General features: G+C 73.8%; 49 protein-coding genes (1 of these 49 running past the window's edge). 21 read left to right on the top strand and 28 right to left on the bottom strand.

From position 1 onward, the window contains the following. The coding region (locus SCA03_RS25395; protein ID WP_141275681.1) for a BCCT family transporter at positions 1-1662 on the bottom strand (1662 nt) is incomplete at its 3' end. A gap of 181 nt (positions 1663-1843) precedes the next feature. Between SCA03_RS25395 and SCA03_RS25400 the strand changes: the two genes are divergently transcribed. Further along, on the top strand, positions 1844-2977 hold the full coding sequence (locus tag SCA03_RS25400; protein WP_078873961.1) for a glycerate kinase: 1134 nt from the start codon (positions 1844-1846) through the stop codon (positions 2975-2977). A gap of 310 nt (positions 2978-3287) precedes the next feature. Here SCA03_RS25400 and pssA read toward each other — a convergent pair whose 3' ends face one another. The 9 genes from pssA to SCA03_RS25445 form a co-directional block, all read right to left on the bottom strand. Beyond that, on the bottom strand, positions 3288-4205 hold the full coding sequence (gene pssA / locus SCA03_RS25405; RefSeq protein ID WP_030888329.1) for a CDP-diacylglycerol--serine O-phosphatidyltransferase: 918 nt from the start codon (positions 4203-4205) through the stop codon (positions 3288-3290). Continuing rightward, on the bottom strand, positions 4192-4863 hold the full coding sequence (locus SCA03_RS25410; RefSeq protein ID WP_086816249.1) for a phosphatidylserine decarboxylase: 672 nt from the start codon (positions 4861-4863) through the stop codon (positions 4192-4194). The genes pssA and SCA03_RS25410 overlap by 14 nt, the downstream gene beginning before the upstream one ends. A 172-nt stretch (positions 4864-5035) precedes the next feature. Continuing rightward, on the bottom strand, positions 5036-6250 hold the full coding sequence (locus tag SCA03_RS25415; protein WP_030888336.1) for an acyl-CoA dehydrogenase family protein: 1215 nt from the start codon (positions 6248-6250) through the stop codon (positions 5036-5038). Between the two features lies 1 nt (position 6251). Further along, positions 6252-6788, bottom strand: a complete 537-nt coding sequence (locus SCA03_RS25420) for a MaoC family dehydratase (protein ID WP_086816248.1) — start codon at positions 6786-6788, stop codon at positions 6252-6254. Positions 6789-6790: 2 nt separating this feature from the next. Further along, positions 6791-7762: an HpcH/HpaI aldolase/citrate lyase family protein gene (locus SCA03_RS25425; protein ID WP_030889485.1), complete on the bottom strand. Its 972-nt coding sequence runs from the start codon at positions 7760-7762 to the stop codon at positions 6791-6793. Beyond that, a complete protein-coding gene (locus SCA03_RS25430) occupies positions 7759-9864 on the bottom strand; it encodes an ethylmalonyl-CoA mutase (RefSeq protein WP_086816246.1) in 2106 nt (701 codons plus the stop codon). Before SCA03_RS25430 ends, SCA03_RS25425 begins: the two co-directional genes overlap by 4 nt. A gap of 8 nt (positions 9865-9872) precedes the next feature. Beyond that, positions 9873-11210: a crotonyl-CoA carboxylase/reductase gene (ccrA, locus tag SCA03_RS25435; RefSeq protein ID WP_030888342.1), complete on the bottom strand. Its 1338-nt coding sequence runs from the start codon at positions 11208-11210 to the stop codon at positions 9873-9875. Positions 11211-11728: 518 nt separating this feature from the next. Continuing rightward, positions 11729-12505, bottom strand: coding sequence for a TetR family transcriptional regulator (locus tag SCA03_RS25440; protein ID WP_187767641.1), 777 nt, complete (start codon positions 12503-12505; stop codon positions 11729-11731). 98 nt (positions 12506-12603) lie between these two features. Continuing rightward, positions 12604-14388: a 3-hydroxyacyl-CoA dehydrogenase family protein gene (locus SCA03_RS25445; protein WP_086816113.1), complete on the bottom strand. Its 1785-nt coding sequence runs from the start codon at positions 14386-14388 to the stop codon at positions 12604-12606. A gap of 332 nt (positions 14389-14720) precedes the next feature. On the opposite strand from SCA03_RS25445, the gene SCA03_RS25450 reads away from it, so the two are divergent. After that, positions 14721-15305: a HEAT repeat domain-containing protein gene (locus tag SCA03_RS25450; protein ID WP_030888349.1), complete on the top strand. Its 585-nt coding sequence runs from the start codon at positions 14721-14723 to the stop codon at positions 15303-15305. Between the two features lie 10 nt (positions 15306-15315). Here SCA03_RS25450 and SCA03_RS25455 read toward each other — a convergent pair whose 3' ends face one another. Then, on the bottom strand, positions 15316-15855 hold the full coding sequence (locus SCA03_RS25455) for a GNAT family N-acetyltransferase (protein ID WP_030888351.1): 540 nt from the start codon (positions 15853-15855) through the stop codon (positions 15316-15318). Between the two features lie 119 nt (positions 15856-15974). Here SCA03_RS25455 and SCA03_RS25460 point away from each other — a divergent pair, with 119 nt between their 5' ends. Then, entirely contained in the window at positions 15975-16502 is a 528-nt protein-coding gene (locus tag SCA03_RS25460) for a pyridoxamine 5'-phosphate oxidase family protein (RefSeq protein WP_030889473.1), read from the top strand. Positions 16503-16541: 39 nt separating this feature from the next. On the opposite strand, the gene SCA03_RS25465 is transcribed toward SCA03_RS25460, so the two are convergent. Next, complete coding sequence (locus tag SCA03_RS25465) at positions 16542-16973, bottom strand: RidA family protein (protein ID WP_086816109.1); 432 nt, start codon at positions 16971-16973, stop codon at positions 16542-16544. A gap of 86 nt (positions 16974-17059) precedes the next feature. Then, a complete protein-coding gene (locus SCA03_RS25470; protein WP_030889467.1) occupies positions 17060-18145 on the bottom strand; it encodes an Rv2578c family radical SAM protein in 1086 nt (361 codons plus the stop codon). A gap of 199 nt (positions 18146-18344) precedes the next feature. Here SCA03_RS25470 and SCA03_RS25475 point away from each other — a divergent pair, with 199 nt between their 5' ends. From SCA03_RS25475 to SCA03_RS25500, 6 genes are all read left to right on the top strand, one after another. Further along, the gene (locus SCA03_RS25475) at positions 18345-18800 is read left to right on the top strand and encodes an SRPBCC family protein (protein ID WP_030888359.1); all 456 of its coding nucleotides are present in this window, start codon (positions 18345-18347) and stop codon (positions 18798-18800) included. A gap of 918 nt (positions 18801-19718) precedes the next feature. Beyond that, the gene (locus SCA03_RS25480; RefSeq protein WP_371863987.1) at positions 19719-22265 is read left to right on the top strand and encodes an MFS transporter; all 2547 of its coding nucleotides are present in this window, start codon (positions 19719-19721) and stop codon (positions 22263-22265) included. A gap of 183 nt (positions 22266-22448) precedes the next feature. After that, positions 22449-23282: a M55 family metallopeptidase gene (locus SCA03_RS25485; RefSeq protein WP_086816105.1), complete on the top strand. Its 834-nt coding sequence runs from the start codon at positions 22449-22451 to the stop codon at positions 23280-23282. Beyond that, the gene (locus SCA03_RS25490; RefSeq protein ID WP_086816103.1) at positions 23275-24756 is read left to right on the top strand and encodes a M20/M25/M40 family metallo-hydrolase; all 1482 of its coding nucleotides are present in this window, start codon (positions 23275-23277) and stop codon (positions 24754-24756) included. Before SCA03_RS25485 ends, SCA03_RS25490 begins: the two co-directional genes overlap by 8 nt. Beyond that, positions 24753-26777 carry a prolyl oligopeptidase family serine peptidase gene (locus SCA03_RS25495; RefSeq protein WP_086816101.1) on the top strand — a complete coding sequence of 675 codons (2025 nt, stop codon included), beginning with the start codon at positions 24753-24755 and terminating at the stop codon, positions 26775-26777. The genes SCA03_RS25490 and SCA03_RS25495 overlap by 4 nt, the downstream gene beginning before the upstream one ends. A 2-nt stretch (positions 26778-26779) precedes the next feature. Further along, on the top strand, positions 26780-27298 hold the full coding sequence (locus SCA03_RS25500; protein WP_170297909.1) for a DinB family protein: 519 nt from the start codon (positions 26780-26782) through the stop codon (positions 27296-27298). Between the two features lie 22 nt (positions 27299-27320). On the opposite strand, the gene SCA03_RS25505 is transcribed toward SCA03_RS25500, so the two are convergent. Then, positions 27321-27539, bottom strand: coding sequence for a hypothetical protein (locus SCA03_RS25505; RefSeq protein WP_141275682.1), 219 nt, complete (start codon positions 27537-27539; stop codon positions 27321-27323). A 207-nt stretch (positions 27540-27746) separates the two neighbouring features. Then, positions 27747-28811 (bottom strand): aminoglycoside phosphotransferase family protein, encoded by a 1065-nt coding sequence (locus SCA03_RS25510; protein ID WP_141275683.1) that lies wholly within the window; start codon positions 28809-28811, stop codon positions 27747-27749. Between the two features lie 697 nt (positions 28812-29508). Here SCA03_RS25510 and SCA03_RS25515 point away from each other — a divergent pair. From SCA03_RS25515 to SCA03_RS25525, 3 genes are all read left to right on the top strand, one after another. After that, complete coding sequence (locus tag SCA03_RS25515; protein WP_086817939.1) at positions 29509-30303, top strand: 4'-phosphopantetheinyl transferase family protein; 795 nt, start codon at positions 29509-29511, stop codon at positions 30301-30303. Positions 30304-30351: 48 nt separating this feature from the next. Continuing rightward, positions 30352-30597 carry a hypothetical protein gene (locus SCA03_RS25520; RefSeq protein WP_030888392.1) on the top strand — a complete coding sequence of 82 codons (246 nt, stop codon included), beginning with the start codon at positions 30352-30354 and terminating at the stop codon, positions 30595-30597. Between the two features lie 318 nt (positions 30598-30915). Then, positions 30916-32919: a DUF5107 domain-containing protein gene (locus tag SCA03_RS25525; protein WP_086817942.1), complete on the top strand. Its 2004-nt coding sequence runs from the start codon at positions 30916-30918 to the stop codon at positions 32917-32919. A gap of 87 nt (positions 32920-33006) precedes the next feature. Here the strand turns inward: SCA03_RS25525 and SCA03_RS25530 are convergent, their stop codons facing one another. From SCA03_RS25530 to SCA03_RS25540, 3 genes are all read right to left on the bottom strand, one after another. Then, positions 33007-33360: a VOC family protein gene (locus SCA03_RS25530; protein WP_030888398.1), complete on the bottom strand. Its 354-nt coding sequence runs from the start codon at positions 33358-33360 to the stop codon at positions 33007-33009. A gap of 77 nt (positions 33361-33437) precedes the next feature. Next, positions 33438-34247, bottom strand: a complete 810-nt coding sequence (locus SCA03_RS25535) for a methyltransferase domain-containing protein (RefSeq protein ID WP_030888400.1) — start codon at positions 34245-34247, stop codon at positions 33438-33440. Between the two features lie 200 nt (positions 34248-34447). Further along, the gene (locus SCA03_RS25540; protein WP_030888403.1) at positions 34448-34891 is read right to left on the bottom strand and encodes a CBS domain-containing protein; all 444 of its coding nucleotides are present in this window, start codon (positions 34889-34891) and stop codon (positions 34448-34450) included. A gap of 358 nt (positions 34892-35249) precedes the next feature. Between SCA03_RS25540 and SCA03_RS25545 the strand changes: the two genes are divergently transcribed. Then, positions 35250-36212 (top strand): SigB/SigF/SigG family RNA polymerase sigma factor, encoded by a 963-nt coding sequence (locus tag SCA03_RS25545; protein WP_086817940.1) that lies wholly within the window; start codon positions 35250-35252, stop codon positions 36210-36212. 79 nt (positions 36213-36291) lie between these two features. On the opposite strand, the gene SCA03_RS25550 is transcribed toward SCA03_RS25545, so the two are convergent. After that, positions 36292-37593: a PAS domain-containing protein gene (locus SCA03_RS25550; protein ID WP_086817941.1), complete on the bottom strand. Its 1302-nt coding sequence runs from the start codon at positions 37591-37593 to the stop codon at positions 36292-36294. 306 nt (positions 37594-37899) lie between these two features. Here SCA03_RS25550 and SCA03_RS25555 point away from each other — a divergent pair, with 306 nt between their 5' ends. The 3 genes from SCA03_RS25555 to SCA03_RS25565 all read left to right on the top strand — a co-directional run bounded on the left by SCA03_RS25555 (position 37900) and on the right by SCA03_RS25565 (position 41672). Continuing rightward, positions 37900-38709: a GAF and ANTAR domain-containing protein gene (locus tag SCA03_RS25555; protein ID WP_230988915.1), complete on the top strand. Its 810-nt coding sequence runs from the start codon at positions 37900-37902 to the stop codon at positions 38707-38709. 221 nt (positions 38710-38930) lie between these two features. Further along, entirely contained in the window at positions 38931-40433 is a 1503-nt protein-coding gene (locus SCA03_RS25560; protein WP_230988916.1) for an aminotransferase class I/II-fold pyridoxal phosphate-dependent enzyme, read from the top strand. Beyond that, on the top strand, positions 40434-41672 hold the full coding sequence (locus SCA03_RS25565) for an MBL fold metallo-hydrolase (protein WP_086818279.1): 1239 nt from the start codon (positions 40434-40436) through the stop codon (positions 41670-41672). It begins immediately after the preceding gene. A gap of 123 nt (positions 41673-41795) precedes the next feature. On the opposite strand, the gene SCA03_RS25570 is transcribed toward SCA03_RS25565, so the two are convergent. Both SCA03_RS25570 and SCA03_RS25575 read right to left on the bottom strand, forming a co-directional pair. Beyond that, positions 41796-42434 carry a DedA family protein gene (locus SCA03_RS25570; RefSeq protein ID WP_037850226.1) on the bottom strand — a complete coding sequence of 213 codons (639 nt, stop codon included), beginning with the start codon at positions 42432-42434 and terminating at the stop codon, positions 41796-41798. 20 nt (positions 42435-42454) lie between these two features. Continuing rightward, positions 42455-43231, bottom strand: a complete 777-nt coding sequence (locus SCA03_RS25575; protein ID WP_030887427.1) for an MBL fold metallo-hydrolase — start codon at positions 43229-43231, stop codon at positions 42455-42457. A 345-nt stretch (positions 43232-43576) separates the two neighbouring features. On the opposite strand from SCA03_RS25575, the gene SCA03_RS25580 reads away from it, so the two are divergent. Then, a complete protein-coding gene (locus SCA03_RS25580) occupies positions 43577-45799 on the top strand; it encodes a phage holin family protein (RefSeq protein ID WP_141275684.1) in 2223 nt (740 codons plus the stop codon). Between the two features lie 26 nt (positions 45800-45825). Here the strand turns inward: SCA03_RS25580 and SCA03_RS25585 are convergent, their stop codons facing one another. Continuing rightward, complete coding sequence (locus tag SCA03_RS25585) at positions 45826-46956, bottom strand: fatty acid desaturase family protein (RefSeq protein ID WP_086817725.1); 1131 nt, start codon at positions 46954-46956, stop codon at positions 45826-45828. Between the two features lie 293 nt (positions 46957-47249). Then, entirely contained in the window at positions 47250-48068 is an 819-nt protein-coding gene (locus tag SCA03_RS25590) for a helix-turn-helix domain-containing protein (RefSeq protein WP_030887436.1), read from the bottom strand. A 255-nt stretch (positions 48069-48323) separates the two neighbouring features. Here SCA03_RS25590 and SCA03_RS25595 point away from each other — a divergent pair, with 255 nt between their 5' ends. After that, a complete protein-coding gene (locus tag SCA03_RS25595; protein WP_030887439.1) occupies positions 48324-48629 on the top strand; it encodes a 4a-hydroxytetrahydrobiopterin dehydratase in 306 nt (101 codons plus the stop codon). A 43-nt stretch (positions 48630-48672) separates the two neighbouring features. Here the strand turns inward: SCA03_RS25595 and SCA03_RS25600 are convergent, their stop codons facing one another. Both SCA03_RS25600 and SCA03_RS25605 read right to left on the bottom strand, forming a co-directional pair. Continuing rightward, positions 48673-49509, bottom strand: coding sequence for an aldo/keto reductase (locus SCA03_RS25600; protein ID WP_030887442.1), 837 nt, complete (start codon positions 49507-49509; stop codon positions 48673-48675). A 100-nt stretch (positions 49510-49609) separates the two neighbouring features. Next, complete coding sequence (locus SCA03_RS25605; RefSeq protein WP_086817724.1) at positions 49610-51436, bottom strand: AMP-dependent synthetase/ligase; 1827 nt, start codon at positions 51434-51436, stop codon at positions 49610-49612. 403 nt (positions 51437-51839) lie between these two features. On the opposite strand from SCA03_RS25605, the gene SCA03_RS25610 reads away from it, so the two are divergent. After that, positions 51840-53021, top strand: a complete 1182-nt coding sequence (locus SCA03_RS25610; RefSeq protein WP_078873853.1) for a bile acid:sodium symporter family protein — start codon at positions 51840-51842, stop codon at positions 53019-53021. Here SCA03_RS25610 and fdhD read toward each other — a convergent pair. Beyond that, complete coding sequence (fdhD, locus tag SCA03_RS25615; protein ID WP_051856947.1) at positions 52925-53815, bottom strand: formate dehydrogenase accessory sulfurtransferase FdhD; 891 nt, start codon at positions 53813-53815, stop codon at positions 52925-52927. The genes SCA03_RS25610 and fdhD overlap by 97 nt on opposite strands. A gap of 245 nt (positions 53816-54060) precedes the next feature. Between fdhD and SCA03_RS25620 the strand changes: the two genes are divergently transcribed. Further along, on the top strand, positions 54061-54564 hold the full coding sequence (locus SCA03_RS25620; RefSeq protein ID WP_030887451.1) for a phosphatase domain-containing protein: 504 nt from the start codon (positions 54061-54063) through the stop codon (positions 54562-54564). A gap of 214 nt (positions 54565-54778) precedes the next feature. After that, positions 54779-55201: a hypothetical protein gene (locus tag SCA03_RS35570; RefSeq protein WP_174864511.1), complete on the top strand. Its 423-nt coding sequence runs from the start codon at positions 54779-54781 to the stop codon at positions 55199-55201. Between the two features lie 54 nt (positions 55202-55255). Here SCA03_RS35570 and SCA03_RS25630 read toward each other — a convergent pair whose 3' ends face one another. Both SCA03_RS25630 and SCA03_RS25635 read right to left on the bottom strand, forming a co-directional pair. Then, positions 55256-56698: an NADH-quinone oxidoreductase subunit N gene (locus SCA03_RS25630; RefSeq protein ID WP_086817723.1), complete on the bottom strand. Its 1443-nt coding sequence runs from the start codon at positions 56696-56698 to the stop codon at positions 55256-55258. Further along, a protein-coding gene (locus tag SCA03_RS25635) for a complex I subunit 4 family protein (RefSeq protein WP_086817728.1) crosses the window boundary here: on the bottom strand, positions 56695-57671 show its 3' portion. It continues 529 nt past the right edge of the window; 977 of the gene's 1506 nt are visible here — the last part of the coding sequence; its start codon lies beyond the right edge, outside the window; the stop codon is at positions 56695-56697. Before SCA03_RS25635 ends, SCA03_RS25630 begins: the two co-directional genes overlap by 4 nt.

Consider the following 57671-nt stretch of genomic DNA (forward strand, 5'->3'; position numbering starts at 1 on the left):
GGCGGCCCGCCGCAGCCGCCGGTGGTGCGGCCGTCCGGCGGGCTCCTGTTCCAGCAGCACGTCACCGACCATGCGCCGCACGGCGTCCCGCATACCGTGCACGAGATGCTGCCGTCGCGGCCCGGCGCCCGGATCGCCGCGCAGCTCGCGCAGCAGCGCCCAGCACAGCGCCAGCATGACGAGGACGAACGGCAACGACACCAGGATGGTGCCGGACTTGAGCGAGTCCAGTCCGCCCGCCAGCAGCAGCACGGCGGCGACGGCGGACATCAGCACGCCCCAGGTCACCACGAGCCAGGTGCGCGGGTGCAGCGCGCCCCGGCTGGTGAGCGAGCCCATCACGAGCGAGGCGGAGTCGGCGCTGGTGACGAAGTACATCATCACCAGCAGCATCGCCACGACGGCGGTCACCGCGGGCAGCGGCAGCGCGTCCAGCATGGTGAACAGCGAATCCTCGGCGTCGTCGGCGTGTTGGGCCAGATCGGCGTCGCCGGTGGCGTCCAGCCGGATGGCCGTGCCGCCCATGACGCAGAACCACACCGCCGAGGCCCCGGACGGCACGAGCAGTACCCCCAGCAGGAACTCCCGCACGGTCCTGCCGTGCGAGATGCGTGCCAAGAACGTCCCCACGAACGGCGCCCAGGACATCCACCAGGCCCAGTAGAAGATCGTCCAGGCGCCGAGCCAGTCCCGGTGCCCGAAGGCGCCGGTGCGGGTGGAGGTCACCAGCAGTTCCTGGAGGTACGGACCGATGGTGGCGGGCAGCGAGTTGAGGATGTAGACGGTGGGCCCCACCAGGAAGACGAAGACCATCAGACAGGCCGCCAGCACCAGATTGATGCTGCTGAGCCACTTCACCCCGCGGTGCAGCCCGGACATCGCGGAGAAGACGAACGCGGCGCCCAGCACGACGATGACGAGCAACTCCAGGCTGGTGGAGGCGTTCAGGCCCACCGTCCGCTCCAGCCCGCCCGCGACCTGGAGCGCGCCCAGACCCAGGCTGGTGGCCGTCCCGAAGACGGTCGCGAAGACCGCGAGCAGGTCGATGGCCTTGCCCTGCCAGCCGTTCGCCCGGCGCTCGCCGAGCAGCGGGACGAAGACCGCGCTGATGCGGTTGCCGCGGTTCCTGCGGAAGGTGACGTAGGCGAGGGCGAGTCCGGTCATGCCGTAGATCGCCCACGGGTGCAGCGTCCAGTGGAAGAGCGCGTACTCCAGCGCGACCTGCGCCGCGCCCTGCGTCCCGCTGTCCGGACCGCCGAACGGGGGCGCCTCGACGTAGTGCTGGAGCGGTTCACCGACCCCGTAGAACATCAGGCCGATGCCCATGCCGGCGCTGAACATCATGGCGACCCAGGCCAGCCCCGTGAACTCCGGTTCCGCGTCGTCCGCTCCGAGTCTGATCCGGCCGAACCGGCCCAGCGCGAGCACGACGCACAGCACCAGGAAGACATTGGCCGCGATCATGAAGAGCCAACTGCAATTGTCCAGTACCCAGTTCAGCGCGCTGTCGGTGGCGGCGGAGAACGAGCCCTCGGCGAGCGCCGCCCACAGCACCACGGCCAGCACGGCGAGGGCGCCGATGAGCACCACCGGTCGGTCGGGCGGCGGTTCGTGGTGCTCGGGGGAGGACGACGGGGGAGAAGCGGAGACATCGGTGGTCATGTCGCCCCACTATGGGGCGATCCGGGCGGGAACCCTCGCCTGGCACGCCGTGCGGACGGGCCTCGGCGCACGCGCCGAACACCCCCGCGACGGGCGGCCCATGGCCGGTGAGCGGCATGCCAGATAGGGTCACCCAGGCGCGACTGCCTGTTCGAACGTAGAGAGACCCCAGGGGCAGAACATGACTACGACGGCGCGGACCACACCGGCGCGCGTGCTGATCGCCGCGGACAAGTTCAAGGGCTCGCTGACGGCCGTCGAGGTCGCCGAGCACGTCACGGCCGGGATCCGGAAAGCCCGGCCCGAGGCCGAGATCGAGGCCCTGCCGGTCGCCGACGGCGGCGACGGCACGGTGGCGGCAGCCGTGGCGAACGGCTTCGAACGCCACGAGGCCGAGGTGACCGGGCCGCTCGGTGCGCCGGTCACGGCGGCGTTCGCCCTGCGCGACGGCACGGCCGTCGTGGAGATGGCCGAGGCGTCCGGGCTGCACCATCTGCCGCCCGGTGTCTTCGTCCCCCTCACCGCGACCACCTACGGCGCCGGCGAGCTGCTGCTGGCCGCCGTCGAGGCCGGAGCCCGCACCGTCATCTTCGGGGTGGGCGGTTCGGCCACCACCGACGGCGGCGCCGGCATGCTCCAGGCGCTGGGCGCCCGCCTCCTGGACCGGGACGGCGACCAGGTGCCCTACGGCGGGGGAGGGCTGCGCGAGCTGGTCTCCGGCGATCTCTCGACGCTGGACGAGCGGCTGAAGGACGTCGAGGTCGTCCTCGCCAGCGACGTGGACAACCCGCTGACCGGGCCCAAGGGCGCCGCGGCCGTCTACGGTCCGCAGAAGGGCGCGAGCGAGGAGGACGTCGAGCTGCTGGACGCCGCGCTGACCCATCTCGCCGAGGTGCTCGACGCCACCCGTACCGCCGAGGCCCCGGGCGCGGGCGCCGCGGGCGGCATCGGCTTCGGCGCGCTCGTCGGGCTCAAGGCGAGCTTCCGGCCCGGCATCGAGATCCTCATGGAGGAACTCGGCGTGGAGGCGGCCATCGCCCGCGCCTCGCTCGTCGTCACCGGCGAGGGCTCGCTGGACGAGCAGACCCTGCACGGCAAGGCGCCCGCGGGCGTGGCCTCGGCGGCGGGGCGGGCGGACAAGCCGGTCGTCGCCGTGTGCGGCCGCCTCGCGATCGGCAAGAAGGAGCTGCGGGCGGCCGGTATCCAGCAGGCGTACGCGCTCACCGAACTGGAGCCGGACGTGGAGCGCTGCATCGCCGAGGCCGGGCCGCTGCTGGAGCGCGTGGGCGAGCAGCTGGCCGCCGACCACCTCTGAGCACCGCGGCGGCGGACGCCGCCGAGCCCGCGCACGCGGCGCCGCCGAGCCCCCGCACGAACGTCTGAGCACCCCCGCGCACGACCGTCGAACGAGCGCCGCACACGGGCCCGGGACGCCACCGGGCCCGCCGCAGTGCGGCACGCTCCTCGCACGGCCCCCGGTACCGCACGCCCCGTACGACGAGGTACGACGAGGTGCGACGAGCTGCGCCCCGCACCACGAGAAGGGCCCGGGCCGAACGGCCCGGGCCCTTCCCCGTGTTCCTGCGGTTCCGCGTTCTCCTGCCGCGGTTCCTCGCCTCCCGGCGTCACCCCTGGGCGGCGGCGCGTGCCTCCCGGCGGTTGTCGCGGAAGGCGTGCACCCGGCGTGCCGTGGCGAACAGCGGGATCACCGCGCCCAGCACCACCTGGAGCGCGCAGCCCGTCTGGAGCAGCAGCTCCCCGCCCGGAGCGTCGAACGCCCAGGCGCACAGCAGCCCCATGCTGAGCACGATCCAGCACAGCATCGCGACGGCCAGCCGCCCGCGCGGCTTGGGATACTCGACCCGGCTGACCATCAGCCAGGCGACGCCGACGATGGCGACAGCCGTCGGCAGGAACGGCAGCTCCAGCAGCACGATGGAGATCACGGTCAGCGCGCCGAACGGCCCGGGCATCCCCTGGAAGACGCCGTTCCGCATCGGCACGCAGGAGAATCTCGCAAGCCGCAGCACCACCGCCAGCAGCACCACGATCGCGGCCACCACCGAGACCCGCTGGTTCGCGTCGTTGGCGACCATGCCCCAGACCGCCACGAAGTAGGCCGGCGCGAGACCGAAGCTGATCAGGTCCGAGAGGTTGTCCAGCTCGGCGCCCATGGCCGAGCTGCGCAGCTTGCGCGCCACCAGCCCGTCGAAGAGATCGAAGACCGAGGCCATCAGCATCAGCACCACGGCCGTCGCGGCGCTGTGCCGCGCCATGCCGCCGTCCTCGCTCCCGGTCAGATGCGGGATGAGGACGCCGGTGGTCGTGAAGTACACCGCCATGAACCCGCAGGTGGCGTTGCCCAGCGTCAACGTGTCGGCTATCGACAGCCGGGTGGACAGCGGCATGTCGTCGTCGCTGTCGTCCGCGTACTCGTCGTAGTCGGCGTATTCCGCGTAGCCGTCGGCGGAGTCGGCGTCCTTGCCGGCTCTGCGTTCCGCCGGCGCCCACGCCGCCTGTGCGTCGGGATCAATCACGGTCAAGGCGAGTCACCCCCGCGGTTGTGGTCTGACCGACCTCGACGGCCGGTTCGACACCCTCCGGCAGGTACACGTCCACCCGGGAACCGAATCTGATCAGCCCGATCCGCTCCCCCTGCTCGACCTTGGCGCCGTCGTGCACGTACGGGACGATCCTGCGGGCCACGGCGCCGGCGATCTGCACCATCTCGACGTCGCCGAGTTCGGTGTCGAAGTGCCAGACGACGCGCTCGTTGTTCTCGCTCTCCTTGTTGAACGCCGGTACGAAGCCGCCCGGGATGTGTTCGACGGACGTCACCGTGCCCGCGAGCGGGGCCCGGTTGACATGGACGTTCAACGGGCTCATGAAGATGGCGACCCGGGTGCGGCCGTCCTTCCACGGCATGATGCTCTGCACCACACCGTCGGCCGGGGAGATGACCCGCCCCTGGGCGATGTCCCGCTCCGGATCGCGGAAGAACCACAGCATGCCCGCCGCCAGCGCGGTGGCGGGCACGGCGACCAGCGCCGCGCGTCCGGACCTGCGGGAGCGGGCCAGGCTCACCGCCGCCGTCGCCACGGTCGGCAGGAGCCACGGCGACGCTCCGCGGGCGAGGCGTACGCGGGGTACGGGACCGCGCGAGGGAGAGCCGCTGGGTGCAGTGGATGGGCTGTGGGGCATGAATGACCTTCGTAGCGGAGATGGAGCCGCGTAGGTGACAAGGGGACGGCGGCTTTCCGGGGATGCTATCGGTTTCTGACCGCAACTGGGCAAGCCAGAGGGGCAGTCCGACACCGAAGCCCAGTTCCGGGGTGTGATTCTGATCCCCAAGAAAACACCCCGAAAAGGACATTCAGCCCTGGGTGCGATACTCCTCCAGCAAGCGCCTGCCGACGATCATCTTCTGGATCTCGGCGGTGCCCTCACCGATCAGGAGCATCGGCGCCTCCCGGTAGAGCCGCTCGATCTCGTATTCCTTGCTGAAACCGTACCCACCGTGGATACGGAACGCGTCCTCCACCACCTCCTTGCAGTACTCGGAGGCGAGGTATTTCGCCATTCCGGCTTCCAGGTCGTTGCGCTGCCCCGAGTCCTTCTTCCGTGCGGCGCCCACCATCAGCGCGTGCGCCGCCTCCACCTTGGTGCCCATCTCGGCCAGCTTGAACTGGATGGCCTGGTGCCGGGCGATGGGCTTTCCGAAGGTGTGGCGCTGCTGCGCGTAGTCGATTCCCAGCTCAAAGGCACGCTGAGCAACTCCGCAGCCACGCGCGGCGACATTGACCCGGCCGACTTCGACGCCGTCCATCATCTGGTAAAAACCCCGCCCGGTGGTTCCGCCGAGGATCCGGTCGGCCGGGACGCGGAGTTCGTCGAGGATCAGCTCGGTCGTGTCGACGCCCTTGTAGCCCATCTTCTCGATCTTTCCCGGGATCGTGAGGCCCGGCCGGACCTGCCCGAAACCGGGCTCCTTCTCGATCAGGAAGGTGGTCATCGACCGGTGCGGAGGCGCGTCGGCCGGAAGGCCCTCGTCCGTTCTGCACAACACCGCGACCAGCGTGGACGTACCGCCGTTGGTCAGCCACATCTTCTGGCCGGTGAGCAGGTGGTCCCCGGAACCGTCGGGCGCCCGCACCCCCTTGGTGGTGATGGCCGACACGTCCGAGCCCAGCCCCGGTTCCGACATGGAGAAGGCGCCACGGGTCTCGCCCGTCGCCATTTTCGGCAGAAAATAGTCCTTCTGCTCCTGTGTGCCGTGCCGTTCCAGCATGTACGCCACGATGAAGTGCGTGTTGATGATCCCGGACACGCTCATCCAGCCCCGGGAGATCTCCTCCACGCACAGCGCGTAAGTGAGCAGTGACTCACCGAGTCCGCCGTACTCCTCGGGGATCATCAATCCGAAGATCCCCAGCTCCTTGAGTCCGTCGACGATCCGGGTGGGATAGGCGTCCTGGTGCTCCAGTTCCGTCGCGACCGGGAGAATCTCCTTGTCGACGAAGCCGCGCACCGTGGCGAGTATTTCCCGCTGGACCTCGGTGAGCCCTTCCGTCCGTGCGAGACGTCCCATCTCACTGCTCCTTGTCGTGCGGCCGGCCGCGTGTCGCGTCCCGCGGTTCCGGGCGGCCCGGCTGTTCGCCGCCGCGCTCGGCGATGTAGGCGGCCGTCGGCACCATGACCTTGCGGCGGAAGGTGCACACGAGGGTGCCGTCCTGCTTGTATCCCTTTGTCTCCACGGAGACGATTCCGCGGTCGCTCTTCGACTTCGACGGCACCTTGTCCAAAACCGTGGTCTCGCCGTACACCGTGTCCCCGTGGAACGTCGGTGCCACATGCTTCAGCGACTCGATCTCCAGGTTCGCGATCGCCTTGCCGGAGACGTCCGGCACCGACATGCCCAGCAGCAGTGAATAGATGTAGTTGCCGACGGCCACGTTCCGGCCGAAGTCCGTTGTCGACTCCGCATAGTTGCTGTCCAGATGCAGCGGGTGATGATTCATGGTGAGCAGGCAAAAAAGGTGGTCGTCGTACTCGGTGACCGTCTTGCCGGGCCAGTGCCGGTAGACGTCACCGACCGTGAACTCCTCGAAGGTGCGCCCGAACTGCATGCTCACGCCTCCGGGGGGACGAAGGCGGTGGTGCGCGACAGCCCGGCGGCGCGGCCCTTGCCGGCGACGACGAGCGCCATCTTGCGGCTCGCCTCGTCGATCATCTCGTCGCCGAGCATCGCCGAGCCCTTCTTGCCGCCCGCCTCGGAGGTGTGGAAGGCGTAGGCGTCCAGGATCATCTCCGCGTGGTCGTAGTCCTCCTGGGACGGCGAGAAGATCTCGTTCGACGCCTCGACCTGGCCCGGGTGCAGCACCCACTTGCCGTCGAAGCCGAGCGCCGCCGCCCGCTGTGCCACCTCGCGGTAGCCGTCCACGTTGCGGATCTGGAGGTAGGGCCCGTCGATCGCCTGGAGCCCGTGCGCCCGCGCCGCCATCAGGATCCGCATCAGGATGTAGTGGTAGGCGTCGGCCGGGTATCCGGGCGGCTGCTCACCCACCACGAGGGTCCTCATGTTGATGGACGCCATGAAGTCCGCGGGGCCGAAAATGATCGTCTCCAGGCGCGGTGAGGCGCCGGCGATCGCGTCGACGTTCACCAGCCCCCGCGCGTCCTCGATCTGCGCCTCGATGCCGATCCGGCCGACCTCGAAGCCCATGGTCTTCTCGATCTGGGTGAGCAGCAGATCCAGCGCCTGCACCTGCTGTGCGTCCTGCACCTTGGGCAGCATCACGCAGTCCAGGTTCTGGCCGGCGCCCTCGACGACGGTCACGACATCGCGGTAGGTCCACTCCGTCGTCCAGTCGTTGACCCGCACGACCCGGGTCTTTCCGCTCCAGTCGCCCTCGTTGAGGAACTTGACGATGGTGTGCCGTGCCTCGGGCTTGGCCAGCGGGGCGCACGCGTCCTCCAGATCGAGGAAGACCTGGTCGGCCGGGAGCCCCTGGGCCTTCTCCAGGAAGCGCGGATTGCTGCCCGGCACCGCGAGACAGGAGCGGCGGGCCCGGGAGACGCGCTGCTGGTTGCCGTTGTTCACTGCGTGACCTCCAGGGGTTCGAGCTGTTCGTGTTGTTCGAGCGGTTCGAGATGGTGACGTGTCCGGATCTCGTCGACGATACGGCCGATGATCTCCGTGATGCCGAAGTCCTTCGGCGTGAACACCGCGGCGACCCCGGCCTCCTTCAGCTCCCTCGCGTCGGCCGACGGGATGATCCCGCCGACCACCACGGGAATCTCGCCCGCACCGGCCCCGCGCATACGTGCGAGCACATCCGGCACCAACTCCGTGTGCGAGCCGGAGAGGATGGACAGGCCCACGCAGTGCACGTCCTCCGCGACGGCCGCCGCGACGATCTCCTCCGGCGTCAGCCGGATGCCCTGGTAGACCACCTCGAACCCGGCGTCCCTGGCGCGCACGGCGATCTGCTCGGCGCCGTTGCTGTGCCCGTCCAGGCCCGGCTTGCCCACCAGCAGCCGGAGGGTGCCCACGCCCAGGTCCCGTGCGGTGCGGGCGACCCGCTGCCGGACGCCGGCCAGCGCCGAGCCCTCCTCGGCGGCGACGGCGACCGGTGCCGAGCTGACGCCCGTCGGGGCCCGGAACTCGCCGAACACCTCGCGCAGGGCGCCCGCCCACTCGCCCGTGGTGACTCCGGCGCGGGCGCACTCCAGCGTCGGCTCCATGAGGTTGGTGCCGGAGAGCGCCGCCTCGCGCAGCGACTCCAGCGCCTGCGCCACGCTCGGATACAGGCCCGGATCGCGGGCGCCCTCGCGCCAGAACGGCTCGTCGCGGGTCTCCCGCCAGCGGCGCACCGCCTCGACGGTGGCGGCCTCCGTGGCCGGGTCCACCGTCGTGATCGCGGTGTCCAGGTCGGCGGTGAGCGGGCTGGGCTCCGTCGCCTCGTAGCAGTTGACTCCGACGATCTTCTCCTCGCCCGACTCGATCCGGCCACGGCGGCGCGCGTGCGAGGCGACCAACTGCGACTTCAGATAGCCCGATTCGACGGCGGCCAGCACCCCGCCCATCTCCTCGATCCGGCCGATCTCCGCCAGGCACTCCTTGACCAGCGTCCCGACCTTCTCCTCGATCACGTAGGAGCCGGCGAAGAGGTCCTCGTACTCCAGCAGATCGCTCTCGTGCGCGAGCACCTGCTGGATGCGCAGCGACCACTGCTGGTCCCAGGGGCGCGGCAGCCCGAGCGCCTCGTTCCAGGCCGGGAGCTGGACCGCGCGGGCCCGGGCGTCCTTGGAGAGCGTCACCGCGAGCATCTCCAGCACGATGCGCTGCACGTTGTTCTCCGGCTGCGCCTCGGTCAGCCCCAGGGAGTTGACCTGGACGCCGTAGCGGAAGCGGCGCTGCTTGGCGTCGGTGATGCCGTAGCGCTCCCGGGTGATGTGATCCCAGATACGGCTGAAGGCGCGCATCTTACACATTTCCTCGACGAACCGGACGCCCGCGTTCACGAAGAAGGAGATCCGCCCGACGACCCGGCCGAAGTCCTCCTCGGCGACCTGCCCGCCGTCCCGCACGGCGTCCAGCACCGCGATGGCCGTGGACATGGCGTACGCGATCTCCTGGACCGGGGTGGCCCCCGCCTCCTGGAGGTGGTAGCTACAGATGTTGACCGGATTCCACCGGGGCATGTGCGCGACCGTGTACGCGATCACATCGGTCGTCAGCCGCAGCGAGGGACCCGGCGGGAAGACGTGCGTCCCGCGGGAGAGGTACTCCTTGACGATGTCGTTCTGCGTCGTGCCCTGGAGCGCGGACACATCGGCGCCCTGCTCCTCGGCGACCACCTGGTAGAGCGCCAGCAGCCACATGGCGGTGGCGTTGATGGTCATCGAGGTGTTCATCTGCTCCAGCGGGATGCCCTCGAACAGCCTGCGCATGTCCCCGAGATGGGAGACCGGCACGCCCACGCGGCCGACCTCGCCGCGCGCCAGCACATGGTCCGGGTCGTAGCCGGTCTGCGTGGGCAGGTCGAACGCCACCGACAGGCCCGTCTGCCCCTTGGCCAGATTCCGCCGGTACAGCTCGTTGGACGCCTCGGCCGTCGAGTGCCCCGCATAGGTACGCATCAGCCACGGCCGGGACTTCTCCCCGGGTGCGCCCGCCGGCTGCGCTGGGTGAGCCGTCATCGCGGGCCTCACACGTTCCGGAAGCGGTTGACGGCGTCCAGCAGCGGTTCCCGCTTCTCCGGGTCGCGCACGCCCAGGCCCTCCTCGGGGGCCAGGCACAGCACGCCGACCTTGCCCTGGTGGAGGTTGCGGTGGACGTCGTGGGCGGCCTGCCCGGTCTCCGCCAGCGGATAGCTCTTCGAGAGCGTCGGGTGGATCTTCCCCTTGTCGATCAGCCGGTTGGCCTCCCACGCCTCGCGGTAGTTGGCGAAGTGCGAGCCGACGATGCGCTTGAGCGACATCCACAGATAGCGGTTGTCGTAGCTGTGCTCGTAGCCGGAGGTGGACGCGCAGGTGACGATGGTGCCGCCCTTGCGGGTCACATAGACCGAAGCGCCGAAGGTCTCCCGGCCGGGGTGCTCGAAGACGATGTCCACGTCCTCGCCGCCGGTCAGTTCGCGGATCCGCTTGCCGAACCGCTTCCACTCCTTGGGGTCCTGGGAGTGCTCGTCCTTCCAGAACCGGTAGTCCTCCGCCTTCCGGTCGATGATCGCCTCGGCGCCCATCCGGCGGCAGATCTGCGCCTTCTCCTCGCTGGAGACGACGCAGATCGGGTTGGCGCCCCCGGCGAGCGCGAACTGTGTGGCGTACGAGCCGAGTCCACCGCTGGCGCCCCAGATGAGCACGTTGTCGCCCTGCTTCATCCCGGCGCCGTTGCGGGAGACCAGCTGCCGGTAGGCCGTGGAGTTGACCAGCCCGGGCGCCGCGGCCTCCTCCCAGGTGAGATGGCGCGGCTTCGGCATCAGCTGGTTGGACTTGACCAGTGCGATCTCGGCCAGCCCGCCGAAGTTGGTCTCGAAGCCCCAGATGCGCTGCTCGGGGTCGAGCATCGTGTCGTTGTGCCCGTCGGCCGACTCCAGCTCGACGGACAGGCAGTGCGCGACGACCTCGTCCCCCGGCTTCCAGGAGTTGACGCCGGGACCGGCCCGCAGGACGACGCCGGCCAGGTCGGACCCGATGATGTGGTACGGCAGATCGTGGCGCCGGGTGAGCGGCGAGAGGCGGCCGTAGCGCTCCAGGAAGCCGAAGGTCGGCAGCGGCTCGAAGATCGAGGTCCACACGGAGTTGTAGTTCACGGAGGAGGCCATCACGGCCACCAGGGCCTCGCCCGGGCCGAGTTCGGGCACCGGGACCTCGTCCAGGTGCAGCGATTTGCGCGGGTCCTTGTCCCGGGTCTCCAGGCCCTCGAACATCCCGGTCTCGTCCTTGTGGACGGTCACGGCGCGGTAGGACTCCGGGAGGGGGAGCGCGGCGAACTCCTCGGCGGGCGTGTCGGGCGCGAGGATCGCGTCGAGGATGTGGTTCACGGATTGCCTCCGGCGAAGCGCGGTGGGTGGGGGCCGCCCGGCGTCGGCCGGGAGGCCCCCGGAGGGGTCGTCGGTGGTGAGGCAGTGCCGTCGGTTCGGCTGGTTCGGTGCGCGGGTGTGCGCGGTCGTGCGTGTGACGCGAGCGGGTGCGGGCAGCGCGGTGGGACCGCGGGGACAGTGCCCGGACGTGGAGCCACCGTATGACACCGAGTGCCAGCCGACAAGACACCGGGTGCCTCGAATTCTCACATGGAGGTATGTGCTCTCATCTGAGCGATGATCGATCGTCGATCGCCCAACACCCCTTGCCACCAGCCCGGTTGCATCGGAGCACGTCCCGGACGAGCACACGGGGCCGGGCGGGAACGACAGCGCCGCCCCGGTGCGGAACCGGGGCGGCGCGGCGGGCCGGGAGAACGGCTGAGGAAGCGGCGGAGGGAAGGGGGCAGGGGCGTGAAGTCGCCGGAGGGCGCGGGCGGTTGCCGGGGCGGGTCGACGGCGAGCGTCGGCGGGTGGGATCAGCCGCGGCCCAGGGCGCGTTCGATCGTCGCCATGATCTCGCCCAGCGGCGCATCGGTGCGCGCGACCGTCACCAGCACCTCGTCCCGGCGCTCCGCGGTGGCCGCCGGGGTGCCCGAGGCCGGGCGGCTCGCGCCGAACCCGGTGCCGAACGTCCGCCGGACGATGGCGAAGGCGTGGTCGAGCTGGGCCTCCACGTCGCCCACGCCGCCCGAGCGCAGCCAGCGGCGCAGCACATGGTTGTGCGCGGTCACCACGGCGGACGCGGCGACCTCGGCCAGCAGCGGCTCGTCGTAGCCGCTGACGCCGTCGCGGTGCGCCTCCTCGTCGAAGTGGCCGAGGAGATAGCGGGTGAACAGCCGCTCGTACCGGGCGACGGAGGCGATCTCCCGCTCCCGCAGCGCGGGCACCTCGCGGGTCAGCTTGTAGCGCGCCACGCTGCCCTTCGGCGACGCCGCGTACATCTTCATGACTTCCTTGATGCCCCGGCACACCGTGTCGAGCGGGTTCTCGTGCGGGGGCGCGGCGTCCAGGACGGCCTGCGCCCGTACCAGGGTGTCGTCGTGATCCGGGAAGATCGCCTCTTCCTTGGAGCGGAAGTGACGGAAGAAGGTACGCCGCGCGACACCCGCTGTCGCCGCGATCTCATCGACCGTGGTGGTTTCATAACCCTTCGTGGCGAACAGCTCCATGGCGGCCGCTGCCAACTCACGCCGCACTCGGAGGCGCTGCGAGGAGGCTGCTGTCGTACGGGAGTTCTTCGCGGGTTCTGGCATGTGGTGAACGTTACATGCTGTGACAGGGTGCGGGGGCAGGCCGTTCCCCGAGTGCCCCGAGGGCTCCAACAGCCCGCCCCACCCGGTGAAACCGCCGGTCACCGGCGCGCGTACTCGCGGAAACCGCGCCCCGTCTTACGGCCGAGACAGCCCGCGGCGACGAGATGCTCCAGCAGCGGCGCCGGAGCGAGGCCGGGATCGCGGAACTCCTCGTGCAGCACGCGCTCGATCGCCAGCGAGACGTCCAGGCCCACCACGTCCAGCAGTTCGAAGGGGCCCATCGGATAGCCGCCGCCGAGCTTCATCGCCGCGTCGATGTCGTCCGGCGAGGCGTAGTGCTCCTGGACCATCTTGACCGCGTTGTTCAAGTACGGGAAGAGCAGCGCGTTGACGATGAAACCGGCGCGGTCCGAGCAGTCCACCGGGTGCTTGCCGATCCGTGCGCACACCTCCCGGACGGTGGCGCGGGCGCCGTCCCCGGTGAGCACCGTCGTCACCACCTCGACCAGCTTCATCGCCGGTGCGGGGTTGAAGAAGTGCATCCCGATCACGTTCCGCGGCCGGGACGTCGAGCGGGCGCAGGCCACCACCGGCAGCGAGGACGTGGTCGTGGCCAGCACCGCGCCCTTCTTGCACACGCGGTCCAGCGCCGCGAAGACCTCCCGCTTGACCCGGAGGTCCTCCGCCACCGCCTCCACGGCCAGATCGACCTCGCCCAGGGCCTCCACCGACCCGGCGGGGGCGACCCGGGCCAGCACCGCGTCTCGCTCCGGCCCGCTCATCCTGCCCTTGGCGACCGCGCGCTCCAGCGACCGCGCGATCCGCTCCTTGGCCGCCCGGGCCTTCTCGGCACCGCGCGCCGCGAGTACGACGGGCAGGCCCGCCCGGGCGAACACCTCGGCGATACCGGCGGCCATCGTCCCCGAGCCGACGACCCCGACACCCGTCACGGGCCGCCCCTCGGGGCCGTCCGCCGCCGGGCCGGGGGTGAGCGCGTCCGGGACGACGGTGGCGCTGCCGGCGGCGGCGTAGGTGTAGAAGCCCCGCCCGGCCTTGCGGCCGGTCAGCCCGGCCCCGGCCAGATGGCGCAGCACCGGCGCCGGCGCGTGCAGCCGGTCCCCGGAGCGGGCGTACATCGCGTCCAGGACGGTGCGCGCGGTGTCGATCCCGATGAGGTCCAGCAGTGCGAGCGGTCCCATGGGCAGGCCGCAGCCCAGCTGCATGGCCGCGTCGATGTCCTCACGCGTGGCGTAGCGCGCCTCGTACATCGCCGCCGCCTGGTTGAGATAGCCGAACAGCAGTCCGTCGGCGACGAATCCGGGACGGTCGCCGACCGCGATCGGGTCCTTGCCGAGGTCCCGGGCGAGCGAGGTGACGGCGGCGACGGCCGCGGGGGAGGTGAGGACGGAGGAGACGATCTCGACCAGCTTCATCGCCGGCGCCGGGTTGAAGAAGTGCAGTCCCAGGACGCGTTCGGGCCGGTCGGAGTCGGCGGCCAGCCGGGTCACCGAGAGCGCGTTGGTGCCGGTCGCCAGGATCGCCTCCGGTTTGACGACGGCGTCCAGCGCGGCGAACACTTGGCACTTGGTGTCGTAGTCCTCGGGCACGACCTCGATGACCAACTCGGCGTCCGCCGCTGCCTCCAGGCCGGTGAAGGTCGCGAACCGGGCCAGTGTGTCCCGGCGTTCGTCCGCGGTCATCCGCCCGCGGGCGACGGAACGCTCGGTGCCGGCCTCCAGGGCGGCAACGGCTCGCCGTGCGGCTGCTTCATTCGTGTCGATGCCGATGACCTGGCGGCCGGAGCGGGCGAGAATGTCGGCGATACCGGTGCCCATCGTGCCGAGGCCGACCACGGCGACGGTGTGCAGGGGAGGATGGTCCATCACAGGACTCCAGTGGGTGTGACACAAGCCCCGGGGGGCGTGGCTGATGAGGGTGAGGGTTTCGTGCACCACCGGACGCGCGGGCGTACGGGCGCGCTCGGCGGGGGAGTTACGGGTCGAGGCCCGCGTCGGGCGACGACCGGCCCTGTCCCGGGGCCGGGCCGCGCCGGCTGTGCTCACTGCCGAACCGACTGCACTCTCGGCGGCTGCGTCACCAGGCCGCCTGAGCGGGGGTGCCGCTCCGATGAGCAGCTTAACTCGTGGGTAACCACATGGCCAGGGGTAGGACCAACACCGAAGCTGTGGCTTGCGGCAGGTGAGGGGGAACAGGAGTGGGCGACGCGTTCCGAGCGCTGATCGACCGTGTGCGGCCCGAGGCCGAGCCCGTCGAGTACGCACGCCTGGTCACCCTGGCCAGGCAGCGCGGGCACGACGCGCGCGACCAGCTCGCCGCCGTCCTCGTGGAACCCGGACGGCCGTTGTGGGCACGCGAGATCGCGGCCTTCGCGCTGGGCAGCGCCGGCGACCGCAGGGCCTTCGAGACCCTGGTCTTCCTGCTGAACTACCGGGACCCCGTGTGCTGTGCCTCCGCCGCACGCGCCCTGGAGAAGCTGCGCGACCCCCGCACGGCGAAGGCCGCCGCCGCGCTCGCGACCAACGAACTGCGCACCGCCTACGCGCTCTACCCCGTCCGGCTGCTCACCGCGCTGCGGGCACCCGAGTCGGTCCCCACCCTGATCAATGTGCTCCAGCGGCTGCTGCTGGGCCCGCTGCACTACTGGCCCATCGCGGAGGCGTGCGTCCAGGGGCTCGGCGCGCTGGGGGACAAGCGCGCGGTGCCCGTGCTGGACGCGGCGGCCGAGCACCACCGGCTGTCCCCGGCGGCCAAGGCCGCGCTCGCCCGCATCCCCGCATGAGCCGGGCGCCTCACAACAGCGGGCGCACGTACTGGAGTTCGGGGATGTCCTGCCCGGCCACCCGGGTGCTCTGGGTGTGCCCGTCGGGGACGAACCCCGCCTTCTCGTAGAAGCGGCGCGCCCGCGCGTTCCCCTCCAGCACCCACAGCAGGATCCGGCCGAACCCGCGGCCCGTCGCCAGTTCGAGGCCGGTGTCCATCAGGGCGCGGCCGGTGCCCGTACCGATCCGGTCCGCGCGCACGTGCAGGGCGTACAACTCGCCGTCGCCGCCCGGCTCGTGCCCGCCGGCCGGCTCCGTCTCCTCCTCGCCGCGGTACGGGCCGACGCAGGCCCAGCCGACGATGTCGCCGTCGCCCTCCTCGGCGACCAGGTGGTCGACGACGCCGGTGCCCGCCTCGAACCAGTCACGCAGTCGTCCGCTCTCCCGCTCCAGGGAGATGGCATCCAGATGCGACTGCGGTACCAGGCCCACATAGGCGTGCTGGAAGCTGCGCGCCCGCAGCCGCGAGACGGCGTCGATGTCGTCCTGTGTCATCTCCCGTATCCGCATGCACCTGATCGTGTCAGCGCGGCGGAGATCTTCGCAGCGATTTCCGGTGGCCGCCGGATGCGGCACGAGGGCCGGAAAACCCGACAGGAGATGACGTGTTGAGCCGGGAGGCTGTCCGCATGAACACGTACGCACAGACGGACAAGGGCGTCTCGTGGGGCGCTTTCCGCTCGGCCGAGCCGGAGTTCTGCGACGCCGTGGAGAAGCGCTTCCGGGCCCACCGGCACCACGTGCTCGGCACACTGCGGGCCGACGGGTCACCCCGGCTGACCGGCCTCGAAGCCGACTTCCGGGACGGCGAGATGTGGCTCGGCATGATGCCGCGGTCCCGCAAGGCGCTCGACCTGCGCCGGGACCCCCGCTTCTCCCTGCACGCCAACCCGGGATCCGGATCGGACATGGACGACGGCGACGCACGCGTCGGTGGTCTCGCCGTCGAGGTGACCGACCCCGCCGAACTGGCCCGCTGGGCGGCCGGGGCGCCGGACGGGGTGCCGGAGCAGTTCCACCTCTTCCGCGTCCGCCTCACCGAGGCGGTACGCGTCTCGATCGAGGCCCCCGACATCGTCTTCCGCGTCTGGCACCCCGGCCGCCCCCTGCGCACCGTCCGCCGCGGCAACGACGACGCACCTCCGCGCGAGGACTGACCTCCCTTTTCGCGTCCTGCCTCAGCTTCGCGTCCTGCCTCAGCTCGTGGGACGGGGGGAGGGGAGACGGGCGGGCAGGAGCGCGAAGGCCTCGACCTCCATCAGCAGCTCGGGGCGTACCAGGCCGGCGACCTGGACGGCGCTGCACGCGGGCGGCCGGGCGGGGTCGATGCAGGTGTCACGGGCCGCGCGCAGGGCGGGCATGACCGACAGATCGGTGACGAAGAACGTGAACTTCACCACGTCGGCGAAGCCCGCCCCGGCCTCTTCCAGACAGCGCCGCAGGTTGTCGAACACCTGCCGTGCCTGGGCGTCGGGATCGCCCGCACCGACGACCTCGCCCGCGGCGTCGAGCGCGACCTGCCCCGAGACGGCCACGAACCGCCCCTCGCCCCGGACGACATGGCTGTAGCCCCTGTCCGGGGCGGGGGCGAGTCCCTCGGGCGCGATGACATGCGTGAGTTCGGACATGTGTCCATGATCGCAGGCGGCGGACCGCTGCTCGGAAAGGAATTCCCGCGGGGCGGAGCCCGGACGGGATCGCTGAGGGGCGTCACTCACAGCAGCGTCAACTGCGTGGCGCAGGGGTGCTGTTCCTGTCCCGGCTCGTCCTCCGCCTCGCCGTCGTCGTGCACGGAGAGCGGGGGCCGGGCGGCGGGCCCGGCGCGGCGGGCGGCCCCGGGGGCGGCCGGTCCCAGCCCGTACTCGGCGGCCAGCTCGTGCACCTGGCGGGTGATGCGCCGCTGGTACCAGCGGGGCGCGTACGCGCCGTCGGCATACAGCGCCTGGTAGTGCCGCACGAGGTGCGGGTGGTGGAGGGAGAGCCAGCGTGCGAACCACTCCCGCGCGCCGGGGCGCAGATGCAGCGCGAGCGGGGTCACGGAGGTGGCACCGGCGGCGGCGATGGCCCGCACCGTCTCGCGCAGCTGTGCCGGGGAATCGCTGAGGAACGGGATGACCGGTGCCATCAGCACCCCGCACGGGATGCCGTGGTCGGCCAGGGTGCGCACCACGTCCAGGCGTCGTTGGGGCGCGGGTGTGCCCGGCTCGACGGTGCGCCACAGCTGTTCGTCGGTGAAGCCGACGGAGACCGAGATCCCGATGTCGGTGACGGCCGCCGCCGAGCGCAGCAGATCGAGATCGCGCAGGATGAGCGTGCCCTTGGTGAGCACCGAGAACGGGTTCGCGTGGTCGCGCAGCGCGGTGAGGATGCCACGCATCAACCCGTATCGACCTTCCGCACGCTGGTAGCAATCGACGTTCGTGCCCATGGCGATGTGCTGGCCGCGCCAGCGCGGTGCGCTGAGTTCCTTGCGGAGCAGCTCGGGCGCGTTGACCTTCACGACGATCTGGGAGTCGAAGCCCTCGCCGGTGTCCAGGTCGAGATAGCTGTGGGTGCGGCGGGCGAAGCAGTACACACAGGCGTGGGAGCAGCCCCGGTAGGGGTTCACGGTCCATTCGAACGGCATGCGTGAGGCCCCGGGCACCTTGTTGATCAAGGAGCGGGCCCGTACCTCGTGGAAGGTCATCCCGCGGAATCCGGGGGTTTCGAACGTCCTGGTGACGGCGGAGGCGCCGAAGAGTGCGCGGGTCGTCCCCGGCTTCTCGTCTCCCGGGGTCTCGCTCAGATCGTCCCAGCGCATGTGCGGCCTCCTCGGTGGTGGTGTCGCTTCCCTGCGGCGGCACTGTCGCTCTTTCGCACAAGAATAGAACAACTGTTCCCATGGCTTGTGTCAAGCCGGATTTTGGCGGCCGACGCGAGGGTGGTTGGCTGGTCACCGCGTACCGAGTGACCGGTGGGCGGCCCTGCGGGCGCCCAGCACATCCAGTTCAGGAGGAGTCATGGCGCAGGTCGAAGCGACCACACAGCGGGAGATCACGGCCGGTCCCGACGACGTGTTCGACGCGCTCGCCGACTACAAGAACGTCCGCCCCACGCTGCTGCCCGAGCACTTCAGCGAGTACGAGGTGCGCGAGGGCGGCGACGGCGAGGGCACCCTCGTGCACTGGAAGCTCCAGGCCACCAGCAAGCGCATCCGGGACTGCCTGCTGGAGGTGACCGAGCCCACCGAGGGCGAGCTGGTCGAGAAGGACCGCAACTCGACCATGCTCACCACCTGGCGTGTGACGCCCGGCAGCGCCGAGGGCACCGCACGCGTCACCGTGACCACCACCTGGAGCGGCGCCACCGGCATCGGCGGCTTCTTCGAGCGCACCTTCGCGCCCAAGGGGCTCGCCCGGATCTACGACGAGGTGCTGGCCCGGCTGGCCCGGCACATGGAGCAGTCGGCGAAGTAACCGCGCCGCCGTACTGCTGCACTGCTGCTACTGCTGCGACGCGTACTGCCGCGCTGCTGCACCGCTGTACTGCTGCACGGCTGTGCTGCGGCGCCGCCGTGCCGTCGCACCGCCCCGGCGCGGACCTCACCGGTTCGGGTGGTTTCCCGCCGGGGTGCCGTATGCGCCCGCCGTGCTCCCCGCCCCGGTGAAACCCCTGCTCGGCCGCCCGACAGGGGCTGGGGGCAACGGAGTTGAGGCCCTGCTGTGGCCCTTTGTGTGCCCTTCCCGCAGTTGAACGCTCTTGTCGTGCGATGCGAGAAATACTCCCTCGACATCAGCGGCAACGCCTCCGGACGGCAGCGGGGGTCCCGCGGAGCGACGGCGATGGGGAGTGCGATGGGCGGGTCCGGCGGGGCCATTCTCGACAGCAGGGACGAACACCGCCCCGGGCCGCCCGGCCGGGCCGGGGCGGAACCGGCCGGAGATGACGGCGCAGCTCCGGAGCGCCAACCGGCGCCCGGCGCGGCGCTGTTGACGGGCGGAGCGGAGGAGACGGCGGGCGGGCCGGGGCTGCGCCCCGTGGCCGTCGACGTCAGTGTCGAGTTCCCCGGGACGGGCGGCGAGCACGCTCCTGCCCTCGGCACGCTGCCGGCGCCCGGCACTCCGAACCACCCGCCGAACCATCCGCCCTTCACGATCCCGTCCCAGGGGGCCGCTCCCCACCCGGAGACCTTTCCCCACCCGGAGGCCGCGCCTTTCGCGCAGGCCGCCGGGCCCGTGCATGCACCCGCGTCCCCGCAGGCCCCCGGGCCCGCTCCGGCTCCTGCGTCCCCGCGGGACCCCGCGTCAGCGGAGAGCGCGCGTCCCCGCGCGGCGGATCCGCTGAAGGCGCTCCCCGGGAAGGCGGATCCGGGCGCCTCGGCGCAGGGGCTGCCGGTGCGGGGCGCCGTCGGCGCGGACACAGCGGCCGGTGCGGAACCGGGAGCGGCACACGGCGGATCCACCGCACCCGGAGGGAACGCCGGTCGGAAGGAACCGGGCACCGCGCAGCCGAGGCCGGACGCCGGACGGAAGAAAGCGGGCACCCAGCAGCAGAAGGCGGACACCGCGGACGCCGGGGCGGCGCTCGGCCCCCGGCGGCTGCGCGTCGTCCTCGCCGTGCTGACGCTGTCGCTGCTCCTGGCCGGGCTCGAACAGACCGTCGCGGCCACCGCGTTGCCGAAGATCGTCGGGGACCTCGACGGTTTCCGCCAGATGTCCTGGGTGGTCACCGCCTACCTGCTGACCTCCACCGTCGTGCTCCCGGTGCACGGCAAGCTCGGCGACCTGTTCGGACGCAAGGGGCTCTTCCTCCTCGCCCTCGGGGTGTTCACCGTCGGCTCGGCGCTCGCCGGTGCGGCGGGCTCCATGGAGGAACTGATCGTCCACCGCTGCATCCAGGGCGTGGGCGCGGGCGGCCTCCTGATCGGCGTCCAGGCGATCGTCGCGGACGTCGTGCCCGCGCGGGAACGCGGCCGGTACAGCTGGCTGATCGGTGCCTCGTTCGGTCTCGCCTCGGTCGCGGGGCCGCTGCTGGGCGGCTGGTTGACCGACGCACACTCCTGGCGCTGGTGCTTCTGGCTCGCCGTGCCGGTGGGGCTGCTCGCCTTCGTCGTGTCCGCGGTGGCGCTGAAGCTGCCGCGCCCCCGTGTGCGCCCCCGGCTGGACGTCCCCGGTGCGCTGCTGATGGGCGCGCTGTCCACCTGCCTCGTCCTGCTGTGCTGTTGGGGCGGGACGACCTACGCCTGGGACAGCCGGATCGTCCTCGGGCTGGCCGGGGGCGCCGTGCTCAGCGGTGGGCTGTTCCTCGTCGTCCAGCGCTTCGCACCCGAACCGGTGCTTCCGCCACGGCTGTTCCGCGATTCCGTCTTCACCGTCTCCGGCCTGGTCGGCGCGGCCCTCGGTGTCGCGCTCCACGGCGCCGCCGGCCATCTGCCGAGTTTCCTCCGGATGGTCGAGGGGACGAGCGCCACCGACTCCGGGCTGCTGATGCTGCCGCTGATGAGCGGGGTCGTGGTGGCCTCCGTGCTCGCCGGGCAGCTCATCTCCCGCACCGGCCACCACCGGACCTTCCCGGTCATCGGCTGCGCCCTCTCGGCGGAGGGCATGTGGCTGCTGTCCCAGCTCGACGCCGACACCTCCCGCGCCGTCTTCGGCATCTGGTCGGCGATCCTCGGGCTCGGCATCGGTTTCGTGCTGCCGGTGCTCGTCCTGGCCGTCCGGAACTCGGTGCGCGCCGCCGATCCGGGTGCCGCCACCGGCGCCGACAACTGTTTCCGGCGGATCGGCGGCAGCATCGGAGCCGCCCTGTTCGGCATGCTGCTCGCCCACCGGCTCGCCGAGGCGCTCGTACGGGAACTGCCCGGCGGGGGCGACAAGCTGTCCGATCCGGGCTCCCTCCTCTCGCAGCTGGTGCGCGCGCTGCCCGCGCCGTTGCGGGACGGCTCCCTCCAGGCGTACGCGGACGCGATGCCGCGCGTCTTCCTCCACCTCGTGCCGGTGCTCCTGCTCGGGCTGGCGCTGGCCTTCTTCCTCAAGGAGAAACCCCTCGTGTCGCACTCCACCCCGGTGCCGCCCGCCCGCACCGCGGACACGGCCGCAACCGCCGAGGCGGCCGGTCCGACGGCGAACGGCAAGGACCCCGGCTCCCACGTCCGGCCGGTGCCGGCCCCGGCGCCGCACACCGCGGGTGTCCCGGTGTGCGGCACGGTGCGGCACCACGACGGCAGCACCGTGCCGCGCGCGGCGCTCACCCTCGTCGACACGTCGGGCCGGCAGATCGGCCGGGGCGCCACGGGCGACGACGGACGGTACGCCCTGAGCACCCCGGGCGAGGGCTCGTATGTGCTGATCGCGGCGGCCGGGGGCCACCAGCCGCGCGCGGTGAGCGTGACGGTGGGGGAGCGCCCCGTCGACCTGGACGTGGTGCTCGGCGGCGCGGGCCGGCTCGCGGGCAGCGTGCTGACGGCGGACGGCAACCCCGTCCGGGACGCCGTCGTCACCCTGACCGATGTCCGTGGCGAGGTCGTCGCCACCACGCGCAGCGGGCGCGAGGGCGGCTACGTCATCACCGAACTCGTCGCGGGGGAGTACACGCTGGCCGCGAGCGCCCCCGTCTACCGTCCGGCGGCGCTGCCGGTCTCCGTCCAGGCGTCCCGCGAGACGCGTCAGGACATCGAGCTGGCGGGCGGTGCCGTGCTGCGCGGCACGGTGCGGGCCGGTGGCGGCCGTCCGGTCGAGGACGCGCGGGTGACGCTGCTGGACGCGGCGGGGAACGTCGTCGACACCGCGACCACGGGGGCGGACGGCGTCTTCCGGTTCGTCGACCTCGCGTCCGGTGAGTACACCGTCGTCGCCGCGGGCTATCCGCCGGTCGCCACCGTCCTGCGGATCGCCGGGGGCGGGCGCACCGAGCGCGATCTCCAACTGGGCCACGAGGACTGACGCAGCCCGGCACCGGCGCGTCCGGCGCGGCCGGGTTCCCCGCACCACAACCGGCGGTATTCGCAGGTCAGAGCGGGTGTCCCGGCCGTTGCTCGGCCGCGCGGGTGGTGTGCCACGGGCCCCGCCGACGGGAGTTATCCACAGGGGTGTCGTGGTCCTGGGCGACCGCGTAACGTTCCGCGCATGAAGATCCTCATCAGCGCCGACATGGAGGGCGCAACCGGAGTCACCTGGCCCGCCGATGTGCTGCCCGGTACCCCTCAGTGGGAGCGCTGCCGGTCGCTGTTCACCTCGGATGTGGACGCCGCTGTCCGAGGCTTCTTCGAGGGCGGCGCCGACGAGGTGCTCATCAACGAGGCGCACTGGACGATGCGCAATCTCCTGCTGGAGAAGCTCGACGCGCGCGCCGAAATGCTGACGGGCCGTCACAAGTCCCTGTCCATGGTCGAGGGCGTCCAGCACGGCGATGTCGACGGCGTCGCCTTCGTCGGCTACCACACGGGGGCCGGCAGCGAGGGCGTCCTCGCGCACACCTACCTCGCCAACTCCCTCACCGGCGTGTGGGCCGACGGCGTCCGGGCCTCCGAGGGCCTCCTCAACAGCCTCGTCACCGCGGAGTTCGGCGTCCCCGTCGTCCTGGTCACGGGCGACGACCGCACCGTCGAGGACGCCAAGGGGTACGCGCCGGAGGCCGAAGGCGTCGCCGTGAAGGACCACGTCTCGCGGTACGCCGCCGTGTGCCGCCCCCCGGCCAGGACGGCCGCCGAGATCACCACCGCCGCCCGGCGGGCCGTGGTGCACGCCGGCCGCCGCACACCCCCGGAGCCCCGACCGCACACCATCGAGATCGAGTTCGACGCCGAACACCTCTCCGGAGCCGCCACCGTCGTGCCCGGCGTCGAGCGCACCGGGGAGCGCCGTGTGGCGTACACCTCGCCCTCGGCCTACGAGGCCATCCGCTGCTTCAAGGCCGTCACCACCGTCGTCTCGTCAGCCGTGGAGGAGCAATATGGCTGAGCGTCAGCAGGGCCGCCCGCCCCGAGCCCCCGCCGCCCCCTCGTCCGCCTCCGCGCCGGCGCCCGGCGGCTCCCCGGCGGGAGAGCATCTGGACGAGCAGGTCTTCGAGGAGGTCGTCACCGCCACCTCGGAGCTGATCCGTATCGACACCACGAACAGGGGCGGCGGGGACGGCGACGAGCGGCGTGCCGCCGAGTACATCGCCTCGGGGCTCGCCTCCGCCGGGCTCGAACCCACCCTGCTGGAGAAGGCACGCGGCCGTACCAACGTCGTCGCCCGGATCGAGGGCACGAACTCCTCGGCGCCGGCGCTGCTCGTGCACGGGCATCTGGACGTGGTACCGGCGCAGGCAGCCGACTGGAGCGTGCACCCCTTCTCCGGCGAGGTGCGCGACGGCGTCGTCTGGGGCCGCGGCGCCATCGACATGAAGGACGCCGACGCCATGGTGCTCTCCCTCGTCCGCGCCTGGGCCCGTGCCGGGGTCCGGCCGCCCCGGGACATCGTGCTCGCCTTCACCGCCGACGAGGAGGACAGCGCCGAGTTCGGCTCCGACCATCTCGTCCGCGAGCACGCCGATCTGTTCGAGGGCTGCACCGAAGGCATCAGCGAATCCGGCGCGTTCACCTTCCACCCGGGCGACGGCCGCCGCATCTACCCGGTGGCGGCCGGCGAACGCGGTACCGCCTGGCTGCGGCTGACCGCGCGGGGCCGGGCCGGCCACGGCTCGAAGGTCAACCGGGACAACGCGGTCAGCCGGCTCGCCTCCGCCGTGCACCGCATCGGCGAGCACCGCTGGCCGGTCCGTCTCACCCCCACCGTGCACGCGGCGCTCACCCGCCTCGCCGAGCTGTACGGCCACACCCCACCCGCGCGGGACGCCTCCGACGAGGAGATCGACGCCCTGCTGGCGAGGATCGGCCCGGCGGCCGCGCTCGTGGAGCCCACCGTGCGCAACAGCGCCAACCCCACGGTCCTGGAAGCCGGTTACAAGGTCAACGTCATCCCCGGCACCGCCGCGGCCCAGGTCGACGGGCGCATGGTGCCCGGCGGGGAGGAGGAGTTCCACACCACCCTGGACTCCCTGACGGGTCCCGAGGTGCACTGGGAGTTCCAGCACCGCGAGGTCCCGCTCGAAGCGCCCGTCGACGCACCGCTGTTCGCCGCCATGCAGGAGGCACTCGAACACCACGACCCCGGCGCCCATGTCGTCCCCTACTGCATGTCGGGCGGCACGGACGCCAAGCAGTTCTCCCGGCTCGGCATCACCGGGTACGGCTTCACCCCGCTCAAGCTGCCCGAGGGCTTCGACTACCAGGCCCTGTTCCACGGCGTCGACGAACGGGTCCCCGTCGAGGCACTGCACTTCGGGGTCCGCGTGCTCGACCGGGTGCTGCTCGCCGGTACGTCCCCCACGGCATCCGCGGCCCCGGGTGCCGGCGCCGCTTCCACCCCGGCAGGAGGCCGATCCGTATGACAGTCCAGGCCCCGTACGGCACCTGGCCCTCACCGATCGACGCGGGCCTGGTCGCCGCGCACGACGGCCGGCCCGAGTTCCTCGGCGCTGTCGGCGAGGAGCTGTGGTGGACGGAGCCGCGCCCGCACGAGGGCGGGCGCCGGGCGCTGATGCGGCTCCCGGCGGACGGGCGGCAGCCGGCGGCTTCGGTGCTGCCCCCGCCGTGGAACGTCCGCAACCGCGTCATCGAGTACGGCGGTCTGCCCTGGGCGGGAGCACAGCGCGCCACGGGCGGCCCGGTCGTCGTCTTCACCCACTTCGGGGACCAGCGGCTCTACGCGGTCGAGCCGGACGCGCCCGAGGGCGTGCGGCCCCGGCCGCTCACCCCGCTGTCCACGGTGACCGGCACGGGGCTGCGCTGGTGCGACCCGGTGGTGCTGCCCGGACGCGGCGAGGTCTGGTGCGTCATGGAGGAGTTCACCGGCCCCGGCCACACCGAGCTGCGCCGTCTGCTGGCCGCCGTCCCGCTGGACGGCTCCGCCGCCGAGGACCGCTCCCGGGTGCGTGAACTGACCGACGACGCACACCGGTTCGTGACGGGTCCGCGGCTCTCGCCCCGTGGCGACCGCGTCGCCTGGCTCGCCTGGGATCACCCGGCGATGCCCTGGGACGGCACGCTCGCCCTGGTCGCGGACGTCACCGCGCAGGGCACGCTCGCCCGGGCGCGCGCCGTCGCCGGGGGCCCGCAGGAGTCCGTCGCCCAGGCCGAGTTCGCGCACGACGGCGCACTGCTGATCGCCTCGGACGCGGGCGGCTGGTGGAACCTCCACCGTCTCGACCCGGACGCCGCCACCCCCGAGCGGCCCGACCGGGCCCGCCGGCCGCTGTGCCCGCGCGAGGAGGAGTTCGCCGGCGCCGGCTGGAAGATCGGCCAGCGCTGGTTCGCGCCGCTGCCGAGCGGGCTGGTCGCCACCCTGCACGGCCGGGGCGCCCAGACCCTCGGCGTGCTCGACCCCGAATCGGGCGAACTCGTGGACACCGCCGGGCCGTGGACGGAGTGGATGCCCTCGCTCGCGGTCGTCGACTCCCGCGTCGCCGGTATCGCCGCCAGCCCGCGCAGCGCGCCGGAGATCGTCGAGCTGGACACCCGCACCGGGCACACGGTGGTGCTGGCCTCCCGCCACGAGGACCATGTGGATCCGGCGTACTACCCGGAGCCGCAGATCCGCACCTTCACCGGCCCCGAGGGCCGCGAGGTGCACGCGCACCTGTACCCGCCGCACCATCCGGAGACGGCCGCGCCGGACGGCGAACTCCCGCCCTACGTCGTATGGGTGCACGGCGGGCCCACCAGCCGCTCGCCGCTCGTACTCGATCTGGAGATCGCCTACTTCACCTCGCGGGGCATCGGCGTGGCCGAGGTCAACTACGGCGGATCGACGGGCTACGGCAGGGAGTACCGCAACAGGCTCCGCGAACAGTGGGGCGTCGTCGACGTCGAGGACTGCGCCGCCGTGGCCCGGACCCTCGCCCGGGAGGGCACCGCCGATCCGGCCCGGCTCGCCATCCGGGGCGGCAGCGCGGGCGGCTGGACGAGCGCGGCCTCCCTCACCTCACCGGCGGCCGACGAGGTGTACGCCTGCGGGACGATCAGCTACCCGATCCTCGATCTGAGCGGCTGGGTCGACGAGACGCACGACTTCGAGTCGCAGTACCTGGAATCCCTGATCGGCCCGCTGGCCGAGTGCCCGGGGCGGTACCGCGAGCGCTCGCCCCTCAACCGCGCCCACCGGGTGCGCTCCCCGTTCCTGCTGCTCCAGGGGCTGGACGATGTGATCTGCCCGCCGGTCCAGTGCGAGCGCTTCCTGGAGCAGATTGCCGGCCGCCAGGTGCCGCACGCCTATCTGACCTTCGAAGGCGAGGGGCACGGCTTCCGGAAGGCGGAGACCATCGTCCGGGCGGTCGAGGCCGAACTCTCCCTCTACAGCCAGGTGTTCGGCCTGGGACGCACCGACGTGCCCACGCTGGAGCTGCACACGTGACCATGCCCCCGCTGCCGGAGGGCGAGCCCCCGCCCTCGATCGACGACCCGCACACCCTGCTGGAGGGGTATCTCGACCACTACCGCGCCACGCTGCTGCGCAAGGCCGCCGAGCTGTCCGAGGAGGAGCTGCGCACCAGCCGTCTGCCCTCGGGCTGGACGCCGCTGGAGCTGATCCGGCATCTCACCTTCGTCGAACGCCGCTGGCTGTGCTGGGGCTTCGAGGCCGAGCCGGTGTCCGATCCATGGGGCGACCGGGGCCCGGACGACCGTTGGCGGGTGCCGGAGACGATGACGGCCCGGCAGGTGTTCGACGCCTTCGAGGCCCGCTGCGCACGCTCCCGCGAGATCACCGCCGGGGCCGCGCTCAGCCGGCGTGCCCGCACCGGCGGCCGGTTCACCGTGCCGGGGGAGGCCCCGAGCCTCGCCTGGATCCTCTTCCACCTCCTCCAGGAGTACGCCCGGCACGTGGGCCACCTGGACGTGGCCGTCGAGCTGGCGGGCGGCCCGGCGGGGGAGTGAGCCGGGCCCGCCGGGGGGCCGGTCAGACGGCCTTGGCCGGGCGGGGCGTCGTCAGTGCGCACGCGGTGAGCAGGACGGCAGCGGCGGCGAGGACCGATGCGGCGCCGAAGGCGTGCGCCGTCTGCGCGGCGGACTCGGCGGCGGCCCGGCGCCCTTCCGTGCCGGAGCCTGCCGTGTGCCCCATGGCCGAGGCCACGGTCACGAGGCAGACGAGCCCCAGCGAGCCGCCTACGGTGAGCATCGCCGGGAGGCCCCGGAGGCCCCGGAGGCCCCGGAGGCCCCGGAGGGCACCGGTGGGGCCGGTGACGGTGGAGCGGCGTGGCCCGGCGGTGGGGCGGCTCCCGGTGGGGCGCGTGTCGTCGGTTGGGCGGCTTCCGGTGGGGCGGCTGTCGGTGGGGCGGCTGTCGGCGGGGGACGGCGTGTGTCGCCGGTGGGGGCTTCCGGTGGGTCACAGCCCGGCCAGGTCGGCCAGGAGGCCGGCTCGGTGGAGCAGGGAGAGCAGTGCGGGTGTGTGCGGGTCGGGGTCCTGCTGCCGGGCCCGGTCGGGGTTCGGGGCCTGTGCGGTGGTCCACAGTGCGAACTCCACCTGCCGGGCCACCGCCCAGGCGCACAGCCGGTCCGCGTCCAGCCCGAGACGGTCGGCCACGAGCGCCGTCCGACGGCGGAGGACGGCGCGCGGGTCCGCCCGGCCGAAGGGGTCGTCGGTCTGCTCGATCAGCGGCCACGGGTCGTAGGCCGGATCGCCCGTCATCGGCTTGGGGTCGATGGCCAGCCAGGGTTCACGCGTCGCGGCCAGCACATTGCCGGGGTTGAAGTCGCCGTGCAGCAGAACCGTTCCGGGCGCCGAGCGGGGCAGTTCGCGCAGCAGCGCCGAGCCGAGGCGGAAGAGCCCGGTGTCCACGGCGGCGGGCCAGGCGCGGTCGGCCCGCTCGTCGGCGAGGTCCGCCCACCGCGCGGCCACTCCGGCGAGGCGGGGGACCCCGGCAGCGGTGGCCGCGTCCGGGTCGGCCTCCTGGCAGCGGCGCAGCACGGAGGCCGCGCGGACGAGGCGCTCGTCGGCCGGGAGCCGGTCGGTGCGGTCGAGCCGGGTGCCGGGCTCGCAGCGCTCGATCAGCAGGGCGAACAGCTCGGCGTCGGCAGCGTGGAGCCGCACCGCGCCACGGCCGTCGCACAGGCGCAGGGCCGTGCCTTCCTCCCGGGCCTCGGGGTGTGGCCAGGTGACCTTGAGGACGGCGCGGGTGCCGTCCGCGAGCCACGCCGGTGCGGCCCAGGCGCAGCTCCCGCCGTGGTACGGCGCACCGAGGCGCAGCTGCCAGCGCTCGCGCAACCGCTCGACGAGGACCGGTAGTTCGGCGGCCCAGGCCCGGCGGTCCGGCGCGTCCCGCGAGGTGGCGAGCACCGGAAGGGCGGGCGGGAACAGTGTGGACGGCGGAGGGCCGGGCGGGGGTCCCGGGGCGGGGCCGGAACGGTGGGGGCCGGGCCCGTCGGGCGTGGTGTCGGCGGGGAGAGTCATGGGCGGTCCCGTTCTGTCCGTGGGGGTTGGCGGTCCTGGCCGTGCGGGGGAGGGGGCAGACGTGCGGGGGCGCGCGGGGAGCGGCGGCTCTTAGGCGTGGTGCCGCGTGACCCCTGCGGTATGGGCGTCATGCACGGGTCCGGGCGTGGTCCGTGTCGGCGCGAAGGGGTGGGCAGGGGCCGGTGGTTCACGACTGGGGGCCCGGGGGTCGGTGCGTGGTGCGTCCACGTCCGGGGCGGGCTCTCCGGCGCGGTGGGGGAGGTGGCATCCGGTCCGGAGGTGGCGTGGGCCGGTCGCCCGGACGGGGCTCGGCGGTGCGGGGCCTCGCGGGCCAGGAAGGCGGAGCGGGCGTCGAGCGAGGGCGTGCGCCGGACCTTCTGGGCGGGCGTGCGCGTCTTCGTCGCGTTGCAGGGAGCGCGGGGAGCACCGTGGGGACGTCGTCGCCGGTTCCGTCGGCCGGGACGGAGGGGACGCCGTACGGCCGCAACCGCCCGGCCCGGAACGGCGACGCGGGCAGAGGCACGAGGGCCTGAGTGCGGATGCCGCCCTCCGGGGCCGGCGCGAGCGGAACGGGCCGCGTCCGTGCGCCGCCACCGCGAGGCCCCGCCTGTTCGCGCGTCCCCCAGCCGTCATGTGTCCAGCTTCTCAGTACCGGCCCGGAGCCCCGCGGCGTCGCTCGTTCGGGTAGGTTCCCAGCATGACGAGCGGAGCACCAGAACGATCCAACTCGCCTGTTTCCCAGGTCGATCCGGGCCCTCTCGCCGCGGCGGGCGGGGCCGTCGGCAGCAGCGGGGCGCCGTCCGGCGGGCAGGCCGGGGCGGCGGACCCCGCGCACGCGCCCGGCACCCTCGTGCTGCGTGTCTCCGCGCACGCGGCGGAGGCCGCGTCGGACGAGGCACAGGCGCTGCTGTCGCCCGAGGAGCGGGAGCGGGCCGCCGCCTTCGTCCGGCAGGTGGACCGCGACCGCTACCACGTCGCACATGTGGCGCTGCGCCGCCGACTCGCGGCGCTGCTGGACATCGACCCGGCCGCCGTGCCCTTCACCCGCGCCGACTGCCCCGTGTGCGGGGGCCCGCACGGCCGCCCCAGCGTGGCGGGCGACCCGGTGCACTTCTCGCTCTCGCACGCCGGCGACCTGGTGGCGCTGGCCTTCGCGTACGCGCCGGTGGGCGTGGACGTCGAGGAGTACCCCGCCCTGTCCACCGTGGAGCAGACCGCGGGCGCGCTGCACCGGCGGGAGCAGCAGGAGATCACGGCGCGGCCCGAGCAGGAGCGCACGGCGGCCTTCGCCCGCTGCTGGACGCGGAAGGAGGCGTACCTCAAGGGGCTCGGCACCGGCCTCGGCGAGGACCCGTCGATCAGCTATGTGAGCGCGCTGGAGACGCCCGCCTCGCCCGACGGCTGGCGGCTGGCCGATCTGCCGGTCCCGGACGGGTACGCGGCGGCCACCGCGATCCGGCTCACCCGTACAGCGGACGGGTCCACCCCGTAGGACCGGCCCGCCGGGCGCCGGGTGGGCCGTCTCGCCCATCGTGGACCCATGTGCGCGAAGAACGCCGGTCGGTCCGCGAAGAACGCCGGTCGCCTCCGCGGCGGCGGCCTGGTGACGCCCGGCCGGCTGGCCGTCGCGGTGCTGACGGTGCTCGCGTTGATCTTCGTCTTCGAGAACACCCAGCACACGAGGATCCGGCTGCTGGTCCCGGAGATCACCATGCCGCTGTGGACGGCGCTGCTCGCGGTGGGCCTGATCGGCTGGCTGTGCGGCCGGTTCGTCGCCCGGAAGTGAGCGGACGGCGCCTCCGGGCGCCGGGTCGGCGGGACTTCTGAGCCCGGGCGGGCCGCGGTGCCCGCCGTCGCCCCGCCCGGGCGAACTGCGCCGTCCGCCGGGCCCGTTGCCCGCACGGCACACACCGCCCCGCCGTAGGACACCCCGTGCCGCCCTGGCCCGTGCGCGGCGGAAGGGCGCGGCAAGCCGTGGCAGCCGGTGGGCAAAAGGATCTGGTGTGCCGGGTCGGGAGCGTGTTCCATGGTCATCGGGGGGACCGACGGCCGGAGTCGACGGCCCCGTGACCCGCGCAACAGTCCCGGACGAAGCGAGGTGGCCGTGCCCACGACCGTACGCCGCAGCACCCTGACCCTGCCCGTCGCACCCCTCGGCCCCGAGAACCCGCTGCCCGTGCTCGCACCGCCCGCCGACGCACACACCCTGGACGAGGACGAACGGGCCGCGCTGCCCGAGCAGATGGCGCGCCAGGTGGGCTACGGACCGCTGCGCTCGGTGCTGCCCACGCGGCTGCGGGACGGCTACGGGCGCGAGCGCAGGCCCGCCGCGCTGGACACCCTCGTGCTGGAGAACGCACAGCTGCGGGTCACCGTGCTGCCCGGGCTGGGCGGCAGGATCGGCTCGCTGTTCCACAAGCCGTCCGGGCGCGAACTGCTGTACACGAACCCGGTGTTCCAGCCGGCGGACTTCGCGCTGAACGGCGCCTGGTACTCCGGCGGCATCGAGTGGAACATCGGCGCGACGGGCCACACCACGCTCTCCTGCGCGCCCCTGCACGCGGCCGAGGTGCCGGCGCCCGGCGGGGACGGGGTCGTGCTGCGGCTGTGGGAGTGGGAGCGGCTGCGGGACGTGCCGTTCCAGGTGGACCTGTGGCTGCCGGACGCCTCCGAGTTCCTGTACGTGGGCGTCCGGCTGCGCAATCCGCACCACCGCACCGTCCCCGTCTACTGGTGGTCGAACATCGCGGTGCCGGAGGCCGAGGACACCCGGGTGCTCGCGCCCGCCGAGGAGAGCTGGCACTTCGCCTACGAACGCCGGCTGCGCCGCACACCGGTGCCGGAGTGGGAGGGCACCGACCGCACCTACCCGCTGCGCAGCGAGTTCCCCGCCGACTACTTCTACGAGGTGCCCGAGGACGAACGGAAGTGGATCGCCTCGCTCGACGGGCACGGCCGGGGGCTCGTCCAGACCTCGACGGATCTGCTGCGCGGGCGCAAGCTGTTCGTCTGGGGCTCCGGTCCCGGCGGCCGGCGCTGGCAGCAGTGGCTGACCGAGCCCGGCACCCCGGGCTACGCCGAGATCCAGGCGGGGCTCGCCCGCACCCAGCTCGAACATCTGCCGCTGGAGGGCGGCGAGTCCCTCGCCTGGCTGGAGGCGTACGGGCCGCTGGCCGCCGACCCCGGCGCCGTCCACGGCGCCGACTGGGCCGCGGCACGTGCCCACACCGCGGAGCGCCTGGAGGCCGTGCTGCCGCGCTCGGCCGTGGAGGACGCGTACGCGCGCTGGCTGCCGTGCGCGGACGCCGAACCGGTGGGCGAGCGGCTGGCGTCCGGCTCGGGCTGGGGAGCGCTGGAGGTCGCGCGCGCCGGCTTCGCGCTGCCCGGCACCCCGTTCGACGCGGGGACGCTCGGGCCGCAACAGCAGCCCTGGGCGGCCCTGTTGGAGTCCGGGAAGCTCCCCGCCGGGCCCGGTGACGAGCCGCCGGGACCGACCCTCGTCGCGCCGGAGTGGCGGGAGCTGCTGGAGTCCGCGTCGGCCGAGGGCCCGGAGGGCGGGCGGGAGCTGGACTTCCATCTCGGCGTCGCGCAGTGGCACGCCGGCGACCGCTCGCAGGCGGTGCGCAGCTGGGAGCGCGCCGTCGCTGCGGAACCGTGGTGGCCGGCGCTGCGCTGCCTCGGCGTCGCGGACGGGCTGGAGGGCCATGACGTGCGCGCGGCCGAGCGGCTGCTGGCCGCCGTGCACGACGCGCACGCCCGGCTGGCGCACAAGGAGACCGGGCCGGGCTCGCCCGTTGCGGCGGCGCTCGCCGCGCTGGCCCGGGAGGCCGCCACCGCCCTGCTGCGCGCGGGCCTCGCCGCCGACGCCGAAGCGGTCCTGGACGCACTGCCCGGCCACGCGCGCGACCGCGGCCGGTTCCGGCTGCTGCGGGCCCGGGCGCTGCTGGCGCGTGGTCAACGGGACGCCGCCCGCGCCCTGTTCGACGAGGGGTTCGATGTGGCGGATCTGCGGGAGGGCGAGGAGACGCTCAGCGACACCTGGGCGGAGCTGACGGACGATCCGCTGCCCGACCGCTACGACTTCCGTATGCGGCCCGCGGCCGGCTGACCGGCGGTCAGGCGACGGCAGATGAACGGAGGCGGCGGGGGCGCGGTCCCCGTGGGCGCCCGGCACCGGCCGGGCGCCCCACGGCGGTCAGCCCGCCTGGGACCGGTCGACGTACTCGAAGACGCTGCCGTCGGGGTGGCGGGCGACCAGGTTGCGGCCGATCGGTGTGGGGTTCGGGCCCGCGATGATCTCGGCGCCGACGGTGTGCAGATCGGCCAGCGCCTCGTCGACGTCCTTCACGGCCAGCGTGGCAGCGATCTTCCGCAGGACCTCCAGGTGCCCCTCCGGGCCGCTCATCAGGAAGAACGGGCCGACGGCCGCCACCGCGACCGGACCGTTCTGGAAGCGCACGGCCTCCGCGTTCGTCAGCCGCTCGTACACCGGAACAGCGGCGTCCAGATCATCGACACACACCCGCAGCGAGGTCCCCAGAATATCCATGCCGCCACCCTAGAGGCGCCCTCCCCGTGCTGCCCAACCCGCCTTCGGGCAGCCCGGGTTCGGGCCGGGGAACGTTCTCAGACGCGGCACAGCAGCTCGCCGTGGAGCACCCCGAACCAGCCGTCCTCGTGGGCGCCCCAGGCCCGCCACGCCTCCGCGATCCGCTCCAGGTCCTCGCGGGTGGCCAGGCCCTTGCCGACGGCCAGCTCCGCGTAGGCGGACGCGACGGTGCGCTCGGCCCACAGGCCGCTCCACCAGGCCCGCTCCTGCGGCGTCGAGTAGTTCCAGGTGCTGGTCGAGACCGTCACATCGGTGAAGCCGGCCTGCCGTGCCCAGGCGTGCAGCCGGCGGCCGGCGTCGGGCTGGCCGCCGCAGGCGCTCGCGACCCGGCGGTAGAGCTGCTGCCACCTGTCCATGCCGGGCACCTCCGGGTACCAGAACATGCCGCCGTAGTCCGCGTCCCGCACGGCGACGATCCCGCCCGGCGCGCACACCCGGCGCATCTCCCGCAGGGCGGCGACGGGGTCGCCCACGTGCTGGAGGGTCTGGTGGGCGTGGACGACGTCGAAGGAGCCGTCCGGCTGGTCGAGCGCGTGCACGTCCCCGGTGGTGAACTCGATGTTCTCCAGGCCCCGTTCGTCCGCGGTGGCGCGTGCCTGCTCCAGCACGCCCGCGGCCGCGTCCAGGCCGGTCACCCGGCCGCGCGGTACGAGGGCCGCCAGATCGCAGGTGATGGTGCCCGGGCCGCAGCCGATGTCCAGGACGCGGGCGTCCGGCCGCAGTTCGCCCAGCAGATAGGCGGCCGAGTTGGCGGCGGTGCGCCAGCGGTGGGAGCGCAGGACGGAGTCGTGGTGGCCGTGGGTGTACACGGCGGTCTCGTGTGCCATGCACGCACTCTAGGCGCGCGTCTTGCCATGCGAGCAAGACTGTCTCTCGATGTGGGACACCTGATGCTCGGTGCCGGACGCCGGACGCCGGACGCCGGACGCCGGACGCCGGACGCCGGACGGCCTGCGGTGCCGGACGCCGGACGCCGGACGGCCTGCGGTGCCGGAAGCGGTCCGGAATCCGGCCGGGCCCGTCCCGGTCAGCCGGCCGGTTCGTCCCGCCGCAGCCGGTCCGGGGCCGCGCGGCTGATGTCGGCGAGCGCCGAATCGGAGTCGCGGTCCCGGGCGAGGTCCCCGAGGGTGACGACGCCCACGAGCCGGCCGTTCTCCACGACGGGCAGCCGGCGCACCGCGTGCGAGCGCATCAGCCGCACCGCGTCGTCGACGAGCGTGTCCGGGCCGGCGGCCACCGGCGTGGGGGTGCACATCGAACGGCAGCTCACCCCGAGCGGGTCCACACCGTCGGCGACCGCGCGCAGCACGATGTCGCGGTCCGTCAGCAGGCCCACCAGCCGGCCGTCCCGCGCGACGAGCACGTCGCCGATGCCCTGCGCCCGCATCAACTGGGCCGCCTCGACCAGCGTGGCGTCCGGCCGGACGGTCGTCGCCGCGGCCGTCATCACCTCTCTCACGAACCGTGTCATCGTCCGTCTTCCCTTCGCCGCCCCGGCGTCCGTGGGCGCCGGGCTCCTCTCCGGTGCGGTCCGACGGGGCTGTCCGGTACCCCGTTCCGGCCGTCCGACACCGGGTGCGCGGCGACCGGCGGGGCGCGACCGGGTGCCGGGCCGGGCACGCGGGGCGGCGGCCCGTCCGGAGCGCACGCGCCGTGCGGGGCGGAGGTTTGCCGTGGAGGCACAGGGGCACGCGCATCCCGTGCTTCGGAAAGCAGGCACATCCGCGGGAGCGGTCGCGTGGGCCCGGTGGCCTTCGTTCGCCCCGCCTGTGTCGAGCTCCCGCGGTGACCAGCCCGATTCACGTCACCGTAAGGGGAGAGCCAAGTCGATGACCGTGCGCACCCGTACACCGCGAGCCCGCCACCCGCACGACGACGCCCCCGACACCTCCGGCGAGTTCCGCCGGATCGCGGAGCTGCCCGAAGGCCCCGAGAAGGAAGAGCTGCGCCAGAACGTGGTGCGGGCCTGGATGCCCATGGCCGGCCGGCTGGCCCGGCACTTCCGCAACCGCGGCGAGGCGCTGGAGGACCTGGAACAGGTGGCAGCGCTGGGCCTGGTGAAGGCCGTGGCGCGCTACGACACCTCGCGCGGCTGCGCCTTCGAGAGCTTCGCCGTACCGACCATCGTGGGCGAGATCAAGCGCCACTTCCGGGACCACATGTGGGGCCTGCACGTGCCCCGGCGGGTGCAGGAGCTGCGCAACCGGGTCCGCACCAGCCAGCGGGAGCTGACCTCTTCCCTCGACGAACCCAGGCCCACCGTGCGGCAGATCGCCGACCACAGCGGTCTGAGCGAGGAGGACGTCCTGGTCGGCATGGAGGCGCTGGAGAGCTACAGCACCCTGTCCCTGGACTCCGAACTCCCGGGCGCCGACGACGGCTACTCGCTCTCGGACACCCTCGGCACACCGGAGCCCGGCTACGACCACGTGGTCGCCCGCGAGGCCGTCAAGCCGCGGCTGCGCCGGCTCCCCGAGCGGGAACAGCGCATCCTGTACCTGCGGTTCTTCTGCGACATGACGCAGAGCCGGATCGCCGAGCAGCTCGGCATCTCCCAGATGCACGTCTCCCGGCTCATCAGCCGTACCTGCGACCGCATCCAGCGCGACGTCGAGGCGGGCACCGACACCGGTTCCGACGTCGGCTCCGACATCGGTTCCGGCTCCGGAGGCGAGGGTGGCGACGGCCGGGCGAGCGCCGGGGCGGGTACCGCACCGGCGGGCCGGTGGCGCGGACAGCGTCCGGCGCGCGGTCGGCGGCGCGTTCCCGGCCGTGCGCCGGTGGCGGCCTGAGAGAGCGGCCCGGTCGGGCCCGCACCGCCCGGCCCACGCCCCCTGGCGCGGACGCCCGGACGCCGGACGCCCGTGCGCCTCAGCCCGGGGCGTGGGCCCGGGGCCCGGTGAGCGCCAGGGCCATATGCCGGGCCATACGGTCGGCCGCACCGGCCTCGGCGAGCGCGAAGTCCTCGCGCCCGCCGGTGCGTACCAGCGTGAGCACGCCCACCGCGGTGCCGACGGCGCCCCCGGCTCCCGGGGCGCCGTCCTCGGGCGGCACGGTCAGCGGCACGCACAGCACGGAGCGGGCCGCCAGCCGGGTCAGCACCGGTGAGCCGGTGGCGTCGGCGCCGAGCGCGTCCGGATCCTCGGGGCGGACGAGGAGCCGCTGTGCGAGCCCCTCGAACGCCTCGGTCACCAACGGGGCCGAGGCCGGGTCCTGCCGGCAGAGGGCCTCGCGCTCCGGTTCCGCGCCGGCCGGGCCCGCCGTCAGGGCGCGGCGCAGCCGGGGGCGGTCGCCGGAACCGTCCGCGAGGTCCGCCGTGTCCGGGACGCGAGGGGTCTCCGGAACGGCCTCGCCTTCCGGGGCGTCGGCACCGTCCGCGAGGTCGAGGACGACCCAGTCGGCGAACCGGCCCCGCAGGACGCCCGCGGCGCGGTCGAGCGCCTCCTGCGGGCCGCCCGCCACCAGCAGTTCGGCCGCCATGTCGTCGACCAGGTCGAGGAGTTCTATGTGCCGCACCGTCCGGGCGGGCTCCGGCGGCGGGGGCGGCGGCACGGTGGGCGGCATGGCGTGCACGACGGGCTGGAAGACGGCCAGCACGGCGCTGCGCTTCTCGCCCGGCGGGTGCAGCGCGCTCAGGGTGACCCGCAGCCGGGTGCTGTCGGCGGTGTCCGCAGGGCAGCCCGCGGCGCCGGGTGCACCCGCCTCCTCGTGCGGCGGGTGGGGCAGATGGACCTGGAGGCTCCGGGCGCCCTCGCCCCGGGAGACGGCGGCGACCTGGCTGCGGAAGGCCGCGCGGTCGCCGTGGGCGAGCGACCCGGTCAGCGCCCGGCCGGAGGCGTACCCGGCGCCCACGGCGAACAGCTCGCCCGCCGCCGCGTTCATCCGGCGCACCACCGCGTCCTTGTCCAGGAGCGTCACCGGGACGGGCAGCCGCTGGAAGAGCGCGCGCAGCAGCTGGGGTTCCCGGCTGTCGGCGTGGTTGGCGTGGTGCCCGGCGGCCATCAGCTCCTCGTACCGCGGCCACAGCACGTCCGCGGCGTGCTGGAGTTCGAACAATGCTGCGTCGAGGGTGGCGAGCGGTTCGGCGCCCGGAAGGGCCCGCGCCGATTTCAGCTCTTCCACGCGTCGACGGAAATCCACGAGTTCGGATGCGAACTCCTCTGCCCCGGCCATGCGGTCAACCTAGCCGGTCGGACGCATGAGCGGGTGCACTCTGTGCGGTTGTGATCGAACAAACCGGGCCCGCGCGGGGTGATGTGCACCACGCGGGCCCCCGAACACCGGCCCGCCCCGGGCAGGCCACCGGCCGTCGGGGCCGCCGAGGTCCGGCCGCGTGCCCACCGAGGCCGCGGCAGCGCGGAATCGGGGCCTTCGCCGCCGGCCCGCCGACGCCGGACGCCGGCGCCGGGCCGAGCCGTCCCCGCCCGTTTTCCCGCGACGGGTGCCGGGCAGCCGAGGGGCATGAAGAGCCCACGGCGCGTGCCCCCGCCGATGGCCACGGGGTCCCCGGCGGACGACGGCGCACAGATCGAGCCCGACGGACGGCCACCCGGCGAGGCACCCCTGGCCCGCAGCCTCGCCCGGCTCGCCGAACAGGCGGCACGCTCCGGGCCGCACTGCTGCGGCGCGCTGGCGACGCTGTCCATGCCGTCCGGAAGCGGCGGGCTCGACGACGCGGGCGACCCCGCGCTGGGCGTCACCCACCCCGACCTCACCCCGCTCGTCACCGTCCAGTTCGAGAGCGGCGAGGGCCCCATCCCCGCCGCGCTCGCCACCGGACGCCCCGTCAGCTGCCCCGATCTGCTGCGGGACCGGAGATGGGACGGCTACCGCGCCCACGCACTGGACGCCGGACTGCGCTCCACGACGACGCTGCCCTACCGGCGCGCGGGGGTCGTGCTCACCCTCACCGTCTGCTCGTTCCGGCCGCACGGCACCGCCGAGAACCCGGAGAACTCCCCGGCCGACCCCGGCAACCCGGGCACCGCCTCCTACACGGATCTGCTCGGCGATCTCGCCGCCTCCGTGCTGGTGCGCGATCTGCGCTACCGCGCCGCGCTCGACGAGGTCGAACAGCTCGACACCGCGCTGCGCTCCCGGCCCGTCGTCGACCGGGCCTGCGGCATCATCATGGCCGTGACCGGCTGCGGCCCCGATCAGGCGTTCGCCGTGCTGCGCCGCGTCTCCCAGCGGGCCAACCGCAAGCTGCACGACGTCGCCGAGGGCGTCGTCCGCACCCGCGGCCGCGGTGTGGAGCGCGAACTGCGGCAGCTCGGGCAGATGCCCTAGCCGGACGTCGTGGGCGGACGTCCCGGGCGGGCGTCCCGGGCCGCTCCCCGGTGGATGCTCAGGCGGCTGCCCTGCACGGACGGCCGTCCGGCGGCCCGCTCCGTCCGGTACTCCGGCGAACGCCGTAGGGCCACGTGTCGGCGTCCTGGCTCCTCGCGCCTTCTGCCAAGGTGTATGAGAGGAAGCTTGTCCTATGTAAGTCGCGGCGGAGGCAGGGACGGATGGGGCGCATCGACCACGGTCCGGCCGGCGGGAGCGAGGGCGGACAGCGGGCGGGGGACGCCGCACCCACCGGCACGACCGGCACGACCGGCACGGCCGGAACAGCCGGAGCGGCCGGGGCGGCCGGGGCGTCCGGGACCGCCGGAACTGCCGGAGCCGGCGGCGCCGTTGCGGACGACACCGGCACCGACACCGGCACCGACACCGTGCGTTCCGCCGCCGCCGGGTACTGGGAGCGGCGCGGTATGCCGACCGTGCCCGGCCAGGTGGCCGTCGCGCCCGGCAGCTCCCTGCTGCTCCTCGCGGTGCTGGCCGCGCAGGCCGCGCAGTCCGGGGAGGACGAGGAGGACGAGCAGGCCGGGGAGGCCGGGGGAGCCCTGCGCACCGCCGCGGGACGGCGCACGGTGCCCGGGCCCGGGGCCGTCTTCCTGCCGCGTCCCTGCTCCCGGCGGTACGCGCGGCAGGCCCGGCTGCTGGGCCGGGCCGTGCACACCGTTCCGGTGCCGGTCGAATGCGGGGGCGTGCCGGACCCGTTCGCGCTGCTGGAGGCCGTCCGCAGGGCGCGGACGCGGGGGACGGCCGGGCGGCCGGGGGAGCCGGGGGGCCGGGAACAGGGCCCGTCCGGGGTGCTGGTGCTGTCCGTCGCCGACGATGTGACGGGCACGACGGTTCCGCCCGAGCTGCTGCACGAGGTGTGCGAGGCCGCTGCCGAGGAGGGGCTGCTCCTCGTCAGCGACGAGACCTGGCGGGACACCTCGCACCGGCCGCACGACACGGTCGTCGTCAGCCCCGCCGAGATGCTGCACGGCAGCGCGCACGCCGACGCGGTCGTCGTGCTGACGGGGCTGAACCCGGCGGGCCCGGTGCCGCTGCCGCCGGGAGCCGCAGCGGGCGCTGCCCGGTTTCCCGCCACCGGGCGCGGCGCCCGGATCGGCGCCAGGACCGGGGAGGTGCTCGCCGCGCTGGGCGCGGGGCTGTCCCGCGCGTCCGCCGCTGCCGCCGCCGCGGCGCTGGCCGAGTCCGCGGAGGTCCGGGAGCGGCGGGCCGCCGCCGCCCGGCTGCACGGCGCCCGCGCCGACGCGCTGCACCGGGCCGTCACCGCGGCCGGCGCCGTGTGCCGGCCGCCGCACGTGGGGCGCGGCGTCTACGCGGACTTCGAGCAGTTGCGCAGCCGGCTCGCGGCGCGCGGCATCCGCGACGCCCCCGCGCTGGAGGCCGAACTGGTGCGCGGGCTGGCGGGCCACCGGCCGCCCCGGGCCGGGGACGGCCCCGGCGGCACCGGGGTACTGGGCGGCCACCGCTTCGGCGACGACCCGCACGCACTGCGGGTCCGCCTCGCGACGGATCTGCTGGCCGGCGCCCGCGGACCCGGACACACACCGGAAACGGAGCCCGCCGCGTTCCCCGAGGGGGCGGACCTGCTGGAATTGCCGGGTGCAGCACAGGCGTTGACGCAGGTGCAGTCGGTGCTGGCCGACCTCACGGATGGGAGCTCTCACTAGATGACCGAACGGACCGGACAGCCCAGCGAGCGCTCTGGCTCCACCCCCGCATCCCCACCGCCTCCCGGCCCGGCGGCGGAGCACCCGCGGCCCGCGTCGCCGTCGGCCGCCGCGTCTGCCGGGTCCGCCGGGTCCGCTGCGTCTGCTGCGTCTGCTGCGTCCCCCGCGGGCGGGTGCTGCGGCGGCGGGTGCGGCGGAGGGGCCCCGGCGGGCGGCCCCGAACTGCTGACGCTCGCGCCGCCGCCCCCGGTCTCCCCGCCGCGTCCGGTGGGTGCCAAGCGGGTGTGGCCCCGCTCGTTCACCGACCGTCTGACCTCGCCGCTGCCCGGGGTGCGTGCCATGGCGCGGCTCGCCAGGGAGGGCGCGATGCGGCCGATGGCCGCCGCGCTGCGCGAGGAGATCCCCCGGCTGCCGTTCGCGCCCGGCCCCATGCCGGATCCGGACGCCGGCACCATCGCCGTCACCTGGGCCGGGCACGCCAGCTGGGTGGTGCGGATCGGCGGGCTGACGGTGCTGACCGACCCGGTGTGGTCCCGCAGGATCCTCGGGACGCCGGCGCGCATCACCCCGGTCGGGGTGGCCTGGCGGGATCTGCCTCCCGTCGACGCCGTCGTCGTCTCGCACAACCACTACGACCATCTCGACCTGCCCACGCTGCGCAGACTCCCGCGCGAGACGCCGCTGTTCGTCCCCGCCGGGCTCGGCTCCTGGTGCCGGCGGCGCGGCTTCACCGTCGTCACCGAGCTGGACTGGTGGGAGGGCGCCGAGCTGCCCGCGCCGGCGGCGGGCGACGGGGCGCGGGTGCGCTTCGACTTCGTGCCGGCGCACCACTGGTCCAAGCGCACCCTCACCGACACCTGCCGGTCCCTGTGGGGCGGATGGGTGCTCACCGCGCCGGACAGGCAGCGGGTCTACTTCGCCGGCGACACCGGCTACGGCCACTGGTTCCGGGAGATCGGCCGCCGCTACCCGGGGATCGACCTGGCGCTGATGCCCATCGGCGCCTACGACCCGCGCTGGATGCTGCGCCCCGTGCACACCGACCCGGAGGAGGCGGTGCTCGCCTGCCGGGACGCCGGCGCCCGCCGGATGGCGCCCATGCACTGGTCGACGTTCCTGCTGTCCGGGGAGCCCCCGCTGGAGCCGCTGTACCGGGTGCGGGCGGCCTGGCGGGAGGCGGGGCTGCCGCGCGAGGACCTGTGGGATCTGCCCGTGGGCGCCTCCCGCGTCCTGGAGTGAGCCCCGGCGAGGCGGCGGCCAAACGCTGCGGGCACCGGGAGCGGCGGGGAGCGCCACGTGCCGGGGAGCGCCGGGCACGTCCACCGCGTCCGGAGCCGCACGAGGAGCGGGCTCGGAGAAGCGTCACGAGGAGCGGGTCGGGCGGACGCGGCGCCACAGCGCGGGGAGCGCGCTGATCAGCAGCGTCAGGCCGACCGCCGCGGCGACGCCCTCCCAGGGCCGGGGGAAGAGCGCGCCGCCCGCCACCCCGATCAGCTGGTAGACGGCGGTCCAGGCCAGGCAGGCGAAGACGTCGCCGCGGGCGAACTCGCGCAGCGGCGTCCGGGAGAGCAGGCAGGCCAGCATCACCGGGATGCGGCCGGCCGGCACCAGCCGGGAGAGGACGAGCACCGCCACCCCGTGCTCCCGCAGCTTGCGGTCGGCCTGCTCCAGCCGCTCCGGTGCCACCCGTCCCCGCAGCGCCGACAGCCAGCGCGAGCCGCTGCGGGAGCCGACGCCGCGCCGGCCCAGCCAGTACAGCCCGATGTCCCCGAGGAAGGCGGCGGCCGAGGCGACGCCGAAGACCGTCAGCAGCGCGAGCGCGGGCAGGCTCTGGTGCAGGGCGACGACGGCGGCGCCGCTCACCAGCGCCCCGGTCGGCACCACCGGCACCAGCGAGCCGAGCACCACCAGCAGGAACAGCGAGGGGTAGCCGACCGCCTGCTGGGTGGCCTCCGGCGGCGAGACCACCACCTCGGACACACGGTCGACGACGGCGCCCAGCCCCTGGGTGAGGGATCCGCTCACCGGGCGTGCTCCAGCCGGACGCTCTCGCCGTGCGTCAGCAGATGCACGGCGACCTCCGGGGCCGGCCCGGCGGCGAGCCGGGCGAACTCCTGGCCGGGCGCGTGGAATTCGTGCGGTCGGACGGCGTCCATACCGATCGGCCAGTAGGTGCCGTAGTGGACGGGCACGGCGTGCCGCGGGCGCAGCCGGCGCAGCGCCTCGGCGGCCCGCCCGGCGTCGAGGTGGTGCTCACCGAGGAACGGGCCCCAGCCACCGACGGGCAGCAGCGCCGTGTCGACCGGGCCGACCTCGTCGGCCATGCCGTCGAACAGGCCGGTGTCCCCGGCGAAGTAGGTGCGTGCCGCGCCCTCGACGACATAGCCGAGGGCCGGTACCCCGCCGCGGCCGATCGGCAGCCGCCGCCCGTCGTGCGAGGCGGGCACCGCGCGCACGGTCACGGCGCCGGCGCGCACCTCGTCGCCCGCGGCGACCTCGGTCAGCTCCAGCAGCCCGGCGAGCCGGCGCAGCCCGGGGACGGCACGCACGGCCCCGCGCGGCAGGACGACGGCGGTGCCCGGGCTGAGCCGGGCCAGCGAGCCGAGGTGCAGATGGTCGGCGTGCAGATGCGAGACGAGGACCACGTCGGCGAGCGCGGCGGCGGGCGGCGGCAGCGCACCGCGGCGGCGGCGCAGATGGGCCAGCCGCCGCACCAGCAGCGGGTCCGTCAGCACCGTGACGCCGGAGTCCCGCACGGTGGCGGTGGCATGGCCCCACCAGGTGACCTCGACGGGCACGGGCTCCTCCAGGGCTGCGACTCGGACACCGGCACCGGCGTCCGCACTACGCCTCCGAGCGTAGAACCCGGGGGCGGGAGGGGGACGGGCGCGGTCCGCGCGGGGGCGCGGGCGCGGGGCGTGGGTGTGTGCGGAGACGGGGGCCGGGCCGGTGCGGGGGCGCTCCTGTCATGCTCGCGGAGTATGAAAAAGTGGACGAAGACGGCGGCTCGTCCGGGGCCGGCCGACGGCCCGGCAACGGTCCGGCGGCGGCTCGCCGGCGGTTCGGGAGCGGCCCGTCGGTGGCTCGTCGGGGCGGTGCCGGTGCGCGGACGCCGGCGAGGCAGAGGGAGGTGATCAGGCGGCATGCACGGGGTCACCCGCATCCCCTGGCGCCGGCTCGGCGCGGGCGCGCTGCGCGTCGGCGCCGTCTGGCTGGTCACCACCGTCACCATGCTCGTCCTCGCGGGCCTGCTGCCGGAGTTCCGGCTCCAGTCGGCCGACGGGGACAGCGCCACCGTGATCGGTATCACCGCGGCGGCCGGTGCCGGGGCCTTCGGACTGCTGAGCGCGCTGGTGTGGCCGGTGCTCGTGCGGGCCTTCCTGCTGGTGCCGGCGATCGTGCTGGGCACCCTCGTCTTCTTCCTCAACGGCTCGCTGCTGTGGCTCGCGCTGTATCTGATCCCGTACGACCGGGGCAGCACCGATCCGACGACTGCCGTGGTCGTCGCCACCGTCATGTCGGCGGCCTCCTCGGCGACCAACGCCCTCCTCGCCGTCCGCGACGACCGTGCCTACCGGCACCGGCTCGCCCGGATCGCCGGACGGCGGCGCCGGCGCGAGGGCGGCGCCCGGCCGCCGTGCACCCCCGGCACCGTCTTCCTCCAGCTCGACGGGCTGGGGCACGCGGTGCTCGCCGAGGCGCTGCGCACGCCCGAGGGCGGCCGGCCGCTGATGCCCGCCGTGGCGGCGCTGTGCGGGCGCACCCACCGCCTCACCCCGTGGCGCACCGACTGGTCCAGCCAGACCGGCGCCAGCCAACTGGGCATCCTGCACGGCAGCAACGCGGACGTGCCCGCCTTCCGCTGGTACGAGAAGAGCCGCGGCGAGGTCATCGTCTCCAACCGGCCGACCAGCGCGGCCGAGTTGCAGCGCCGGGCCGTGGAGCGGACCGGGGACCGCGGGCTGCTGGCCCAGGACGGCGCCAGCCGCGGCAATCTGTTCACCGGCGGCGCCAAGCAGGTGGCGCTGGTGCTGTCCGTCTCGGCACGCCGCCGCAAGGAGAACCGTTCGCGCGCCGGGTACTTCGCCTACTTCTCCGACCCGGCCAACGCCACCCGCACCGCCGTCTCCTTCGTCGCCGAGGTGGTGCGCGAGATCGTCCAGTCGACGCGGGCACGGCTGCGCCGGGAGCGGCCCCGCGTCGGCCGGGGCGGGCTGTACCCGTTCGTGCGGGCGTTCGCGACGGTCGTCGAACGGGACGTGGTGGTGGCCGCCGTGCTGGGGGACATGCTCAGCGGGCGCACCGCCGTCTACGCCGACCTCGTCGGCTACGACGAGGTGGCGCACCACTCCGGGCCGCGCGGCCGGGACACCCGGCAGGTGCTGCGGCGGCTCGACCGGGCCGTCGGGCTGATCGTCAAGGTGGCCGAGCACGCGCCCCGGCCCTACCGGATCGTGCTGCTGTCCGACCACGGCCAGAGCGCGGGCGAGACCTTCGAGGACGCCTACGGGCTCACCCTGGAGGAGCTGGTCCGCGCCGGCAGCGGGCTGCGGGTGCCGCGCCGGGCCGGCCGCCGGACGGCCGTCGGACCGGCGGCGGGCAGCCGGAGTCCCTCCGGCGCCGAGGCGCGGGCCTCGGCGCGTGCCGCGCTGCGCAGGCCCGAGGAGTCCGGCCAGGAACCGCCCCGCAGGCCCCGGCGGAACGCGGGCCCGGTCGTCCTGGCGTCCGGCAATCTCGGGCTGGTCTCCTTCCCGGACATGCCGGGCCGGGTGACCAGGGAGCAGCTGGAGGCCCGGCGTCCCGCGCTGCTGCGGACCCTCGCGGAGCATCCCGGCGTCGGGTTCGTCCTGGTGCACAGCGAGGAGCACGGGCCCGTGGTGCTGGGCGCGGGGGAGTCCGAACACCGCCTGGAGACGGGGGAGATCGTCGGAGGGCGGGATCCGCTGGCACCCTTCGGGCCGGGCGCCGCCGCTGCCGTGCTGCGCACCGCCCGCTTCACCGAGGTGCCGGATCTGATGGTCAACTCCTCGGTGGACCCGGACACCGGGGCCGTACACGCCTTCGAGGAACAGATCGGCTCGCACGGCGGCCTCGGCGGCGAGCAGAACCGCGCCTTCCTGCTGTCCCCGCTGGAGCTGTCGCCGCCGGTGCGTCCGGACGAGGAACTGGTGGGCGCCGAGGCCGTGCACCGGGTGCTGCGCCGGTGGCTGGCCGAGAACGCCGGGTACTCCGTGTACGGCGGCGGAGGCGTCGGGGACGGCGGGGACGGTGAGAGCGCTGCGGACGGCGGGGGCGGTGCGCGCACGGTGGGGGCGACCGGTGTGCCCCCGGTCGCCGGTCCCGCCCGGTGCACCGCCGCGCGCTGAACCCGGGGGCCGTGCGCTGCGCCGGACTACCGGCCGGCGGCGTCCTCGTGGACCGGGCGCTCCGTCGTGTCGTCCGGGAGCGGGCGCCGTGCCCCGTCCTCGCGGATCGGGGCGCCGACCTCCCGCAGGTGCCGCAGTGCCTCGCCCCACGAGGCGAGCAGCCCGGTCTCGTGGTACGGGATGCCCAGCTCGGCGCAGTGTGCCTGGACGATCGGCCGGGCCCTGCGCAGATGCGGGGTCGGCATGCTGGGGAACAGGTGGTGCTCGATCTGGTAGTTGAGCCCGCCCAGGGCGAGGTCGGTGAGCGGGCCGCCGCGCACGTTGCGGGAGGTCAGCACCTGGCGCCGCAGGAAGTCGGGGCGCTCGTCACCGGTGAGGGTGGGCATGCCCTTGTGGTTGGGCGCGAAGATCGAGCCGAGGTAGACGCCGAAGACGGCGTGGTGGGCGAAGAGCACCGCCAGCGCGAGCCCGGCGGGCAGCGTGAGGAAGAGCGCGGCCAGATAGCCGGCGGTGTGCGCGAGGAGCAACCCGCCCTCCAGCCACCGGCGTTTGAGGTGCGGCTGCCGCAGCGCCCGGACGCTGGAGACGTGCAGATTGAAGCCCTCCAGGGTGAGCAGCGGGAAGAACAGCGCCGCCTGGTGGCGCCCGATGAACCGGGGCAGCCCCGTGGCCTCCCGCGCCTGCTCCCGTGACCACACGAGGATGTCCGGCGCCACGTCCGGGTCCAGCTCCTCGTGGTTGGGGTTGGCGTGGTGCCGGGTGTGCTTGTTCATCCACCAGCCGTAGGACATGCCGATGCACAGATTGCCCACGGTCCGGCCGAAGACCTCGCTGATCCGGCGGCCCCGGAAGACCTGGCGGTGTGCGAGGTCGTGCGCCACCAGCGCGAGTTGTCCGTACACCAGGCCGAGCACGACGGCCACGGCCAGCTGCCACCAGGAGTCACCGACCAGGACGAGGGCGGCCCAGGTGCCCGCGAAGGCCAGTCCGACCAGGGTGAGGCGGACGGTGTAGTAGAGCGGGCGGCGGGACATCAGGCCGGCCTCGGAGATCCGCCGGGAGAGCCGGGAGAAGTCGCTGCCCCGGCCGGGACCCGGGGTGGTCCGGCCCCGGCGCGGGGCGGTGCGCCGGGAGGGCGCCTCGATCGCAGTCGTCATGCCCTTGAGCCTTCCGGCCGCGGCGGGGCGCGGACAGCCGCTCTGCATGCCGGTGACGACGGGGGCCAGACGCCGTACGGGGTGGTGCTGGCACCACCCCGGGGCCGGGAGATCCTCACCCTGGAGGGGAGGGGAGCCACGAAAAGCCCTGCGCGGCGGGCGGGTCGGGCGAGGCGGGTGAGCCGCGACGCGCGGGCAGGCCCCGGCAGGCCCCCGGCAGGCCCCGGCAGGCTCCGGTGGGCCCCGACAGACGGGTCGGGCACGCAGCAGACGGGCCGGGCAAGCAGGGAGTCTCAGCCGGCTTCGCGGAGCGCCTTGGCGGTGGCGGGGTCGGCGGGCAGGAAGGTCTCCACGGCCAGTTCGGAGACGGTCACGTCCAGCGGTGTGTTGAACGTGGCGAGGGTGGAGAGGAACGACAGCCGCTGCCCGTCGACGTCGAGGACGAGCGGCAGCGCGAAGCGGTGTTCCGGTGAGTCGGGTTCGTGCGGTTCGGCCGCCGGCCAACTGCTGCCGTCCGGCGCCGGGTAGCCGGCGACCTCCTCGTACAGCTCCCGCACGGCCGGGGAGCGGTCGAGCGCGAGCTGGCGGCGCATCTGGGCGAGCAGATGGGCGCGCCACTCGGGCAGGTTGCGGATGCGCGGGGCCATGCCCTCGGGGTGGAGGGTGAGCCGCATCGTGTTGGCCGTCCGCTCGCGCAGCGCGGGGGAGACGCCGTCGAGCAGCAGCGCGATGCCCCGGTTCGCCGTCACCACCTCGTACCGGCCGTCCATGACGAGCGCCGGGTACGGCTCGTACGCGGCGACCATCCGCTCCAGGCCCGCCCTGACCTCGGCGAGGGCGGGGTCGTCGAGCGCGGTGGCGGGGAAGACGGGGGCGTATCCGGCGGCGAGCAGCAGGGTGTTGCGCTCGCGGACGGGGACCTGGAGGGTGGCGGCCAGCCTGAGCACCATCTCCCGGCTGGGCACGCTGCGGCCCGTCTCGACGAAGCTGAGGTGGCGGGCCGACGAGTCGGCGCGCAGGGCCAGTTCGAGTTGGCTGAGCCCGGCCCGCTCGCGCCAGTGGCGCAGCAGGGGCCCGACGGCGGGTGCTGCGGTGTCCTGCGTGGCCGGCATACGGGTCCCCCTCCGTGCGCGGCCCTCCGCCGGGCGGCGAGGGCGTCGGGACCCGACGGTAACCGACGGGGCGTGACAGGCTGGGCGCCCGGCCACCCGTCCCGCACGCCCGTCGCCGTGCTCATGTACCGCCGCACACGCGGACGTTCGCCCACGGCGTCCGCTGAGCGGCGGGCTCGGGCACGGAGGGCCGGGAGGTTCGTGCACCGCAGGACAGCAGGTCCGTGTACCGCAGGAGAGAAAGGGAGTGTTCCCATGGCGCCCCAGCCGCTGACCCGGGAAGAGACCGAGCAGGCGCTCGCCGGACTTCCGCACTGGATGACCGACGGCGACAGCGTCTCGCGCACCTACTCCTTCGAGAAGCATCTGCCGGCCGCGGCGATGGTCGTGCACATCAGCGCGATCCAGGAGGAGCTGAACCACCACGCCGAGCTGACGCTGGGCTACAACACCCTGGCGGTCTCGGTGAACACACACAGCGTCGGCGGGCAGGTCACCGAGCTGGACATCGCGCTGGCCCGGCGGATCGAGGCGATCGCGCCGGGCCACGGGGCGAGCTGAGACGGCGCGGGCCCGCCCCGGCCGGGACGGGCCCGCTTCGGCGTCAGCCCATCCAGTTGTTCTCGTCCGGGTCGGCGCCCAGCCGGGTGTCGGTGTTCAGGGTGCCGATGGCGGCCATGTCCTCCGCGTCCAGCGAGAAGCCGAACACGTCGAAGTTCTCGCGGATGCGGGACGGGGTGACCGACTTGGGGATCACCACATTGCCCAGCTGGAGGTGCCAGCGCAGCACCACCTGGGCGGGCGTCCTGCCGTGCTTCTCGGCGATCCGGGCCAGCTTCGGGTCCTTGAGCAGATCGCCGCCCTGCCCGAGCGGGGACCAGGCCTCCGTGGCGATGCCGTGGTCGGCGTGGTAGGCGCGCGGCACCGACTGCTGGAGCGTGGGGTGCAGCTCGATCTGGTTGAGCGCCGGCGTCGTGCCACCCAGCTCCAGCACGCGGTTGAGGTGCGCGGGCTGGAAGTTGGAGACGCCGATGGCGCGGGCACGGCCGTCCGCGTAGATCTTCTCGAACGCCTTCCAGGTGTCGAGGTACCTGTCCACGGCCGGCATGGGCCAGTGGATGAGGTAGAGGTCCACCTGCTCCAGACCCAGCCGCTCCAGCGAGGCGTCGAACGCCCGGAGCGTGCTGTCGTAGCCCTGTTCCGCGTTCCACAGCTTGGTGGTGACGAACAGCTCCTCGCGGGGCAGCCCCGAGGCGGCGAGGGCGCGGCCCACGCCCCTCTCGTTCTCGTAGATCGCGGCCGTGTCGATGCTGCGGTACCCGGTCTCCAGCGCCGTGGCCACCGCCGCCGTCGCCTCGTCGTCGGGCACCTGCCAGACGCCGAAGCCGAGCTGCGGCATCGGGACACCGTTGTTGAGCGTGATGGTGGGAACGTTGCTCACGCGGTCGGTCCTCACGTTTCCGTTCTGGTGCTTCTGCCCTCTCGACAACGAAGAGGGCCGGACACCTGTTCCTGGCTTCCGCGGCAGGGTACGGCCCGTTTCACGTCCGGTACAGTGCGTCGATCTCGGCCGCGTAGGCCGTCTCGATCGCGGCGCGCTTGAGCTTCATCGACGGGGTCAGCAGGCCCTGCTCCTCGGTGAACGGGGAGGCCAGGATGCGGAAGGTGCGGATGGACTCCGCCTGGGACACCTGGGTGTTCGCCGCGACCACGGCCCGTCTCATCTCGGTCTCCAGATCGGGGTCGCTCAGCAGTTCGCCGGGGGCCATGGGCGGCTTCTCGCGCATGGTCAGCCAGTGCCGGACGGCGTCCTGGTCGAGGGTGAGCAGCGCGGACACGTACGGCCTGTCGTTGCCCAGCACGATGCACTGGCCGACCAGCGGATGCTCCCGTACCCGGTCCTCCAGGGGGCCGGGGGAGACGCTCTTGCCGCCGGAGGTCACCAGGATCTCCTTCTTGCGGCCGGTGAGCGTCAGATAGCCGTCCTCGTCCAGCGCGCCGAGGTCGCCGGTGGCCAGCCAGCCGTCCCGGAGGGTGGCCTCGGTGGCGCGGGGGTTGTTCAGATAGCCGTCGAAGACGGTGCCGCCCCGCAGGAGCACCTCGCCGTCGGCGGCGATGCGCACGCTCGTGCCGGGCACGGGCTGTCCGACGGTGCCGAAGCGGGGCCGCCCGGGCGGGTTGGCGACGGCGGCGGCCGTGGTCTCGGTCAGGCCGTAGCCCTCGAAGATCCGCATGCCGGCCCCGTCGAAGAACAGCCCCAGCCGGCGTTCCATGGCGGATCCGCCGGACATCGCGTGGCGGCAGCGTCCGCCCATGGCCGCACGCAGCTTGGCGAAGACGAGCCTGTCGTAGACCTGGTGCTGCATACGCAGCGAGGGACCCGGGCCGGATCCGGTGCCGAACGCCTTGGCCTCCACGGCCTCCGCGTAGCGCACGGCCACGTCGACGGCCTTGTCGAACGGGCCCGCCCTGCCCTCCTTCTCGGCGGTGCGCCGGGCGCTGTGGAAGATCTTCTCGAACAGGTGGGGGACGGCCTGGATGAAGGTGGGCCGGAAGGCCGCCAGGTCCGGCATGAGCGCCTTGGCCGACATGTCCGGCTGGTGGGCGAGCTTGACCTTGCCGCGGATGGCGGCGATCTCGACCATCCGCCCGAAGACGTGCGCGAGCGGCAGGAAGAGCAGCAGCGAGCCCTGCTGCCCGGACTTCGCGCTGAAGACCGGGTCGTACTGCGCGATGACGTTGTCCGCCTCGGCCATGAAGTTGGCGTGCGTGATCACACAGCCCTTGGGGCGCCCGGTGGTGCCGGAGGTGTAGATGACCGTGGCCACGGAGTCCGGGGTGAGCGCCAGCCGGTGCCGCCGGATCACGTCGTCGTCGATGTGCGCCCCGGCCTGGTTCAGCTCGGCGACGGCGCCCGCGTTCAGCTGCCACAGCCGTTTGAGCCCGGGGAGCCCGTCGATGACGGAGCCGACGGTCATCGCGTGGTCCTCGTGCTCGACCATCGCGGCCGTCACCTCCGCGTCCTGGAGCATCCAGGCGACCTGCTCGGCGGAGGAGGTCGGGTACACGGGCACGGACTGGGCGCCGATGGCCCACAGGGCGAAGTCGAACAGGGTCCACTCGTAGCGGGTCCTGGACATCAGCGCGACCCGGTCACCGAAGCGCACGCCCTGGGCGAGCAGACCCTTCGCGAGTGCGACGACCTCGTCGCGGAAGACCGCGGCGGTCACGTCCTGCCAGACGCCCTGTGCGTCCTTGCGGGCCAGCAGCGGAAGCGCGGGGTTCTCCTCGGCGTGTGCGAAGACGGCGTCGGCCAGCCCGCCCACCGGGGGCCGGGTCGCCAGGGCCGGGACGGTGTACTCGCGCACAGGGTCGCTCCTCGACGTGCAGGGCACTGCATGACGCAGCGCGAGTGACCGTATCCGATGCGATGCGCGAGGGGGAGGCCCGTTCGTGCTGGACGAACCCGGTGACACCGGGGCATTCAGGGCCAGTTCGGCGGTGCGGCACGGCGCACGCGCGACATCGTCGCCAGCCGTGCCGGGTTTCTGCACCGAACCTTCGCCGTGTGTGCGGAACCGGACACGGGCCGGGCGCCTGCCGGAGCGGACCGGGCCGCCCCACGGCCGGGAGCTGTGCGGCGGCAGTGATCGGTTGCGTCCGAGGCGGTCGGAGAGAAAGGCTCGGAAAGACAATTCCGCAGCGCGGTACACACGGGAGTTCGAAGGACCGCGCGGAGCCGCCCGTACGGGCGCCGAGCCGAGGGAGATCATGCGCCGCACCGTCAGACTGCTCGACCCGTACATCATGCTGCTCCTCGGCACCGTGCTCCTCGCCGTCCTGCTGCCCGCCTCGGGCAGCGTCGCGGACGGCTTCGAGTGGGCCACGAAGATCGCCGTCGGGCTGATCTTCTTCCTCTACGGCGCCCGGCTGTCCACCCGCGAGGCCCTCGACGGGCTACGGCACTGGCGGCTGCATCTGGCCGTCCTGCTGTGCACGTTCGCCGTCTTCCCGCTCTTCGGCCTCGCCACCTACGGCCTCGTGCCGTACGTCCTCTCCCCGCAGCTCCAGCAGGGGCTGCTGTTCCTGTGCCTGGTGCCCTCCACCATCCAGTCCTCCATCGCCTTCACCTCCATCGCCCGCGGCAACATCCCGGCCGCCATCTGCGCGGGCACCTACTCCAGCCTCGTCGGCATGCTCGCCACGCCGCTGCTCGCGGCCTGGCTGATCGGCGGCCGGGCCCAACTGTCCGCCTCCGGGCTGCTGGAGATCGGCTGCCAGCTGCTCGCCCCCTTCCTCGCCGGACAGCTGCTGCGGCCCCGGCTCATCGGGCTGCTCACCCGGCACGGGCGGGTCCTCGGCCTGGTCGACCGCTCCTCGGTGCTGCTCGTCGTCTACACCGCCTTCAGCCAGGGCATGACCGCGGGCATCTGGGGCCGGGTCACCCCCGCACGGCTGGCCGCCCTCGCCGCCGTCGAAGCGGTGCTGCTCGCGCTGATGCTGACCCTGACCTGGTACGGGACGCGCCGGCTCGGGTTCAGCCGGGCCGACCGGGTGGCCATCACCTTCGCCGGTTCGAAGAAGTCGCTGGCCGCCGGACTGCCCATGGCCACCGTCCTGTTCGGCGCCCAGGCGAGCCTCGCCCTGCTCCCGCTGATGCTCTTCCACCAGGGCCAGCTGATGGTCTGCGCCCATCTGGCCCGCCGCTGGGCGGGGGACGGACAGGACACCCACGAGGAGAAGGGCAGCGCGGGCCACCAGGGCGACGCGGGCGACCCGAGCAACGAGAGCAGCGCGGGCGGCAAGGGCGTCGGGGGCAGTGACGGCGGCGACGGCGACGACACGGTGGTCGGCGGTCACGCGCCGGCCGGGCCGGAACCGCAGGCGGACGGCGCGGGCCCGGCCGCACCCGCTCCCGGTCCGTCCAGCGCCAGCCGGCCCTCGCCCGCGTAGACGTTCATCGACGTACCGCGCAGAAAACCGATGAGCGTCAGCCCCGTCTCCTGTGCGAGGTCCACCGCGAGCGACGAGGGGGCCGAGACGGCCGCCAGCACCGGGATGCCCGCCATCACCGCCTTCTGCGCCAGCTCGAACGAGGCACGCCCGGAGACCATCAGCACGGTGTCGCGCAGCGGCAGCGCCCCCGAGCGCAGCGCACGGCCGACGAGCTTGTCCACGGCGTTGTGCCGGCCCACGTCCTCGCAGAGGTCGAGCAGGTCACCGTCCGGTGAGAACAGCCCGGCGGCGTGCAGCCCGCCCGTACGGTCGAACACCCGCTGTGCCGCGCGCAGCCGCTCCGGCAGCGCGGCCAGCGTCCGCGGTGTGATCCCCCGCGGGCCGGCCGCCGGCTCCCAGCGCGCCGTGGTGCGCACCGACTCCAGGCTCGCCTTCCCGCACAGCCCGCACGAGGACGAGGTGTACACGTTCCGCTCCAGCGAGACGTCGGGGACGGGCACACCCGGGGCGAGGCGTACGTCGACGACGTTGTAGGTGTTCGAGCCGTCCTGCTGGGCGCCCGCGCAGTAGACGATCGTCGCCAGCTCCTCCGCCGAGCCCAGCACGCCCTCGCTCACCAGGAAACCGGCGGCGAGCGCGAAGTCGTCGCCGGGCGTGCGCATGGTGACGGCCAGCGGACCGCCGTTCAGCCGGATCTCCAGCGGTTCCTCGACGACCAGCGTGTCCGGACGCGCGCCGACGGCGCCGTCCCGGACCCGGATGACGCGGCGTCGCTCGGTGACCCTGCCCATGGTCCTCACTTCGTCGTACGGTCCGGAGCCTCATGTCGTACGGTCCGGACCGTCCATTCTCGCGCGGCTCCCCACACAATCGAACAGCCCGTGCGGAACGGGGCGGGGGAAGATGCCGCACACGAGGAACATTGAGAGGCACGAGGAACAGGAGAGGCGCGAGGAACACGCACGAGCAGCACGAGCAGCATGACCAGTACGGGCAGCACGACCAGTACGGGCAGTACGAGGAGTACGAGGAGCGCATGGTCCGGGACACGTATGCCGCCGCACACGGAGGGCTCGCCGTCTTCGATCTCGACGGCACGCTCACCGACGTCCGGCACCGGCTCCACCACGTCGAGGGCGCCCGCCGTGACTGGGACGCCTTCTTCGCCGCCGCCGTCCACGATCCGCCCCTGGCGGAGGGGATGGCGCTCGCCCGCCGCTGGGCACGGGTGTGCGAGCTGGCCTATGTGACGGGCCGCCCCGAGCAGTGCCGCGCCGACACCGAGCGGTGGCTGGCCGAACACGGGCTGCCCACCGCCCCGTTGTGGATGCGGGGCCCCGCCGACCGCAGGCCGGGCCGGGTGGCCAAGCCGGGGCTGCTGCGGCGGCTGGCGCGCGGGCACCTCGTCGAGGTCGTCGTGGACGACGATCCGGAGGTGTGCGCGGCCTACCGGGCCGACGGCTTCCCCGTCGTGGAGGCCGACTGGGCGCGGCCCTCGCGCACGCTGCGGCATGTGCAGGAGGACGAGGGCCGGACCTGACGGACGGAGGGGCCGGGCAGCGGGCGGGGCAGCGGCTTGCCCGGGAGGGCTCCGGCCGGGGTGCGTTAGCGTGTGCGAGCCGGGCCGGGCCGGGCCGAGCCGAGCTGGCGAGGCGCGCGAGGGGTCCGGCGGACCGGCGACAGGGGACGGCCGCCGCGCGCCGGGGCACCCGGCATCGGGACGTCGGAGAGCGGGAATCGGGGAGCAGCGCACGGTGAACGGCGAACAGCACACGACGCACGGGCACGCCCACGAGCACGGCGATGTGCACGCCGACGAGCACGACAACGAGCAGGCCGATGGGCACGACAACGAGTACGCCGACGAGCAGGCCGACGGGCACGCCCGCCGTGCGGCCGGGCCGGAGGCGGAGGCCGGGTCGGCGTCCTTCGGCGACCCCTGGTGGGCGGGGTTCGGCGCCGTGGGCGGTGTCCTGCTCGTGGTGCTCGGCATCGGGATGGCCGCGCTGGTGTTCCTCGGCGCGGTCGAGGAGCCGGACGATCTGCCGCTGCTGCACGGCGCGGCCAAGGTCCTGTCCGTGGGGTGCGTGGTGGCCGGTACGACGCTGCTGGCCCGCCGGCGCGGGGGCAAGGACACGGCACCCGGCGCCGAGGACGAGGAGCACGGCCCCGCCTGACAAGAAGCCCCGCACATCTCCCGGTGGAGCGAGGCCCTGCGCCCTGTGCTCTGCTCAGCGCGGCAGTTGGTCCTGCACGGCAGGGAGGACGGCGCCGCCCGCGAGGCCCAGCGCGAGCGAGACGGCCGCCGCGGCGCAGGCGGCGGCGACGGGCCAACGGCCGTGCGCTGCGGGCGCGTTCACGGGCGCGGCGGCCTCGCCGGGCGCGAAGACCGGGGCCAGCCAGCGCAGATAGTAGAAGAGCGAGGCCACGGTGTTGGCGACGGCCAGCACCGCGAGCCAGCCGGCACCGCCCTCGACGGCGGTGGCGAACACCTGGAGCTTCCCGAGGAAGACGCCCGTGGGCGGGGTGCCGACCAGCCCGAGCAGACAGACCACCAGCACGGCGGCGAGGACGGGCCGCCGGCGGGCCAGCCCCCGGTGGTCGTCGAGGCCACGGGCGGCCGGCAGCGCGGCGAGGACCGCGAACGCGCCCAGGTTGGCGGCGGCGTACGCGGCCAGGTACAGCAGCAGCGCCTGCTGGGCGAGCCCGCTGCGTCCGGCGACGGCCAACGGCACCAGCAGATAGCCGACCTGGCTGATGGCCGAGTACGCCAGCAGCCGCCTGATCTCCGTCTGGAAGAAGGCGGCGAGGTTGCCCAGCGTCATCGTCGCGGCGGCCACCGCCGCCGGCACCACCGACAGTGCACCGGCCGCCGCGGGCAGCGCCTCGTACAGCAGCCGGTAACCGGCCACCAGCGCACCGATCTTCGGCAGCGTCGTGACGTACGCGGCGACGGCCGGCGGGGCCCCGGCGGCGGCGTCGGGCAGCCAGAAGTGGGCGGGTACGGCGCCCGCCTTGAACAGCAGCCCGGCCAGCACCCCGACGAACCCCACGGCGACGAGACCGTACGGCGCGGAGTCCGCCGCCGTGGCCGCCGCCCGGTAGCCCGTCGTCCGGTCCGCCGCGTACAGCAGGGCCGTGCCGGCGAGCATCGTGGTGCCGAGCAGCGCGCCCATCAGGTAGTACTTCAGGGCCGCTTCGGTGCCGCGCGCGTCCTTGCCGAAGCCCGTCAGCGCGTAGGCGGGGATCCCGGCCAGCAGATAGCCGGAGAAGAGGGTGAGCAGATCCGTGGCGCCGACGAGGACGAGGGTGCCGGCGCCGGTGAGCAGCAGCAGGACGTGGTACTCGGTCTCGCGCGGGTGCCCGCGGATCTCCGGGACCGCCATGGCGACGAGCAGCAGCAGCGCGCCGAGCACCGTGAACCGGCCTGCGCCGGTCGCCGCGTCCACCGTGAACGTGCCGGAGAAGACCGTCTGCCGGTCCCCGGCCGCCGTGGTGACGGCGGTGGCCACCAGCCCGGCGCCGCACGCGGCGGCGGCCAGCACCGCGACGATCCACTGGCGCCGCCGCGGCAGCCACGAACCGGCCACCAGCGCGACCACGGCCGTGCCCGTCAGGGCCAGTTCGGGGACGAGCGCTGCCAGGTTCTCGTTCGCCTCCGCCGCCGCGGTCATCGGGCGACCAGCTCCGCGACGGTGCGCCCGGCCGGCTCGACGACGTCCAGCAGGAAGCGCGGCGCGACCCCGATGACCAGCGCCACGGCCAGCAGCGTGACCGTCGGCACGGCCTCCCGGGCGTCCAGGTCGCCGGGGCCGCCGACGGGTACGGAGCCGGGCAGCCGCGGGGTGCCGAGGAACATCGTGCGCAGGGCCCGCAGGAACAGGGCGGCGGTGAGCAGCAGCCCCAGCAGCGCGACGGCGGTGGCCACGGCCTGGGAGGCGAGGCTGCCGGTGAGGATCTGGAACTCGGCGACGAAACCGGAGAAGCCCGGGATGCCCACGGCGGCGAACGCGGCCACGGCCGTCACGGCGGCGAAGCGCGGGGTGTGCGCGGCCAGGCCGGACCAGGCGTCCATGGCGTAGGTACGGCCGCGGCGGTACAGCACACCGGTCAGCAGGAACAGCGCGCCGGTGATCAGGCCGTGGCTGACCATCTGCACCACGGCGCCGGTCACCGCCAGGGAACGGGCCTGCACATCGGTGCCGGCCAGCGTCCCCGCGGCGCCGACGGCCAGCACGATGTACCCCATGTGGTTGACGGAGGTGTAGGCGATCATGCGCTTGAAGTCCGTCTGCGCGAGCGCGACGAGCGCCCCGTACACCACGGACACCGCCCCCACGACGGCGATCGCCAGGGCGTACCGGCGCCAGCTGCCGGGCAGCAGTGGCATGGCGATGCGCAGGAACCCGTAGGTGCCCATCTTCAGCAGGACACCGGCCAGCACGGCCGAACCGGCGGCGGGCGCCTCGGTGTGCGCGGGCGGCAGCCAGGTGTGGAACGGCACCGTCGGCGTCTTGACGGCGAGCCCGACGCCGAGGGCGAGCAGCACCAGCGCCGCGTAGCCGCCGCGGCCGGCCAGGGGACGGGCGCGGGCGAGGTCGACGAGGTCGAAGGTGTGCGGCTCTGCGGCCAGATACAGGCCGATGA

The sequence above is a fragment of the Streptomyces cacaoi genome, from assembly GCF_006539165.1.
Classification (GTDB): Bacteria; Actinomycetota; Actinomycetes; order Streptomycetales; family Streptomycetaceae; genus Streptomyces; species Streptomyces cacaoi.

Coding starts and splice junctions, on each gene's coding strand:
- SCA03_RS25530 (WP_030888398.1), bottom strand. CDS start 33,360: ATGGATATTCTGGGGACCTCGCTGCGGGTGTGTGTCGATGATCTGGAC.
- SCA03_RS25460 (WP_030889473.1), top strand. CDS start 15,975: ATGAACACGTACGCACAGACGGACAAGGGCGTCTCGTGGGGCGCTTTC.
- SCA03_RS25545 (WP_086817940.1), top strand. CDS start 35,250: ATGACCGTGCGCACCCGTACACCGCGAGCCCGCCACCCGCACGACGAC.
- SCA03_RS25445 (WP_086816113.1), bottom strand. CDS start 14,388: ATGGACCATCCTCCCCTGCACACCGTCGCCGTGGTCGGCCTCGGCACG.
- SCA03_RS25465 (WP_086816109.1), bottom strand. CDS start 16,973: ATGTCCGAACTCACGCATGTCATCGCGCCCGAGGGACTCGCCCCCGCC.
- SCA03_RS25420 (WP_086816248.1), bottom strand. CDS start 6,788: ATGCAGTTCGGGCGCACCTTCGAGGAGTTCACGGTCGGTGACGTCTAC.
- SCA03_RS25550 (WP_086817941.1), bottom strand. CDS start 37,593: ATGGCCGGGGCAGAGGAGTTCGCATCCGAACTCGTGGATTTCCGTCGA.
- SCA03_RS25490 (WP_086816103.1), top strand. CDS start 23,275: ATGGCTGAGCGTCAGCAGGGCCGCCCGCCCCGAGCCCCCGCCGCCCCC.
- SCA03_RS25560 (WP_230988916.1), top strand. CDS start 38,931: ATGGGGCGCATCGACCACGGTCCGGCCGGCGGGAGCGAGGGCGGACAG.
- SCA03_RS25430 (WP_086816246.1), bottom strand. CDS start 9,864: ATGACGGCTCACCCAGCGCAGCCGGCGGGCGCACCCGGGGAGAAGTCC.
- SCA03_RS25535 (WP_030888400.1), bottom strand. CDS start 34,247: ATGGCACACGAGACCGCCGTGTACACCCACGGCCACCACGACTCCGTC.
- SCA03_RS25630 (WP_086817723.1), bottom strand. CDS start 56,698: ATGACCGCGGCGGCGGAGGCGAACGAGAACCTGGCAGCGCTCGTCCCC.
- SCA03_RS25520 (WP_030888392.1), top strand. CDS start 30,352: ATGTGCGCGAAGAACGCCGGTCGGTCCGCGAAGAACGCCGGTCGCCTC.
- SCA03_RS25455 (WP_030888351.1), bottom strand. CDS start 15,855: ATGCGGATACGGGAGATGACACAGGACGACATCGACGCCGTCTCGCGG.
- SCA03_RS25540 (WP_030888403.1), bottom strand. CDS start 34,891: ATGACACGGTTCGTGAGAGAGGTGATGACGGCCGCGGCGACGACCGTC.
- SCA03_RS25505 (WP_141275682.1), bottom strand. CDS start 27,539: ATGCTCACCGTAGGCGGCTCGCTGGGGCTCGTCTGCCTCGTGACCGTG.
- fdhD (WP_051856947.1), bottom strand. CDS start 53,815: ATGGGCAGGGTCACCGAGCGACGCCGCGTCATCCGGGTCCGGGACGGC.
- SCA03_RS25565 (WP_086818279.1), top strand. CDS start 40,434: ATGACCGAACGGACCGGACAGCCCAGCGAGCGCTCTGGCTCCACCCCC.
- SCA03_RS25410 (WP_086816249.1), bottom strand. CDS start 4,863: ATGCCCCACAGCCCATCCACTGCACCCAGCGGCTCTCCCTCGCGCGGT.
- SCA03_RS25485 (WP_086816105.1), top strand. CDS start 22,449: ATGAAGATCCTCATCAGCGCCGACATGGAGGGCGCAACCGGAGTCACC.
- SCA03_RS25415 (WP_030888336.1), bottom strand. CDS start 6,250: ATGGGACGTCTCGCACGGACGGAAGGGCTCACCGAGGTCCAGCGGGAA.
- SCA03_RS25580 (WP_141275684.1), top strand. CDS start 43,577: ATGCACGGGGTCACCCGCATCCCCTGGCGCCGGCTCGGCGCGGGCGCG.
- SCA03_RS25475 (WP_030888359.1), top strand. CDS start 18,345: ATGGCGCAGGTCGAAGCGACCACACAGCGGGAGATCACGGCCGGTCCC.
- SCA03_RS25595 (WP_030887439.1), top strand. CDS start 48,324: ATGGCGCCCCAGCCGCTGACCCGGGAAGAGACCGAGCAGGCGCTCGCC.
- SCA03_RS25590 (WP_030887436.1), bottom strand. CDS start 48,068: ATGCCGGCCACGCAGGACACCGCAGCACCCGCCGTCGGGCCCCTGCTG.
- SCA03_RS25400 (WP_078873961.1), top strand. CDS start 1,844: ATGACTACGACGGCGCGGACCACACCGGCGCGCGTGCTGATCGCCGCG.
- SCA03_RS25620 (WP_030887451.1), top strand. CDS start 54,061: ATGGTCCGGGACACGTATGCCGCCGCACACGGAGGGCTCGCCGTCTTC.
- SCA03_RS25495 (WP_086816101.1), top strand. CDS start 24,753: ATGACAGTCCAGGCCCCGTACGGCACCTGGCCCTCACCGATCGACGCG.
- SCA03_RS25515 (WP_086817939.1), top strand. CDS start 29,509: ATGACGAGCGGAGCACCAGAACGATCCAACTCGCCTGTTTCCCAGGTC.
- SCA03_RS25500 (WP_170297909.1), top strand. CDS start 26,780: ATGCCCCCGCTGCCGGAGGGCGAGCCCCCGCCCTCGATCGACGACCCG.
- SCA03_RS25585 (WP_086817725.1), bottom strand. CDS start 46,956: ATGACGACTGCGATCGAGGCGCCCTCCCGGCGCACCGCCCCGCGCCGG.
- SCA03_RS25470 (WP_030889467.1), bottom strand. CDS start 18,145: ATGCGCTGGGACGATCTGAGCGAGACCCCGGGAGACGAGAAGCCGGGG.
- SCA03_RS25610 (WP_078873853.1), top strand. CDS start 51,840: ATGCGCCGCACCGTCAGACTGCTCGACCCGTACATCATGCTGCTCCTC.
- SCA03_RS25440 (WP_187767641.1), bottom strand. CDS start 12,505: ATGCCAGAACCCGCGAAGAACTCCCGTACGACAGCAGCCTCCTCGCAG.
- SCA03_RS25510 (WP_141275683.1), bottom strand. CDS start 28,811: ATGACTCTCCCCGCCGACACCACGCCCGACGGGCCCGGCCCCCACCGT.